This is a genomic window from Acinetobacter sp. ANC_7512, from assembly GCF_056779935.1.
In genome coordinates this window covers 1-57,671 of sequence record NZ_JBWYIX010000004.1, presented here as the reverse complement: position 1 = coordinate 57,671, position 57,671 = coordinate 1, and the positions used below count along the sequence as shown (strand labels likewise).

52 protein-coding genes and 2 pseudogenes (1 of these 54 running past the window's edge) are annotated in these 57,671 nt (G+C 38.7%); 25 read left to right on the top strand and 29 right to left on the bottom strand.

The genetic code is table 11. The features are described from left to right. Positions 1 to 161: the final stretch of a LysR family transcriptional regulator OxyR gene (oxyR, locus tag AC1M9H_RS05305; RefSeq protein ID WP_035266662.1), read on the top strand. The gene continues 745 nt to the left of window position 1, outside the view; 161 of the gene's 906 nt are visible here — the last part of the coding sequence; its start codon lies beyond the left edge, outside the window; it ends in the stop codon at positions 159 to 161. Between the two features lie 51 nt (positions 162 to 212). Here the strand turns inward: oxyR and ppk1 are convergent, their stop codons facing one another. Both ppk1 and mtgA read right to left on the bottom strand, forming a co-directional pair. Then, positions 213 to 2,291: a polyphosphate kinase 1 gene (ppk1, locus tag AC1M9H_RS05300; protein ID WP_035266707.1), complete on the bottom strand. Its 2,079-nt coding sequence runs from the start codon at positions 2,289 to 2,291 to the stop codon at positions 213 to 215. Between the two features lie 124 nt (positions 2,292 to 2,415). Continuing rightward, entirely contained in the window at positions 2,416 to 3,090 is a 675-nt protein-coding gene (gene mtgA / locus AC1M9H_RS05295; protein WP_035266660.1) for a monofunctional biosynthetic peptidoglycan transglycosylase, read from the bottom strand. 76 nt (positions 3,091 to 3,166) lie between these two features. Here mtgA and AC1M9H_RS05290 point away from each other — a divergent pair, with 76 nt between their 5' ends. Then, on the top strand, positions 3,167 to 3,979 hold the full coding sequence (locus AC1M9H_RS05290) for a rhomboid family intramembrane serine protease (RefSeq protein ID WP_481612919.1): 813 nt from the start codon (positions 3,167 to 3,169) through the stop codon (positions 3,977 to 3,979). A gap of 31 nt (positions 3,980 to 4,010) precedes the next feature. Here the strand turns inward: AC1M9H_RS05290 and AC1M9H_RS05285 are convergent, their stop codons facing one another. Together AC1M9H_RS05285 and AC1M9H_RS05280 are read right to left on the bottom strand one after the other, a co-directional pair. After that, complete coding sequence (locus tag AC1M9H_RS05285; RefSeq protein WP_481612918.1) at positions 4,011 to 6,497, bottom strand: ABC transporter permease; 2,487 nt, start codon at positions 6,495 to 6,497, stop codon at positions 4,011 to 4,013. Beyond that, on the bottom strand, positions 6,494 to 7,207 hold the full coding sequence (locus AC1M9H_RS05280; protein ID WP_481612994.1) for an ABC transporter ATP-binding protein: 714 nt from the start codon (positions 7,205 to 7,207) through the stop codon (positions 6,494 to 6,496). The genes AC1M9H_RS05285 and AC1M9H_RS05280 overlap by 4 nt, the downstream gene beginning before the upstream one ends. A 41-nt stretch (positions 7,208 to 7,248) precedes the next feature. On the opposite strand from AC1M9H_RS05280, the gene AC1M9H_RS05275 reads away from it, so the two are divergent. Continuing rightward, a complete protein-coding gene (locus tag AC1M9H_RS05275) occupies positions 7,249 to 7,893 on the top strand; it encodes an arylesterase (RefSeq protein WP_481612917.1) in 645 nt (214 codons plus the stop codon). Between the two features lie 76 nt (positions 7,894 to 7,969). On the opposite strand, the gene AC1M9H_RS05270 is transcribed toward AC1M9H_RS05275, so the two are convergent. Beyond that, complete coding sequence (locus AC1M9H_RS05270; RefSeq protein WP_035266649.1) at positions 7,970 to 8,584, bottom strand: carbonic anhydrase; 615 nt, start codon at positions 8,582 to 8,584, stop codon at positions 7,970 to 7,972. A 321-nt stretch (positions 8,585 to 8,905) separates the two neighbouring features. Between AC1M9H_RS05270 and AC1M9H_RS05265 the strand changes: the two genes are divergently transcribed. Next, positions 8,906 to 9,916: an alpha/beta fold hydrolase gene (locus AC1M9H_RS05265; protein ID WP_481612916.1), complete on the top strand. Its 1,011-nt coding sequence runs from the start codon at positions 8,906 to 8,908 to the stop codon at positions 9,914 to 9,916. Between the two features lie 17 nt (positions 9,917 to 9,933). Next, positions 9,934 to 10,935 carry a hypothetical protein gene (locus AC1M9H_RS05260; protein WP_481612915.1) on the top strand — a complete coding sequence of 334 codons (1,002 nt, stop codon included), beginning with the start codon at positions 9,934 to 9,936 and terminating at the stop codon, positions 10,933 to 10,935. Between the two features lie 28 nt (positions 10,936 to 10,963). On the opposite strand, the gene AC1M9H_RS05255 is transcribed toward AC1M9H_RS05260, so the two are convergent. The 3 genes from AC1M9H_RS05255 to nfuA all read right to left on the bottom strand — a co-directional run bounded on the left by AC1M9H_RS05255 (position 10,964) and on the right by nfuA (position 15,425). Next, the gene (locus AC1M9H_RS05255; RefSeq protein WP_481612914.1) at positions 10,964 to 12,214 is read right to left on the bottom strand and encodes a class I SAM-dependent methyltransferase; all 1,251 of its coding nucleotides are present in this window, start codon (positions 12,212 to 12,214) and stop codon (positions 10,964 to 10,966) included. A gap of 91 nt (positions 12,215 to 12,305) precedes the next feature. Beyond that, on the bottom strand, positions 12,306 to 14,564 hold the full coding sequence (locus AC1M9H_RS05250) for a TonB-dependent receptor domain-containing protein (protein WP_481612913.1): 2,259 nt from the start codon (positions 14,562 to 14,564) through the stop codon (positions 12,306 to 12,308). 222 nt (positions 14,565 to 14,786) lie between these two features. Further along, entirely contained in the window at positions 14,787 to 15,425 is a 639-nt protein-coding gene (nfuA, locus tag AC1M9H_RS05245; protein WP_035269609.1) for a Fe-S biogenesis protein NfuA, read from the bottom strand. A 159-nt stretch (positions 15,426 to 15,584) separates the two neighbouring features. On the opposite strand from nfuA, the gene AC1M9H_RS05240 reads away from it, so the two are divergent. The 3 genes from AC1M9H_RS05240 (at position 15,585) to AC1M9H_RS05230 (ending at position 19,012) form a co-directional block, all read left to right on the top strand. After that, entirely contained in the window at positions 15,585 to 16,202 is a 618-nt protein-coding gene (locus AC1M9H_RS05240) for a rhomboid family intramembrane serine protease (protein ID WP_481612912.1), read from the top strand. A gap of 156 nt (positions 16,203 to 16,358) precedes the next feature. Continuing rightward, positions 16,359 to 17,312, top strand: coding sequence for an ABC transporter substrate-binding protein (locus tag AC1M9H_RS05235; protein ID WP_481612911.1), 954 nt, complete (start codon positions 16,359 to 16,361; stop codon positions 17,310 to 17,312). Between the two features lie 158 nt (positions 17,313 to 17,470). Continuing rightward, positions 17,471 to 19,012: a hypothetical protein gene (locus AC1M9H_RS05230; RefSeq protein ID WP_481586531.1), complete on the top strand. Its 1,542-nt coding sequence runs from the start codon at positions 17,471 to 17,473 to the stop codon at positions 19,010 to 19,012. A 74-nt stretch (positions 19,013 to 19,086) separates the two neighbouring features. Here AC1M9H_RS05230 and AC1M9H_RS05225 read toward each other — a convergent pair whose 3' ends face one another. Further along, positions 19,087 to 20,709 (bottom strand): inorganic phosphate transporter, encoded by a 1,623-nt coding sequence (locus tag AC1M9H_RS05225; RefSeq protein WP_035269616.1) that lies wholly within the window; start codon positions 20,707 to 20,709, stop codon positions 19,087 to 19,089. Positions 20,710 to 21,167: 458 nt separating this feature from the next. On the opposite strand from AC1M9H_RS05225, the gene metH reads away from it, so the two are divergent. The 3 genes from metH to AC1M9H_RS05210 all read left to right on the top strand — a co-directional run bounded on the left by metH (position 21,168) and on the right by AC1M9H_RS05210 (position 25,968). Continuing rightward, positions 21,168 to 24,854 (top strand): methionine synthase, encoded by a 3,687-nt coding sequence (gene metH / locus AC1M9H_RS05220; protein ID WP_481612910.1) that lies wholly within the window; start codon positions 21,168 to 21,170, stop codon positions 24,852 to 24,854. 135 nt (positions 24,855 to 24,989) lie between these two features. Then, the gene (locus tag AC1M9H_RS05215) at positions 24,990 to 25,496 is read left to right on the top strand and encodes a YfbU family protein (protein WP_481612909.1); all 507 of its coding nucleotides are present in this window, start codon (positions 24,990 to 24,992) and stop codon (positions 25,494 to 25,496) included. A gap of 4 nt (positions 25,497 to 25,500) precedes the next feature. Further along, entirely contained in the window at positions 25,501 to 25,968 is a 468-nt protein-coding gene (locus tag AC1M9H_RS05210) for a hypothetical protein (protein WP_481612908.1), read from the top strand. A 131-nt stretch (positions 25,969 to 26,099) separates the two neighbouring features. Here the strand turns inward: AC1M9H_RS05210 and AC1M9H_RS05205 are convergent. Together AC1M9H_RS05205 and AC1M9H_RS05200 are read right to left on the bottom strand one after the other, a co-directional pair. Then, positions 26,100 to 26,357, bottom strand: a pseudogene (locus AC1M9H_RS05205) (endonuclease domain-containing protein); the annotation flags it as partial. Positions 26,358 to 26,368: 11 nt separating this feature from the next. Beyond that, positions 26,369 to 26,743, bottom strand: coding sequence for a hypothetical protein (locus tag AC1M9H_RS05200; protein ID WP_481612907.1), 375 nt, complete (start codon positions 26,741 to 26,743; stop codon positions 26,369 to 26,371). A gap of 157 nt (positions 26,744 to 26,900) precedes the next feature. Between AC1M9H_RS05200 and dhaK the strand changes: the two genes are divergently transcribed. Next, complete coding sequence (gene dhaK / locus AC1M9H_RS05195; protein ID WP_481612906.1) at positions 26,901 to 28,631, top strand: dihydroxyacetone kinase subunit DhaK; 1,731 nt, start codon at positions 26,901 to 26,903, stop codon at positions 28,629 to 28,631. A 72-nt stretch (positions 28,632 to 28,703) separates the two neighbouring features. Here dhaK and AC1M9H_RS05190 read toward each other — a convergent pair whose 3' ends face one another. The 8 genes from AC1M9H_RS05190 to pnuC all read right to left on the bottom strand — a co-directional run bounded on the left by AC1M9H_RS05190 (position 28,704) and on the right by pnuC (position 36,112). Beyond that, complete coding sequence (locus AC1M9H_RS05190; protein WP_481586536.1) at positions 28,704 to 28,997, bottom strand: cold shock domain-containing protein; 294 nt, start codon at positions 28,995 to 28,997, stop codon at positions 28,704 to 28,706. Positions 28,998 to 29,067: 70 nt separating this feature from the next. Next, the gene (locus tag AC1M9H_RS05185; RefSeq protein ID WP_481612905.1) at positions 29,068 to 30,327 is read right to left on the bottom strand and encodes a glutaminase; all 1,260 of its coding nucleotides are present in this window, start codon (positions 30,325 to 30,327) and stop codon (positions 29,068 to 29,070) included. Between the two features lie 41 nt (positions 30,328 to 30,368). Further along, positions 30,369 to 31,589 carry a GGDEF domain-containing protein gene (locus AC1M9H_RS05180; RefSeq protein WP_481612904.1) on the bottom strand — a complete coding sequence of 407 codons (1,221 nt, stop codon included), beginning with the start codon at positions 31,587 to 31,589 and terminating at the stop codon, positions 30,369 to 30,371. Positions 31,590 to 31,814: 225 nt separating this feature from the next. After that, a complete protein-coding gene (locus AC1M9H_RS05175; protein WP_171076794.1) occupies positions 31,815 to 32,975 on the bottom strand; it encodes a GGDEF domain-containing protein in 1,161 nt (386 codons plus the stop codon). Between the two features lie 56 nt (positions 32,976 to 33,031). Further along, positions 33,032 to 33,520 carry a peptide deformylase gene (gene def / locus AC1M9H_RS05170; protein WP_481612993.1) on the bottom strand — a complete coding sequence of 163 codons (489 nt, stop codon included), beginning with the start codon at positions 33,518 to 33,520 and terminating at the stop codon, positions 33,032 to 33,034. Between the two features lie 151 nt (positions 33,521 to 33,671). After that, positions 33,672 to 34,805 (bottom strand): GGDEF domain-containing protein, encoded by a 1,134-nt coding sequence (locus AC1M9H_RS05165; protein WP_481590598.1) that lies wholly within the window; start codon positions 34,803 to 34,805, stop codon positions 33,672 to 33,674. Between the two features lie 357 nt (positions 34,806 to 35,162). Continuing rightward, positions 35,163 to 35,429, bottom strand: coding sequence for a hypothetical protein (locus AC1M9H_RS05160; RefSeq protein ID WP_092766902.1), 267 nt, complete (start codon positions 35,427 to 35,429; stop codon positions 35,163 to 35,165). Positions 35,430 to 35,530: 101 nt separating this feature from the next. Next, positions 35,531 to 36,112, bottom strand: coding sequence for a nicotinamide riboside transporter PnuC (pnuC, locus tag AC1M9H_RS05155; RefSeq protein ID WP_179997679.1), 582 nt, complete (start codon positions 36,110 to 36,112; stop codon positions 35,531 to 35,533). Positions 36,113 to 36,285: 173 nt separating this feature from the next. On the opposite strand from pnuC, the gene AC1M9H_RS05150 reads away from it, so the two are divergent. Both AC1M9H_RS05150 and AC1M9H_RS05145 read left to right on the top strand, forming a co-directional pair. Further along, positions 36,286 to 37,077, top strand: a complete 792-nt coding sequence (locus AC1M9H_RS05150) for a crotonase/enoyl-CoA hydratase family protein (protein WP_481612903.1) — start codon at positions 36,286 to 36,288, stop codon at positions 37,075 to 37,077. A 22-nt stretch (positions 37,078 to 37,099) separates the two neighbouring features. Further along, the gene (locus AC1M9H_RS05145; RefSeq protein ID WP_481607520.1) at positions 37,100 to 37,999 is read left to right on the top strand and encodes an alpha/beta hydrolase family protein; all 900 of its coding nucleotides are present in this window, start codon (positions 37,100 to 37,102) and stop codon (positions 37,997 to 37,999) included. Positions 38,000 to 38,007: 8 nt separating this feature from the next. Here AC1M9H_RS05145 and AC1M9H_RS05140 read toward each other — a convergent pair whose 3' ends face one another. After that, positions 38,008 to 38,457: a hypothetical protein gene (locus AC1M9H_RS05140; RefSeq protein WP_051586611.1), complete on the bottom strand. Its 450-nt coding sequence runs from the start codon at positions 38,455 to 38,457 to the stop codon at positions 38,008 to 38,010. A 352-nt stretch (positions 38,458 to 38,809) separates the two neighbouring features. On the opposite strand from AC1M9H_RS05140, the gene AC1M9H_RS05135 reads away from it, so the two are divergent. From AC1M9H_RS05135 to AC1M9H_RS05125, 3 genes are all read left to right on the top strand, one after another. Then, positions 38,810 to 39,010 (top strand): hypothetical protein, encoded by a 201-nt coding sequence (locus AC1M9H_RS05135; protein ID WP_035269110.1) that lies wholly within the window; start codon positions 38,810 to 38,812, stop codon positions 39,008 to 39,010. A gap of 267 nt (positions 39,011 to 39,277) precedes the next feature. Continuing rightward, a complete protein-coding gene (locus AC1M9H_RS05130; RefSeq protein WP_481612902.1) occupies positions 39,278 to 40,342 on the top strand; it encodes an aromatic ring-hydroxylating dioxygenase subunit alpha in 1,065 nt (354 codons plus the stop codon). A 51-nt stretch (positions 40,343 to 40,393) separates the two neighbouring features. After that, positions 40,394 to 41,335, top strand: a complete 942-nt coding sequence (locus tag AC1M9H_RS05125; protein WP_481612901.1) for a PDR/VanB family oxidoreductase — start codon at positions 40,394 to 40,396, stop codon at positions 41,333 to 41,335. A gap of 50 nt (positions 41,336 to 41,385) precedes the next feature. Here AC1M9H_RS05125 and AC1M9H_RS05120 read toward each other — a convergent pair whose 3' ends face one another. From AC1M9H_RS05120 to mhpT, 3 genes are all read right to left on the bottom strand, one after another. Continuing rightward, entirely contained in the window at positions 41,386 to 42,075 is a 690-nt protein-coding gene (locus tag AC1M9H_RS05120) for a GntR family transcriptional regulator (RefSeq protein WP_180028003.1), read from the bottom strand. A gap of 126 nt (positions 42,076 to 42,201) precedes the next feature. Further along, on the bottom strand, positions 42,202 to 42,660 hold the full coding sequence (locus AC1M9H_RS05115; RefSeq protein WP_092766907.1) for a MarR family winged helix-turn-helix transcriptional regulator: 459 nt from the start codon (positions 42,658 to 42,660) through the stop codon (positions 42,202 to 42,204). A 64-nt stretch (positions 42,661 to 42,724) separates the two neighbouring features. Beyond that, the gene (mhpT, locus tag AC1M9H_RS05110) at positions 42,725 to 43,957 is read right to left on the bottom strand and encodes a 3-(3-hydroxy-phenyl)propionate transporter MhpT (protein WP_092766908.1); all 1,233 of its coding nucleotides are present in this window, start codon (positions 43,955 to 43,957) and stop codon (positions 42,725 to 42,727) included. Between the two features lie 271 nt (positions 43,958 to 44,228). On the opposite strand from mhpT, the gene AC1M9H_RS05105 reads away from it, so the two are divergent. The 8 genes from AC1M9H_RS05105 to AC1M9H_RS05070 all read left to right on the top strand — a co-directional run bounded on the left by AC1M9H_RS05105 (position 44,229) and on the right by AC1M9H_RS05070 (position 53,401). Then, complete coding sequence (locus AC1M9H_RS05105) at positions 44,229 to 45,062, top strand: p-hydroxycinnamoyl CoA hydratase/lyase (protein ID WP_035270071.1); 834 nt, start codon at positions 44,229 to 44,231, stop codon at positions 45,060 to 45,062. Between the two features lie 49 nt (positions 45,063 to 45,111). Then, positions 45,112 to 46,563, top strand: a complete 1,452-nt coding sequence (locus AC1M9H_RS05100; RefSeq protein ID WP_481612900.1) for an aldehyde dehydrogenase — start codon at positions 45,112 to 45,114, stop codon at positions 46,561 to 46,563. 78 nt (positions 46,564 to 46,641) lie between these two features. Then, entirely contained in the window at positions 46,642 to 48,528 is a 1,887-nt protein-coding gene (locus AC1M9H_RS05095) for a feruloyl-CoA synthase (protein ID WP_481612899.1), read from the top strand. A 72-nt stretch (positions 48,529 to 48,600) separates the two neighbouring features. Beyond that, a complete protein-coding gene (locus AC1M9H_RS05090) occupies positions 48,601 to 49,740 on the top strand; it encodes an acyl-CoA dehydrogenase family protein (protein ID WP_481612898.1) in 1,140 nt (379 codons plus the stop codon). Positions 49,741 to 49,788: 48 nt separating this feature from the next. After that, positions 49,789 to 51,042: an OprD family porin gene (locus AC1M9H_RS05085; protein WP_481612897.1), complete on the top strand. Its 1,254-nt coding sequence runs from the start codon at positions 49,789 to 49,791 to the stop codon at positions 51,040 to 51,042. A 52-nt stretch (positions 51,043 to 51,094) separates the two neighbouring features. Next, on the top strand, positions 51,095 to 51,628 hold the full coding sequence (locus tag AC1M9H_RS05080; protein WP_481612896.1) for a DUF3237 domain-containing protein: 534 nt from the start codon (positions 51,095 to 51,097) through the stop codon (positions 51,626 to 51,628). A 22-nt stretch (positions 51,629 to 51,650) separates the two neighbouring features. Continuing rightward, positions 51,651 to 52,037 carry a PaaI family thioesterase gene (locus AC1M9H_RS05075; RefSeq protein WP_481595796.1) on the top strand — a complete coding sequence of 129 codons (387 nt, stop codon included), beginning with the start codon at positions 51,651 to 51,653 and terminating at the stop codon, positions 52,035 to 52,037. Between the two features lie 14 nt (positions 52,038 to 52,051). Further along, positions 52,052 to 53,401, top strand: coding sequence for an MFS transporter (locus tag AC1M9H_RS05070; protein ID WP_481612895.1), 1,350 nt, complete (start codon positions 52,052 to 52,054; stop codon positions 53,399 to 53,401). A 119-nt stretch (positions 53,402 to 53,520) separates the two neighbouring features. Here the strand turns inward: AC1M9H_RS05070 and pcaG are convergent, their stop codons facing one another. The 6 genes and pseudogenes from pcaG to AC1M9H_RS05040 all read right to left on the bottom strand — a co-directional run. Beyond that, positions 53,521 to 54,150, bottom strand: coding sequence for a protocatechuate 3,4-dioxygenase subunit alpha (gene pcaG, locus AC1M9H_RS05065; protein WP_092766915.1), 630 nt, complete (start codon positions 54,148 to 54,150; stop codon positions 53,521 to 53,523). Between the two features lie 14 nt (positions 54,151 to 54,164). Next, a complete protein-coding gene (gene pcaH, locus AC1M9H_RS05060) occupies positions 54,165 to 54,890 on the bottom strand; it encodes a protocatechuate 3,4-dioxygenase subunit beta (RefSeq protein ID WP_481588854.1) in 726 nt (241 codons plus the stop codon). 35 nt (positions 54,891 to 54,925) lie between these two features. Next, the gene (pcaC, locus tag AC1M9H_RS05055; RefSeq protein WP_035269644.1) at positions 54,926 to 55,324 is read right to left on the bottom strand and encodes a 4-carboxymuconolactone decarboxylase; all 399 of its coding nucleotides are present in this window, start codon (positions 55,322 to 55,324) and stop codon (positions 54,926 to 54,928) included. Between the two features lie 47 nt (positions 55,325 to 55,371). After that, a complete protein-coding gene (locus AC1M9H_RS05050) occupies positions 55,372 to 56,154 on the bottom strand; it encodes an alpha/beta fold hydrolase (RefSeq protein ID WP_481612992.1) in 783 nt (260 codons plus the stop codon). After that, positions 56,151 to 57,509 (bottom strand): 3-carboxy-cis,cis-muconate cycloisomerase, encoded by a 1,359-nt coding sequence (gene pcaB / locus AC1M9H_RS05045; protein WP_481612894.1) that lies wholly within the window; start codon positions 57,507 to 57,509, stop codon positions 56,151 to 56,153. Before pcaB ends, AC1M9H_RS05050 begins: the two co-directional genes overlap by 4 nt. 62 nt (positions 57,510 to 57,571) lie before the next feature. Next, positions 57,572 to 57,671 (bottom strand): annotated as a pseudogene (locus AC1M9H_RS05040) (hypothetical protein); the annotation flags it as partial.

Genomic DNA, 57,671 nt, shown 5'->3' with positions numbered 1-57,671 from the left:
ATACACATATGCTGAAAAATAATGATCAATTGGTGATCCGACCAATTGAGAATGCCCCTTCACGCATTCTGTCATTAGTGACGCGTAAAAGTACGCCATTGCAAAGCGAATTTGATGTCCTTTTACAAATTCTACAGCGCATTACTGCTGATATTTGCTAATAAGTCATCACAAAAAAGGAGCCATTTGGCTCCTTTTTTTATAAAAATCATTTAAGATTTAAAGAGTTCAAGCAATTTATGTTGCGCATTATGAGGAGTCTCACCTTCATCGCATTGCGCACGTGACCAAGTTCCATCACCATTTAACAACCAAGCTTGTTGATTATCTTTCATATAATTCAATAAACCATGTTGATAAATGTGCTTTCTCAAAGTTGGATCCTCAACAGGGAAACAAACTTCAACACGATTAAATAAATTACGATCCATCCAGTCTGCGCTTGAACAATACAGTCGTGGTTGCCCTGCATTTCCAAAATAATACACACGTGTGTGCTCTAAGAATCGTCCAACGATAGAGCGCACACGGATATTCTCAGAAAGCCCTGGCAAACCTGGTCTTAAACAACAAATTGAACGTATGATTAAATCAATCTGCACACCAGCTTGTGATGCTTCATAAAGTTTATTAATCAGTTGCACTTCAGTCAGCGCATTCACTTTCACAATAATCTGAGCTGGCTTACCCGCTTTGGCGTGAGCAATCTCTTCATCAATATAACTAATTAACTGTGTATGCAACGTAAATGGCGCATGAAGTAATTTCTTCAATTTTGCCATTTTGCCCATTCCAGTCAACTCTTGGAATATACGATGCACATCTTCACAAAGCTCTTTGTCCGTTGTCATCAATCCGTAATCGGTATAGATCCGGGCATTGGTTGCATGATAATTCCCTGTACCTAAGTGCACATAACGAACCAATTTATTATTTTCACGGCGCACAACGAGAATCATTTTTGCATGTGTTTTATAGCCTACGATGCCATAAACCACCACAGCACCAGCCTCTTGCAAAACATTTGCTACCGCAATATTTGACTCTTCATCGAATCGCGCTCGAAGTTCAATGACAGCTGTGACTTCTTTACCATTACGTGCAGCTTCAGCCAACACTTGAACAATCTCAGAATCAGGCCCACTTCGATATAATGTTTGCTTAATCGCTAAAACTTGTGGATCTCGTGCTGCCTCACGTAATAAATTAATAACTGGAGCAAATGATTCGAATGGATGATGTAAAAGAATGTCCTGTTTCTTCATCGCAGAAAAAACATTTTCAGACTTCTTTAATACTTTAGGAATGACCGGCGTATGTGAGTCATATCTCAAATGCGGACGTTTAAAATTAGACACTAAACGTGCCAAGTTCACAGGTCCATCAACTTTATATAATTGTTCTTCATGCAAGTCGAATTCGTTGAGAAGGTAATCATAAATATGTTTTGGGCAATTTTCTGTCACTTCTAAACGGACAGCACGTCCAAATCGACGAGAGTTTAACTCCCCTTTTAATGCTTTTGCCAAATCTTCGACATCTTCATTAAGGGCTAAATCCGCATTTCGCGTCACACGGAATTGATAGCAACCTGTCGCAGTCATTCCTGGGAATAAATCAGAGACATGCTCATGAATAATCGCTGACAGCATCACGTGGTGTTCTTTACCATCGGTTAACTCGTCAGGTAAACGAACCACACGTGGTAAAGAACGTGGCGCAGGGACAACGGCTAAATCAATCTGTCGTCCAAAAGCATCTTTGCCTTCTAGCGTGACAATAAAGTTGAGTGATTTGTTGACTAAACGCGGGAATGGATGTGCTGGATCTAAACTAATTGGAGTAAGTACTGGCGCAACTTGTTCCTGAAAATATTTTTTAATCCATTGGGATTGAGCTGGTGTCAACTCTCCACGACGTAAGAAGCAGATATCTTCTTCACGTAATTTTGGAAAAATTTCATCATTCAAAATACGATATTGACGCTCTATTGCAGCATGCGCAGTCTGTGAAATTTTCTCAAGAACTTGCTTTGGTGTTAACCCATCTGGACTACGGCTTTCATTACCGAGCTCCAATTGCTCCATAACACCCGCAACACGAATTTCAAAGAATTCGTCCATATTTCTTGAAAAAATCAATAAGAAATTCATTCGCTCAAGCAATGGATGCAATGGATCAACCGCTTGTTCTAAAACACGAAGATGAAAATCTAAAATTGAAAGTTCACGATTGATATATCGTTCATTATAAGTATATTCAGTTGGAGTATTTGTCATCGCGGTATTCATACCACAAAACCTGCATGCTAAAGATCTGTCTTAAGTATGCTTCAAATTTATGACAATTTCATAAAAAATGCACATGATCACTGTGCATTTTTGATCTCACGAAAGTTTTTTAGACAATTACATCTCACGGAATTCTTGAAGCATTCATGTAACGCAAAATAATTCGCTGTTTATTTTTGAGTTTACGATCTTGACGGTGGTGTTGATAATAACGCGGATTCGGCAAGATCGCTGCCAAAAATGCGGCTTGCTCACGTGTTAGACTGCTTGCCGATTTTCCAAAATAATGACGTGCTGCAGCTTCCACACCAAAAATATGATCTCCAAATTCAATGGAGTTCATGTATACCTCAAGAATGCGTTGTTTTGACCACATACGCTCCATCATGACAGTAGCGACAGCCTCTTGTCCTTTACGTAAAAAAGAACGCTTATTAAATAAAAATAAATTTTTGGATAATTGTTGGGAAATGGTGGATCCACCCGCAACCACTTGTTCTTTTTCTTTATTTCTTTCCAAAGCATGTTTTATGCCGTCAAAATCAAAGCCATGATGTTGCATAAATTTAGCATCTTCAGCTGCAATAATCGCACGTTTCAGATGATCACTGATATTCTCATAATCACGCCATTGATGCTGAATAGGCTTCGAACTGTCGGTCCAATATGTCCAACGCATGAGCATCGTTGTATCAACAGCATTGGTTCTCCACCATGCAAGACTTGAAAAAATCCATAGTTGAATTACAAGGATGATACTGACAATGACCAATAAAGTTCGAACAATAAATGCTTTCATGTCAGTGTGTTGCTCCTTTTGTTAGCGTAGTACATGCTTGACCTTAATCCATATCATTATCACAGAATACAATGACATGACTGAAATGCAACCACCCCAATTTCAAAGCCAATCACGTCTACCCTTAAGTCAGATTACGTTTTTAATCATTACACTGAATGTTGGACTTTTTATCTGGCAAATCTTTAGCGGGGTGGATATATCAAACCCAGCAACAATAGATGCTTTACGCTGGGGTGCTGATTATGCACCGCTGACTTATCTAGAGGAACCCCTCCGAATCTTCAGCAGTACATTTTTTCATTTTGGTCTTATTCATTTAATGCTCAATATGTGGGCATTGTATCTCTTTGGCAATGTCGCTGAGAAAACGCTTGGGCATGTTTATTTTCTAGGCTTGTATCTATTAGCAGGCATTATGGGAAGCTTGGTCAGTGGGCTGATTGACATAAGGAATAGTTACGAGCTATTGGAGCATATCAATCATGATTTATTTCCACGTGTATCCGCAGGTGCATCAGGTGCCGTTATGGGTTTAGGTGGTGCTTTAACGCTCTTATCTCTTTTTCCCCCTTTACCACAACAACAATTTCTCTTTGATCGTAAATCGCTGCTGATCATCTTGGCATTAAATATTGGTATGGGATTCATGATCCCTGGAATAAATAATGCAGCGCATATTGGTGGAGTGTTGATGGGTGCAGTCATGGCTTTATGTTGGTACATCGGTCAACGATTTAGACTAGGCTTCACCACTACCATCGTGGTACTTCCTCTAGGCATCTTCTTATGTTGGTTCATGTATCAATATAACTTAGGCTTAGTGAGCGGAATACAACCCATTTGGGCTGAAATGTTGCAGCAAATGAAAATGCAATTGGCGTATTAATTCCAATTGCATTTTTTAGACCTCATAAATTTTATGATTGATTGAGTTCGCGCAAGCTTTTTAATGGAGGAATCTCAGTTAAGTAGCTTAAACGATAACGACCAATCAGCGCACATAAGATCGTCATGCTCATAGGTAGAATCACCCAGATTTCCCAATGCGGTTGTATTGCGAGATCCATTTTATAACTGGCGATCGCACCGATGACCTCAGCAAAAAAACACGATACTAAGCCAGCCATAAAGCCGATAAATCCAATTTCTAAACTCAGCATATTTTTCAAATTGGATTTTGAGCTGCCAAATGATCTTAAAATCGCGACTTCTCGCTTTCGCTCATCCATCAATAAATTAATGCAAGCAATCAACACCAAAAAACCTGAAACACTGACGAGAAGCGCAAGAATGGTAATAATCTGAACCAGAACAGATACTAAGTTTTTAATTTCCTCTAAAATTAAGGAAACATCGATAAATACAGTATTTGTGAACTGCTGAATCAGATTGACCAACTTGGATTTTTCATCTTGAGGTACAAAAAAACTTCCTAAATAACTTCCAGCATTTTCATCCATCGTATTCGGTGCAAAAATGAAGAAAAAATTTGGACTGAAGCTTTCCCACTCGACTGTTCTTAAATTTACAACTTTGGCTTGAAGTTCACCTTCTGGCAAGCTAAAGCTGAGTTGATCACCCACTTTTATCCCTAACTCTTCAGCAAGATTTGCTTCAACAGAAACATCTCCCACCTGCTGCAATTGTGGCTGCCCACTGACAATGACATTATCTTCTGGATAGCCTTGAGCTTGAGTCAAATTCAACTCTCGTCTGAGTGAGTTATTTTGCGCTCTTAATGATTCCGAAAATGGCTGACCATTATGTTTAATTAGGCGTCCGCGGATATTCGGATACAAGGGTGAACTTGGCCAACCTTCTTTTTCGATCTGAGCTTTAAATTGCTCAACTTCAAATGGAGGAAGACCATAAATAAATTGATTTGGCGTACCTTTAGGTAACTGTTGCTGCCAACGATCTAATAGATCCGTCCTTAATACTACAAGAACTGTAATCAGGCTCAGACCTAATGCAAGTGCAGTAATTTGAAATGCTGTTTGATTAGGTACACGTACATAGGCTGACCATCTATTTTTCAAAGATTTGATCATCTTTAATAGCAACCAAACTATGCTGAACATACTTGCACACAATGCGAGGATCGTACCGATAACGAGCAATGAGAGCTGTATATTTTGAGTGAGCAAAATACAAAATAAAATAAGACTTACAGCTCCCGCTCCCAATAAGGTTAAGAGAGAACGCGTAGATTTAACATCCTCACGGATAACACGAATTGGAGGCGTATTTAAGAGCTGCATCAAACTTGGGACAATAAATCCAAACATCACAATGACACTGGTGAATATTGCAATCGGCAAAGGACCCAAAACCAAATCAAACAAGCTAAATTGGATGTCTAAATGCGGAATTAGTTGTAACATAAACTGCAATAAAATATAGCCTAGACCAATCCCTAATCCAGTACCGATGAACATCGCAATTGCGACGGCAATCATAAGTAATGCAATATAGTTCTTAAGAATTTGGAACTTTGCAGTCCCCATACATCTCATTAAAGCAACATGATCTTGATTTTGTTGAACGTACCGTTGACTGGTCAACGCAATTGCAATACCGCACAGTAAAATTGTAAGAATGTTTGCAAGCTGTAAAAAAGTATCTAGATTTTCAATTGGACGCATCAGGCGGGTATTCGCCTCATCCGCAGTTCTCAAGCGAATTGAGCTTGGGGTTTCCATTGCTTGCTGATCATCTGCATTTGGTTCAATCATTTTTTTAGGATGGAGCTGATCAAAATAAGCCGTAAACTCATTAAGTCTATTCGGCTCACCAGACATAAGCAGACGATATTCGATACGACTTCCAGGCTGAATCGCATTGGTTGCCGCAACATCAGATTGTGAAATGATCACTGTAGGTGAAAAGGCTGAAAATCCGAGTTCTTGGTTAGAATCCTTTTCAATGACTCCTGTGACTGTAAAACTCGCATCTGCGATTTGAACCCTCTCCCCTATTTTAACATTTAATAAATCTAAAGCACGTTGACTCAGCCATACCTCTCCTGACCGAATAGCAGTCTGATCAGGTTGAATAATGAGTTCACCACGTAGCGGAAAATTGGACTCAATCGCTTTGACATTCACCATGACAAATTGTTCATCGGTATGTGCCATTGAGCCAAAAACCGTCACTAGGGACTGTTGTAGATTGAGTTGACTTGCCTTCTTTTTAAATTTTTCATCGAGCGGATATTGATCACTTAACACTAGATCTGCAGCTTGAAGCTTAGCAGCCTGCAATGAAACAGCTTGTTGAATCTGATCATTACTGAACTTTAAAGCGGTTGTCGCACTAATCGCGAGACTCAATGCAAAAATGAGCAAATAAATCCCTGTACTAGCAAAACTTTGCTTCAACAAAGGTTTAAATAGCGCACTCATACACGCTCTCCAGATCTTGAAGCACCTTGTACTTTTTGTAATTGACCATTGATCAATTCATAATGCGTCTCACATTTTTGTGCTAGCTTTTGATCATGGGTGACTAAAACCAATGTAGTGCCCAGCTCCCGATTCAAATCAAATAAAAGCTGTTCAATCTCCTGGGCTGTCGTCCCATCTAAATTTCCCGTTGGTTCATCCGCAAATACAATTTTGGGCTCAGCAATTAAAGCGCGTGCAATTGCTACGCGTTGTTGTTCTCCCCCAGACAGTACTTTAGGTGTTTGAGTACTTTGACGATCTAAACCCACTTTGTTCAACCAATAAAGGGCTTGTTGTTCTGCTTTGGCATAATCAAAATTCTTTTGAATTCTCAGCGGTAACATGACATTTTCAAGCGCAGATAAAGAAGGTAAAAGCTGAAAGGATTGAAATACAAAACCAATATTTTCAAGTCTAATTTGAGCGCGTTGCTCTTCGCTTAATTGCTCAACTGCTATACCATTAATCGACAATGTTCCTGAACTTGGCTGATCTAATGTCGCCAGAATTCCCAACAGTGTAGATTTTCCAGAACCCGATCTGCCTGTGATTGCGACTTGCTCGCCAGGATAAATTTGTAGATTTAGATTCTCAAAAATCGTCAACTTTTTTTGTTGGATCTGTATCGTTTGTGTCAATTGCTGTGCAGAAATTAACGCTTGTGGCATGATTGAAGAAGTTGAGTCATTACGAACCATAGAAAGCCTTTATGCAAATCAGTCAAAGTTTAAATATTGTTACGTTGAGAAAAACTGCCTTTTTATTTATCTGCAGTTGTCTGTTTCTTTTACCGATCAATAGCTTTGCAAAAACTATCCTTATTCTTGGTGATAGTTTAAGTGCTGGTTACGGCGTGCCTACCGAGAAAGGTTGGGTCAATCTTTTGCAAAAACGTCTTGATCAACAGTATCCGAAACAACATCGAGTGGTCAATGCAAGTGTCAGCGGTGAAACAACCAGTGGTGCATTAGCACGTTTGCCCAAATTGCTTCAAACACACAAACCAGATATTGTCGTAATTGAATTGGGAGGTAATGACGGTTTACGAGGTCAACCTCCAAAAATGATTCAACAAAACCTAACTCGATTAGTTCAATTGAGCCAAAAATCTAATGCCAAAGTACTCATATTTGGCATGAAGATTCCTCCAAACTATGGCTCAGCCTATAGCAAAGCCTTTGAAAATAATTATAGGGTTGTGAGCCAGCAATTTAATGTGAAGTTGCTCCCTTTTTTTCTAGAAGGTGTTGCTGGAAATAATAAACTCATGCAAAAAGATCTGATTCATCCTAATGAACAAGCTCAACCTAAACTCTTAAATAATGCATATCCTTACATTAAAGGCGCTCTATAAAGTTATAGACATAGAGATCCATAAATCCCAATCAATAAAAAAGCCAGCTTAAGCTGGCTTTTTTAAAATGCTGATATTAGAAGTCAAAGAATGTAACTTCACCTGTTTCAAGTGAGTATTCTGCACCTACAACTTTTAATTTACCTTGTGCAATCAAGTTTTCCAACACCGCAGAACCATGGCGCAACTGGTTAACTGAAGCAAAAACATTTGAGCGAACCGCGTGTACTGAAAGCTTTTTCAAATCATCTTTTAACTCAGTTTGCATTAAAATTTCGACTGATGGACGTACGCGATTGACAATAGACATCAAATTAACAGATGGCGGTTGTTGAGGATTACGTAATGCTTCAATCGTTGAGTCGATTGCGCCGCAATGTGTATGACCCAATACAATCACTAAAGGACAATTAAAACTTTCGGCTGCAAACTCCACACTTCCAACTTGAGATGGAGCTACGATATTGCCTGCTACACGAATAACAAATAAATCACCTAAGCCCTGATCAAAAACCATTTCAGCTGGAACACGTGAATCAGAACATCCTAATACAATCGCAAATGGCTCTTGAGTTTCAGCCATCTGAGCGCGCTCATGATGCGTCAATAATCGTTGATGCTTGGTTTGACCTTCAACAAAACGTTGATTACCAATTTTTAAACGTTCTAAAGCTTCTTGTGCAGTTAGCATCTTGTATCCATGGTTTATCAAGGTTTGAGGTAATTTTAATACTGTGCTTTTTGATTGTCACTGACAAAATTTAAACTCTGTTACAATTTTTGTTAATTGCTAAAAATATCTTCAATTTCTTCAAATCTGATGATTATGATCATTCCTTACTGAAACACTTTAGCAGCTGATTCAGCGCTTAAATTTATGTTTATGAAGTAAAACTTATTTAAATCGAGAACCAATTATCACAAAAATAGGATTTATTTTTTTACTTTTAACTACTACTTTATAAAAGTCACTTGATTATAATGTCGCCCTGTTTTAAGGGATTTCACCTGCATGTTTGTTCATCTTCCTTTACCCACATTGAAGCATCAACATTTATTTTCCATTTTACTCGCGTTAATGCTCAGCCTCGGTATCTCATCTACTCGAGCAAATACTGTTAAATTTATCGACTATCAAAAAGTTTTAAATGAAGAACGTGCTTGGGCAGGACTATCCAATAAAACGATTCGCGTCGGAGATGTTGTGTGGTCTTATAGCGAAGGTGGTCCTGCTGATCGACCTGCCTTATTACTAATTCATGGTATAGGCATGAATCGAGACAGTTGGAATCATGTCGCTCGGAATCTCACACAGCAATATCGTGTCATTATTGTTGACTTGCCTGGAAGTGGACAAACGCTAACACCAAAGGGATTTGACTTATCACTTCCTCATCTGACTGAACAGTTACGTCGTTTTGCAGAAGCATTACGCATTGAAAACCAGCTTAATCTAGCGGGTCACTCTGTCGGTGGATCAATCGGACTGATGTATGCTGCTAAATATCCTCAAGAAATGAAAAGTTTATTTCTGATCAGTGCCGGTGGATTATTCAGAAGTAACAAAACATTCTTCCTCAATAACCCAATTTATTTAAAGCAGCTTTTAATCTCACAACCTGGAGACTTGAATTATGTTTCTAGGAGAGTTATGCATAAAGCTCCCTTCGTACCCAGTTTAATCAAGAAACAACAAGAGCAAGCACTTATTCAACGCGCGGCGGATACATCTGAGTTGATTCATCAGCTTGTTAAACTCAATCAACAGTACACCGTTGAATCATTTGCTCAATTGTTAAAAAATATTGAGGTTGAAACATTGATTTTGTGGGGAAAACAAGATCAGATAGTAAATGTTGAAGTTGCACATGAATTAGGGACCGCCTTAAAAAAAGCACATCCCCCTATTCTATTAGATCAAATTGGTCATACACCTATCGTAGAAACACCTGATCTTGTGGCGCAACATTACTTAAGTTTTTTAAATAAGATGAATACCGTTAAAACGTCATCGTCAAATTAAGGATATTGAGAATTTTCATGGAAAAAAATCCTAAAATCGAACAGTTGATTGAGGCACATTTGGCATTTCTTGATCATGAATTTTCTCAAGATGACACCATTGAAAATGAATTTTTATATTTTTATCAATGGTTTCGAAAACAACCTTTAAAGCAAATTTGGTCTTTCGAGGCGATTAGTGCACTGCTTCAAAAACAAATTCTAAATACACCTACAACTGATTCTCTCGTTCAACAGATTGCGGAGCATATTCGATTTGCGTTGGTTCATCCGCTTAATGAAACGACTCAAATCGAAGATATTATCTCGGTTCACACCATTGATCGAATTGCACTTTATATTTCATCTAAAAGTTCTCACCGCCAAGCTCTAATTAAACGTATTGTGAACAATCCCGCATTTTCGAGTATGCTCACCGAGTTAATCCATCATTCTATTCAGGATTATATTGATAATTCAGTGATGAATAAAAAAGTACCCGGTGTCGGCCGCTTTATGAAAATGGGGAAATCAGTTCTTGAAAGTGTCACTGATTCAAATCTTGATGATACGGTCAAACATTATCTTCAAAAAAATATTATCAAGATCAGTCAAATTAGCGAACAAGTGATTAACCAACACTTTGATGATAATAAGCTATACCACTTTCAAGCCAATCTTTGGCACAAAATAAAGCAAGTCCCACTCTCTGCTGTTAAAAACTATGTTGAAATCAATGATCTACCAAATACTGTGGCAATGGGACATGATATTTGGGACAACCTCCGTCAAACTGAATATTTAAAGCAACAAGTACACGATGGTATTTACACGTGGTATTGCCATAATCAAGACCGCTCTTTTGATCTGATCATGCAAGATATCAATATCAACGAAAGCCTTGTTCAAAATGAATTAAGTGCTCTACTCTGCCCCGTAATTAAGCATATGATTTCTAGTGAACACCTTAAACAACGTGCACGTGTATATCTTGAAAAATTCTACTATTCTGAACCAGCACTAAGTATTCTCACATCTTAATTAGAAAACCGCTCCTTAGAGCGGTTTATTAGAAATATGTCGTCGGTATTTGAATCTGAATTTGATGCTCACTCAGCCATGAATTGAGACGTTCTATTTTACGTACGTCCTTTGATTCTCTATGCTCGCTTATAGGATAGATATAATGGCAATTCATCAATAAAAATATACTCTCAACAAGTAGTTTTAAATTTTGCTGAAAACAAGGAAGGTGATGTAACTGTTGAAAAGTTTTAGAACCAGTTCTTAAACTTTCAATAATGGCACTGATCACCTCCTTCGGAGCTTGAATTGGGCCAATTGATGTTTTTAAATTAATATTATCCAATCGCTGATTGTTAAGAATAAGATCTAATCTAATCTTATGTAAAATTCCTAAATGGTCTTCAAAACGGTAATTCACTGATTTTTTTTGAAACAAATCCATACGTTGCTTTGAATCCCGAGCAATATCTTTTAGATACTCTTTTGTATTCGAAATATTCACATCTGATATCAACTGTTGCAAGTCGATTGGAATGCTAAGCGAATCTAAGTTTTCAGTTGGAACTGCACTCCCAATATATGATAGATCAGCTTCGATCTTTAAAATCTCATGTACATCTACACTATAAAGGGGTTGCCAATAATCAGTTAAAAGTTCGTGAGCAAGATAATTGGTATCATTTTTTAATGTATTCACAATTCCTTGTATTTTGTCATATCCAATAAAAGCGCCTCTCCGATTTAATTCACTCACTAGTGCTGTAGACAATTCAATACTTTGAGCAGATTGCTGAGACGTATTTTTATCAACCAAGTTAAAGATTTTTTGAATAGGCTGTAAAGTAGCGGATCCAGGAAAGCACATATAGTGTAAATAGAATAGCCCTTGGTCCTTTAAAGATTTATCTAGAATCTGCCTAATAAAATATTGATTGTGTTCAGAAACCCAAGAATACACTCCATGACAGACAATGAAATCAAACACTTCATTATTATTTTTGTTAAATTTTTCAAAGTCTATATTTAAGAATCTTATATTGCTTAACTGTAAGGATTGAGCAAGCTCTGTAGCTCGTTGTATGTGTTTGTCATTAAAATCCACTCCGACAAACTCAGCGTGCGGATTTGCAATTGCTGCCACAATCAAGTTAAGACCACAACCACAACCTAACTCTAAATATCGAAAATTTTGAGATATATCTGGCGCTATATAACCTTGAAATTGGCTGATTGTACTCAGCCAAATTGGCTGCATCTCTGGATAAAAAAACATAGGATAGATGGTGTCAACCACATAGCCATCGACGCGCTTCATTATTATCCTTCTAAACTCGACTATTCAAAGCTTGGAGTCAGATTCTCGCTCTCACTCCAAGCACAAGACATTAAAACTTATAATTCAAGGCAAAGCTGTAACGTCGACCATCAAGCACCCAATCATTTCCATCTTTCAGTACATTTTTGTTTGCAACATTATATACACCAGTAGATAGCTGGAATTGGTCACTATACTTATACACAGCTCCAACATCTACAAATGTATAAGCTGGTGTTTTATCTCCATCGGTATCACCCACTGTTTTGCCACGATAATTCAATTGAGTCCATAAATACAATTGATCATTAAAGTCCCAATCTAAGCCTGCATTAAACATATGTTTAGGCAAATTATTCAATGGTTTACCTTCATACTGTCCAGATTTTTGCTCACTATCTGTGAATGTATAAGAGTGTCTATATTTTAAGTAATCTGTGATGTTGTAATCTGTGGTCAGTTCAAGCCCTCTAATTTCGGCTTTATCAATGTTATAGTTGAGTGTATAACCATTTGCGTTATATGGCAGATTAGGGTTGGACTGATAGAAAGCACTGCTATCAACGAAATCATTAATTTCAGATTGAGTGTAAGGCGGCTCACCGTCATTTTTTGGGGGAAGTCTACTACCATCTAAACGACCAGATCGAGTAATTTTATCGTTAAAGTCAGTTTGATAGACCATAAGACTTGCAGATAAACCCAATTCAGGATGAGTGAATGCAAAACCTGTTTCATACGTTAAACTGGTTTCTGGCTTTAAATTTGGGTTTGGCATAATTGCCCCGCCCATTGAGTTCAGCATGTAATCTGGAGAAGAATTACGTAAGCTCGGCGCTTTATAGCCTGAAATTACACCTCCTTTTAAAGTCACGTTGTCTGTAGCTTTATAAACTGCATATGCCTTTGGACTGAAATTATCACCAAAAAACTCATTTTCATCGAAACGACCACTTAAGGTTAGTGCTAACTTATCACTGACATTCCAAGTATCTTCTGCAAAAATTGACCATTGATATCGATCCATTTTAGTGACTTTACCAGCCATCGCTGCATTTTGGTTACTTGTACCATCCTCAAGATTTTCTTTTAAATATCGCCCGCCAATGGTCAGACTATGATCTTCGAAAAAGTACGTTCCTTGTGTATTGGCTGTGATAGTCTCAAATAAAATCCCCCCTGGATTTTGAACTTTACCCACAGTACGCCCTGTAATTGCATTATTTTTATCTTTATCATATTGCAAGTAAGAAGTGAGTTTTAGATTGTCGTACTCACCATCATGAGTAAGGCTAAAATTATTTTTTTCTAATTCTGAGTAAGTCCCTGTATTCGGTACGACATCTGAACGATAGATTAGCTCACCATCATCATTACGATTATTCGTATTATATGCTGGATAATAATTTCCATTAGATAGAACGAAATCTTTACCATCAATATCAACTTTAGGACCCGTTACTGAAACATACTGGGTATAACTTTTACCTGGGTTGTGTGTACGCTCTTGTTGAGTTCTTACATATTCAGCAGTGAGTGTGTTTTTTTCATCTGGTGTAAAAACAAACTTTGTACCTAGATTTGTTTTTTGAAAATCTGGTTCACTCTCACCTGTTTCGGCTGTATTTTTTTGTAATGAACTTTCTTCAATCGTTTGAAGACCAGCTGTAACTTGAACCGAAAGAAGCTTATCAATTAATGGTGCATTTACATACAAGCTGGTATTGGTTGCGTCGTTGTTAACGTCATTCGATTTACCAGCTTTGATATATTCTGTTCGAATACTTGCAGTCAAACGATCTTGATGCTTTTTAGTAATGATGTTAATTACACCACCCATTGCATCAGAACCATATAGAGAGGATGACGGGCCTCGAATCACTTCAATACGTTCAATCGATTCTATTGGCGGTAAGAAGTTTACTGATGCTCCTTGAACCCCCCCATTTGTTGTTAAAAGACTACCATCATTCATTGGACGTCCATCTACTAAAAATAGGGTATAAGCTGATCCCATACCCCGAATGGAGATCGTCTGGTTCGTTCCACCGCCTTGTACAAATACACCTGGAACATTTTTCAATGCATCAGTTACATCACTATAAGATTTTTTTTCTAATTCTTCGGCAGTAATCACTGAAATCGTAGCAGCAGCATCCGCTATATTTTGCTCATAACCACTCGCTGAAGTTACGACAATTGTTTTTAACTTAGTTGTATCTTGTTTTGCATTAGTATCTTGACCAATTTGCTCTTGTGCAAAACTTGAAACCGACATGGTGGTTAAGACAGCAAACGCTAACTTAGATTTTAAAAATGTCTTTTGCATTGTGTAATTACCAAAGAATGTGTGGAGAGATCTTGTTCGAATTGTGTCGCATTGTAACAAATGATAATCACTTTGCAATAGATTATGATAACTATTCTCATTTATAGTTTTTGTTTTTACATTTCAATTTTATTGATATTACTCATTTTGTTCAGTTTTCATAAAAAAAGCCCCCTTTTAATGGGAGCTTTTCAAATCAACTTTTGTAAATTTAAAGGCAACTTATTTCATATAAGCGCCTTCTGATTGGCTGTGGTCTGTCTGGTCCACAACACGTTGTAACTCTGGGATATGCTGTTTTAGCGTAACTTCAACACCTTGTTTAAGTGTCACATCAATTGCTGAACACCCTTGACAGCCACCACCAAATTTCAAGACCGCTGTTAAACCATGCTCAGCATCTTCAACCACTTCAACCAATGCACAGTTTCCACCATGCCCTGCTAAACCAGGGTTAATTTCCGACTGTAATACATAGGTTATACGTTCTTCAATCGATGCATCTGGACCTACACGTGGCACTTTCGAGTTAGGTGCACGGAAAGTCAACTGACCACCAAAGCGATCTTTGTTGTAATCAATCACTGCATCCAATAAGTATGGGATTGATGGTGTATCAATATATGCAGCAAATTTTGGATATTCTTGTTTATAGTCGGTTGGAACGACTTCATCTGGTGCACTATATGCCATGCAGCATTCAGCACGTGGTGTACCCGGATGTTCTACGAAAACACGTACCGCGATACCAGGAGTATTTTGCTTCTCTAAAAGTTCAAACAAATACTCTTGCGCAGTTGGTGTAATTAATAAATTTGGAATTTCTTCAGCAACTGCAGTGCTGGTGTTCTCAGTCGACATAACAATTTTTCCTCAAGCTGAAGACTCTATTTTAACTGAAGATCGGGGGTAATATTTAAAATTCAACTAAATTTGTCAGAATTATTATATTAATAACAATTAAATTTAAAAAAATGGCATGATGAACAGAATTAAAGCAATTTATTCAATCTTATCCATATGCTTGATTTACCTTTTAATCATACTGTCACCATCGTTTTAATTACGGTTGCCGTTTCACTGGTTGCATTTTCCAATCAAAATATTATGAATCGTTTGATTTTTTGGCCTCCAGCCATGCAGAAAGGTCAATACGATCGATTTATCACGCATGGTTTTATACATGCAGATGGAACACATCTACTGTTCAATATGATCACACTCTTTTTCTTTGGAAGTGTAATTGAGAGTTTTTATCGACAATACTTATATGAACTCGGATTTGTTCTGTTCTATTTAGGCGGTTTAATCGCGGCAATTATTCCAAGCTATTTAAAACATAAAAATGATCACCGCTGGGCAAGTCTAGGTGCCTCTGGAGCAGTATCAGCAGTCTTGTTTGCTTATATTTTATTTCAACCATGGAAACTGATATTTGTCTTCTTTATTCCAGTTCCAGCCATTATTTTTGCCGTGCTTTATATTGCTTATAGTATTTGGTCAGGTAAACGTGGAAACAGTAACATCAACCACAGTGCACATTTATGGGGTGCAGCCTACGGTGTCGTAGTTACGATATTGATTGAACCTCGAATTATTCCACATTTCTTCAGCAAGTTGCTTCAACTACCTTTCTAATCCTTTGATCATTGCGGAGGGTTAAAACACTCCGCACAAATACCCTTAAATTCAAAATTGATGCTGTTAAATAAATCAAAAACACAAACTTAACAATGATAATGATTATCATTTATACATTCATGTTAAGCTTTTATCAAACCACGAGGTATTGATATGACTTACATTAAACTTCCATTGGCACTCATTCTTTCATTCAGCGCCTTTGTTTCATATGCTCAACCTGATCAATTCACTTATCTAGATCAAACTATTCAACTTCAAAATACACCACAGAAGCTGGCCGTTTACGAACTATCCGCGTTGGATACACTGAATGCTTTAGGTATTCAAGCATCAATCGTACCCGAAACTACTTTTGTTGGTGCTTTGAAAAAATTTAATGACAAACAATATTTAAAAGCTGGATCTTTATTTGAACCCAACCAAACCTTATTAAAAGAACAAAAGCCAGATCTCATCATTGTCGGCGGGCGTTCTGCTGCAAAATTAAATGAGGTCAAAAAAATTGCACCTGCAATCAACCTCTGGCCTGATACTCAAAACTTCAATCAAGACCTGAAAAATCGCACACTTTTTTTAGCAAAAATGTTTAATAAGGAACAACTCGCACAATCTAAATTAGATCATGTCTATGCCCTTCAAGCACAACTTAAACAACTCACTAAAGGCAAATCCGGCCTGATGCTTTTTGCCATGGGTGATAATTTTATACCGCATGCAAAGAATGAAAGATTTGGATTTACCTATGATATTTCTGGCTTAAAGTCAGTGGTACCGCCTGCAGCACCTCAAGCCTCAAGTGCTCGACCTGCTCCAAACTCACCAGAAGCTCTTGCTGCCGCGCAACGCAATTTAGAGCGTCTAGTACAAGCAATTAAACAAAATCCTGATTTCATCATTGTGTTAGACCGTGGTGCTGTAAACACGCAAAACTATGCTGCGAAACAACATATTCAATCACATCCATTACTCAAGAATAGTCAAGCAGCCAAAGAGAATCGTGTCATCTTTATTAATGCCGATGCCTGGTATTTAACGGGCGCTGGCTTAGATAACACTGCATTTATGTTAGAAGAATTGATCAATGGTATAAAAAATACTAAATAATTGATTTTGTTTATAAAGGAAGCCTTCGGCTTCCTTTTTTAGAAATATCTCGTAATAATTCAATCAATATCTGGTAATTAATGCCACCTAGATCATTAATTTTGTCAGGATAATGTAGGCATCCGCGAATTTATTCATTTTTTTTTGAGATTTTTTGCATGTCTAATCAACCTGATGGTTTACAATTTTCCTCTAACACGTCCTCTAAACCCAGCAGTTCAAAATCAGGCCAACGCATCGTCAGTGCGGCATTACAACAGATTCAGCCAGAATACGCTGATGCAGTTATCAATGAAAAGAATTGGCGAAAATCCTATCCGATTCATTTTAAACGGTTGGTAGAATGTGGGCTCTCATCACCTGAAGCTGCGCTGCGCATCGCTCAAGATGGACTTCAACAAGCTTATGAAGAATTTAGTTTTCAACGTGATCAACATACACATGCATTGAATGAAGTGATGAATCTTAAATCAAAAGATTTAAATACCTACACACTTCAAGGAAACTCTAATGCTGAGCCGCAATGGTTTGTACCTTATCAGGGTAAAAATTTAGAAGGTCAAGCCCTACTCGACCAAATTCAACTTTGGTTAGACCGAGGTATTATAGAAGCATCACATGCACAGGCACTACAAGCGTGTGTGCAGCATCCAGAGTGGTTTGACCTTTCGGATCGAACAATGGTGCTGTTTGGTGCAGCTTCTGAAGCAGGACCTTTACCTTGGCTGGCGAAATGGAAAGCCAATATCGTGGCGCTTGATTTAAATCATGAGCGAGTATGGACAAAGATTTTGAATACTGTTCTGCAAGGCAATGCGACCTTATACGCTCCAAGTGTCGAATCAATAGATTCATCTGCATCTATACGTGAAGCTGCAGAGCGTTTAGGCGTTAACTTATTAACAGATACCCCTGAGATTGCACATTGGCTCACCCAGTTTGATCGAGACTTAGATCTTGCCGCGATTGCGTATTTAGATGGCGAAAAGCACGTTCGTGTTTCTATGGCGATGGATGCCATTATGCAACATGTCAGCCAACAAAAATCCAATACCAGTTTAATGTATATGTGTACGCCCACTGACGTCTACGCTGTACCACAGGAAGTTATTCAAGGTGGATTAGATAAGTTTAAATCACGCTCTAAACTTGAAAATATTCTGTCCAAGAGTATTTCGACTGTCTCTCGTGATTATTTTTTCAAACAAAATGAAGAACGCTTATTCCAATGTCATGATAAACAGTATGGGATCTGCGACTGTCTTGTGGTTGAACAAGGTCCAAATTATGCGTTGGCGAAAAGGATTCAACAATGGCGCGCTACGTTAGCACGGTCACAAGGTCAACGTGTCAGCATTAATATTGCTCCATCGACCACTACACATTCGGTAACCAAAAACCCATTATTAAAAGCTGCTTTCAATGGTGCCAATTTGTTTGATGTTGAAGCATTTGAACCGGCGACGACCAATGCGATTATGGCTGCGTTGTGGATTCATGATTTGAGAAACCCACAGTCGGTTGCCAATCCTGACATCGCCCTCAATCATCCATTAGACTTAATCATGCATGGTGCTAATCATGGTGGATTATGGCGTGTAGCATATCTCGCACGCACCGCCCTACCATTTGCCGCATTATATGGTTTTGCTGAGGAAAAACTCCCCTTGAAAAAACTTTGGTCTAAATTCCAAAAATAAGCGTCATAAACAATTGATCATAAAAAAAGCGCTGATTGTTCAGCGCTTTTTTAGTCTTTAAGTATTGAATTCAATCAGGTGAACTGAAGGAACAACCAGAATAAACCACCTGATAAACAGATTGTTGCTGGCAGTGTGAAAATCCACGCTGATAAAATTGTGCGAACCATTTGGAAGTTTAAGCCCGACTTATTCGCAACCATCGTACCTGCTACAGCAGAGTTTAAAACATGTGTTGTTGACACTGGCATACCAAAGCCATCAGCAGCAGCAATCGTTGACATTGCAACTAACTCTGCAGACATCCCCTGACCATAAGTCATGTGTTGTTTACCAATACGCTCACCAACGGTAACAACAATACGTTTCCAGCCTACCATCGTCCCTAGACCTAATGCCAATGCAGTCGCAACTTTCACCCATGTTGGAATGTATTGAAGGAATGAATCTAAGTTATCACGGTAGTTGTCCACTGTTTTTTCTTGCGCTTCAGTCATGGCAGGTAAAGCTTCTGCTTTATCTAAACGCTTGAATGCAGTCGTGCTGAGGTACATATCATTACGGAATTCAGCCACTTGATCTTCAGGAACATCTTTAATGGATGTGTAGCTTCCTACTTTTTCACCTAAATGATCCGTTAAACTTGCCAAAGCTGGCACAACTTCAGGCGTGATTTCTTTGGTTTGGATATATGACGTGATAATTTCACGCGCTTTTTCATCTGGAATATCTTGGTGATTTGGATAAATCAAATCAGCAGTTTGAGCAGATAACTGACCAAACGTTTGGATATGTTGTTGATCTAGACTCTTGTTTAAAGAGTATGCCAATGGCACGATCCCGATCAGAATCAACATAATCAGACCCATACCTTTTTGACCATCATTTGAGCCGTGTGCAAAACTTACACCGGTACACGTGAAAATCAAAATGGCACGAATAAGTGGCGGCGGCGGTTTATTCCCTTCTGGTGGTTGGAATAATTCCACTTGTTTCTTAAAGATTTTTTTAACCAATAAGAACAATACAGCCGCAAATGCAAAACCGATTAATGGTGAGAATAAAAGTGCTTTACCCACTTTCATCACCTGTTCCATGTCTACACCTGACGCACCATTACCTGCGTTTAAGATGTAGTTCATGATGCCCACACCTAAAATCGAACCGATCAGTGTATGAGAGCTAGAAGCAGGGATACCGAGGAACCAAGTTCCTAAGTTCCATACGATTGCGGCAATCAACATGGCAAAGACCATGGCAAAACCAGCACCTGAACCGACGTTCATAATCAATTCAACAGGCAATAGCGCGATAATACCGTAGGCAACTGCACCACTTGCGACCATTACGCCAAGGAAGTTACAGAAGCCTGCCCACATTACAGCGACAGGTGCAGATAAAGCGTTGGTATAAATGACCGTTGCCACAGCATTGGCCGTGTCATGGAAACCGTTAACGAACTCGAAACCCAATGCGATAAACAATGCCGTGGCCAACATGATCACAGCATAAAGATTTAAAGCAGGCACATGAGATAAATCAGCAGCCAACTGAAAACCAATGTAAATCAAGGTTGAAACAATCAGTGTAAGGAACACTGGCATAAAGAATTTCGGCGTTGGCACGTGAACATTCGTCGACTGCATAGGCGTTGACGATTGTGCTGAATCTGAAACTGGAGTTTGATTAGAATTCATGCAAGCAGAGAAAGAGGATAAATATCCCCTCTATTGTTCAATTTAATTATTACAATTATATGACAAAGAGCTGTCATATAAGTCATCCAAACGACACTTATTTAAGAAAATTAAACTTTAAAAGCAACCAATATTCAAAATTTAACAATAATAATCAGATAGTTAATACAAAACCCTCGTCTTTAATCTTTATTTCAATCGGTAATTAAATAGATGAAATAAAGATGACATCACTGTCACATTTGTTACAACGGCAGTTATTATTACATTAGATTATGACAACATGATGAAATATAGACAGTTACAGTTTTGATAGGTTGATCATCGTAGTCGATGGATGAAATTCATCCTTAATTTTTTGGGAATAGGTTCATAAATTTTTATTTATCAGAAAAGTGGACGTAACTCTGCTAAAATATTGCACCATTATTTGTGCAGATTTTTGTGAGAGTCATTTGATGTCTACCCTCGCCACCTTAAAAGCGCTTCTTGCCAAACGTATCCTGATTATTGATGGTGCAATGGGTACCATGATCCAACGCCACAAATTGGAAGAAGCTGATTACCGTGGTGAACGTTTTGAGGATTGGGCCTACGACCTTAAGGGTAATAACGACTTATTGGTTCTAACTCAGCCACAGATTATTCAAGGCATTCATGAAGCTTATCTTGAAGCTGGTGCAGATATTATTGAAACTAACTCGTTCAATGGAACACGTGTTTCAATGTCTGACTACCATATGGAAGATTTGGTTCCTGAGATTAACCGTGAAGCAGCTCGAATTGCCAAAGAAGCATGTAAAAAATACTCAACACCTGAAAAGCCACGTTTTGTCGCGGGCGTATTAGGACCAACGTCACGTACCACTTCAATTTCACCAAATGTAAATGATCCGGCATTCCGTAACATCACCTTTGATGAGTTAAAAGTTAACTACATTGAAGCGACTAAGGCATTGATTGAAGGTGGTGCAGATATCATCTTGATTGAAACGGTCTTCGATACCCTAAATGCCAAAGCTGCGATCTTTGCAGTGAAAGAAGTGTTTAAAGAAATTGGTTACGAACTGCCAATTATGATTTCGGGCACCATTACCGATGCATCTGGCCGTACACTCACAGGTCAAACCGCAGAAGCATTCTGGAACTCAATGCGCCATGCAGAGCCTTTATCGATTGGCTTTAACTGTGCACTGGGTGCAGATGCGATGCGTCCACACGTCAAAACCGTGTCTGACGTTGCGGATACTTTTGTTTCAGCGCATCCAAACGCAGGCTTACCAAATGCCTTCGGTGGTTATGATGAAACTCCTGAAGAAACTGCAGCATTTATTAAAGAATTTGCTGAAAGTGGCTTAATTAACATTACGGGTGGTTGTTGTGGTACGACGCCGGATCATATTCGTGCGATTGCGCAAGCGGTTGAAGGTATTGCACCGCGTCAAATCCCTGAAATTGAACCTGCATGTCGTTTAAGTGGTTTAGAGCCATTCAACATCACCAAAGATTCATTGTTTGTGAACGTCGGTGAACGTACCAACGTGACAGGTTCTAAAAAATTCTTACGCCTGATTAAAGAAGGTAACTTCACTGAAGCTTTAGATGTGGCACGTCAACAAGTTGAAGCCGGTGCGCAAATCATCGACATCAACATGGATGAAGGTATGCTCGATTCGCAAGAAGCGATGGTGCATTTCCTGAATCTGATCGCGTCTGAGCCTGATATTTCACGTGTGCCAATCATGCTGGATTCTTCTAAATGGGAGATCATTGAAGCAGGTTTGAAATGCGTCCAAGGTAAAGCGGTTGTAAACTCAATTTCCTTAAAAGAAGGTTATGACGAGTTTGTAGAACGTGCTCGCCTATGCCGTCAATACGGTGCGGCAGTGATTGTCATGGCGTTTGATGAAAACGGTCAGGCGGATACTGCTGAACGTAAAAAAGAAATCTGTAAGCGCTCTTATGATGTCTTAGTCAACGAAGTGGGTTTCCCATCTGAAGATATTATTTTTGACCCGAACGTGTTTGCGGTCGCAACAGGTATTGAAGAACACAACAACTACGGTGTGGACTTCATTGAAGCAACCGGTTGGATTAAACAAAACCTTCCAAACGCGATGGTGTCAGGCGGGATCTCAAACGTATCGTTCTCATTCCGTGGTAACGAACCTGTTCGTGAAGCGATCCATGCGGTGTTCTTATATCACGGCATTCAACAAGGTTTAACCATGGGGATCGTCAACGCAGGTCAGCTTGCGATTTATGATGACATTGATGCCGAATTAAAAGAAGCGGTTGAAGATGTGGTGTTAAACCGCAACCAAGGTGCAAGCGGTCAAGAAGCAACAGAAAAACTCCTTGCAGTGGCTGAAAAATACCGTGGTCAAGCAGGCGCGCAAAAAGCTGAAGAAAACCTTGAATGGCGTAATGAACCTGTTGAAAAACGTCTTGAATACGCGCTTGTAAAAGGTATTACGACTTATATTGATGAAGATACCGAAGAAGCACGTTTAAAATCAGCTCGTCCACTTGATGTGATCGAAGGTCCACTCATGGCAGGGATGAACGTGGTTGGCGACTTGTTCGGTGCCGGCAAAATGTTCCTACCTCAGGTGGTGAAATCTGCACGTGTGATGAAACAAGCCGTGGCTTGGTTGAACCCATTTATTGAAGCAGAAAAAACCCAAGGTGAAGCCAAAGGTAAAATCTTGCTTGCTACTGTTAAAGGCGACGTACACGACATCGGTAAAAACATCGTGGGTGTGGTACTTGGCTGTAACGGTTATGACATCGTTGACCTTGGCGTGATGGTACCTTGTGAGAAAATCTTACAAACTGCGATTGATGAAAAAGTTGACATCATCGGTTTATCAGGTTTGATCACACCGTCATTGGATGAAATGGTATTTGTTGCCAAAGAAATGCAACGTAAAGGTTTTAACATTCCACTCATGATTGGTGGTGCGACCACGTCTAAAGCACATACCGCTGTGAAGATTGCACCGCAATATCACAATGATGGTGTGTACTACACTGCCGATGCATCTCGTGCAGTCGGTGTTGCAACACAACTTTTATCTGCTGATATGAAGCCACAATTGGCAGCGGATTATGCGGCGGATTATGAAAAAATCCGTACGCGTCTTGCCAACAAACAACCGAAAGCAGCAAAACTTTCTTATGCTGAATCGGTTGAAAATGGCTTCAAAATTGACTTTGAAAAGCATGCGCCAGTAAAACCAAACTTCATTGGTTCTGAAACTTTCACCAACTATCCATTAGAAACTTTGGTTGAGTATTTTGACTGGACACCATTCTTTATTTCTTGGAGTTTGGCGGGTAAATTCCCGAAAATCCTTGAAGATGAAGTCGTCGGTGAAGCCGCACGTGATTTGTTTGAACAAGCACAAGCAATGCTCAAAGACATTATCGAAAATAAACGTTTCGATGCGCGCGCTACTTTTAGTCTTTACCCTGCCAACCGTGTTGCAGCGGATACTGTTGCGGTAACGGATGAAAATGGCAATGTGACGCATACCTTTGAGCATATTCGTCAGCAGTCTGACAAAGTCACAGGTAAAGCGAATTTCTCACTGGCTGACTTTGTAGCGCCGAAAGACGTGGCGCAAGATTATTTGGGTGGTTTCACTGTATCGATCTTTGGTGCGGAAGAACTTTCGCAAGAATACAAAGCCAAAGGTGATGACTATAACGCGATTATGGTTCAAGCCTTGGGTGACCGTTTTGCAGAAGCATTTGCTGAACACTTGCACCAACGTATTCGTAAAGAGTTCTGGGGCTACCAAGCGGATGAACAGCTTTCAAATGAAGAGTTGATCAAAGAGAAGTATGTGGGTATTCGTCCTGCACCGGGCTACCCTGCTTGTCCTGAACATTCTGAAAAAGCGCCGCTGTTTGATTGGTTAGGTACGACTGATAAGATCGGAACTTACTTAACCAGTAGCTTTGCAATGTGGCCACCTTCATCAGTCAGCGGTTTCTACTACGCCAACCCTGAAACAGAATACTTTAACGTGGGTAAAATCTCTGGCGATCAGTTGGAAGATTATGCGAAGCGTAAAGGTTGGACCTTGGATGAGGCAAAACGTTGGTTAGCGCCGAATTTGGATGATTCGATTGTTTAATTGATGCGAGAATCCTCTTTACGAAGCAATGCTTCTCACCTCCTTTAATAAAGGAGGGAACTAAAAATCCCCTTGTATAAGGGGATTTTTTATACTTAAATTCATAGTTTTATGATAGATAGGATAATCAAGCGAATGGAACTTTCAAAAGTTGAAAGACTCAGTTTAATCCATCAATATTTAATATTAGAAAAACTCTATCCAGAATTACAACAACACTATGCCGAACTAAGAGAAGCATTAGAAGATGGTTATAGTTTACATTACTCGTGGTGTTTCGAATATTTGAGCCAAGATATGCCTAAAGAGGAATGTCAGAAAGTTTTAGATATATTAGATATGTATAGAGCTATAACTTTCAGTTCCGAAAAAATAGATTCTCCTAAAATTTCTGCTCATTACAATCTAACTTTCAGAGGTTTCGATGGAAATGAAGAAGGTCAATATATGAGATACACGAATTTTTTTATAAAAAAATTAGGGCGTTTTGATGAGCTTTTATATGGTAATCCCAATCATTCATTTAACTCACATAGTAAAATGCTTGGTAGATATCTAAAAATGTTGACTGTATGGAGGGATGAAATGCATAAAAGCTATGAGTTAACTGAAGAACAAATATTAAAGATTCTTGAAGCATAAAATTATGGAATTAGATACTGGCTTGACGATAATTTCTCTCATTTGTACGATTTTTACTGTTATTTCCACTTTGAAAGCTAAAAAATATTTCACTACTGTTAAAACATATTTTCAGATAGTAAAAAAGCAAGAAATACATAGTTGCTTGAGAATAGCTGTTGGAGACATGCAAAAGTTTGGCTCAGGCTGTACTGAGTCAAGCATAAAGGGGTTAACAGCCAAATCACACTCCAATACTTGTAAAAAAGTACAAGATTTGGTCTCAGCGTTACGCCGTAATAAAAGTTCTCTCAACATTAAATATCTTAAAATAGATGAAGTTATTGAAGAGTTGGATAGTTTATTGATTCAGTTTTCAAAGGCTACTGTTATAGACACAGCCGCTTTAATGTCCAAAGGCAAACCTTTGTACGATAAACTCAATGAATTAGAAAATCACTTTGATCCTTCAACATCTATTCCATCTCCATAAAATAATTTAATCCCTCCTAACCTCCCTTTAAAAAGGGAGGAACACACGAATCCACAACCGGAATCAAATTCGCACAAAGCCCCTCTTTTCCAAAGAGGGATTTTAGGAGATTCTTTAGAAATTTCTTTTAAACAAAACTGATAAACTACTTCCACTACACCATCAATCAACACCACTACCTGCCCATTATCAAATCTCAGCACTTTAAGCCCAAGTTGAGCCAAAGCTTCATCCCGAATCCGATCTGCTTCTAAACCATCTTCCGTAAAATGCTGACTACCATCACACTCAATAACCAAATTCACAGCAGGACAGTAAAAATCTACGATGTAATTTAAAATTGGCTTTTGCCGATAAAACGGCAAACCCAATATTTGCTTATTATTAAGCAATTAAAACTTCAAAAAATTTTTTCATATAAATTTCCAAATCGGTCTAGATGCTCATAAATAGTTTCTCGACTTGAGGCACTCCTCCATTGTCTTAAATATTGTTTATGATAATGATACTCATGAACCTCCGTACCAAAATCAAAAGATCCATAATCATATTTCACCCTCAAAAGAAACTTTTCACCACTGAATACCAGAATAATGATCTCATTGTTTTGACCTATTTCGATCACTAAGTTGAAATCAACATGAAATCTTTTCCCATTAAATTCCCTAATAATAATTTCTTTGTTTCGAGCTATCTCGATCGTTAAATTCAAATCGATATATTGCTGAGCTAAAACATCAAATAGTTCTTTACTAAAATGATCCTCAGAATGCATAATTTTTTCTCTAAATCATTATCTGTATCTATAAAATATGAGTGTAGGCTGTAAAAAATTTATAGTTCAAATATCTTTCATTTACATACTTCAAATACCATTACATCTTATAATACGAAATTAATATTCTCCCAAATTAATATATCCTGGTGTTTCAATGAAAAAACTCATCAACCACCCTGAAAACTTGGTTGTCGACATGTGCAAAGGCTTTGTCTTGGCACACCCAGAACTTGCATTCACTGAATCACACAAAATCATTTCAAGAAAAGAAAAACATAACAATGTTGCTCTCATCAGTGGTGGTGGTAGCGGGCACGAACCTGCACATGCGGGCTTTGTCGGTAAAGGCATGTTAGACGCTGCGGTATGTGGCGATGTCTTTGCATCGCCTTCACAAATTCAGGTCTATAAAGCACTGCAACACGTCGCAACCGACAAAGGCGTGTTGATGATCATCAAAAACTATTCTGGCGATATGATGAATTTCCAGAATGGTGCAGCCTTAGCCGCTGAAGACGGAATTCAAGTCGACTTTGTGAAAGTTGCAGATGACATTGCGGTTAAAGATAGTTTATATACCGTCGGTCGTCGTGGTGTCGCAGGCACAATCTTTGTCCATAAAATTGCAGGCGCAGCAGCATCAAAAGGCTTAGAGCTGAGTGAAGTTAAAGCGGTGGCACAGAAAGCGGCTGACAATGTCATCAGTTTAGGTTTTGCCTATAGCTCATGTACTGTTCCCGCCAAAGGTACACCAACTTTTACCCTTGCCGATGATGAAATGGAATACGGCGTCGGTATTCATGGTGAACCAGGCATCCGTCGTGAAAAAATCTTGCCAGCAAAAGAACTGGCACAACGTATGGTCGATGACCTGTTTTTAGATCGTCCAGACATGAAAGAAGTTGCAGTATTGATCAATGGCTTTGGTTCTACCCCAATGCAAGAACTGTATCTGTTTAACCATGATGTATGCGCACAACTTGCACATAAGGGCATTAAAATTTACCGTACCTTTGTCGGCAACTACATGACCAGTATCGACATGAATGGTGCATCCATTTCATTACTTGAATTGGATGATGAACTCAAAACATACTTAGATGCAGAAGCTAACACCCCTGCCTTTAAACTTGATGGTTCACCTGCTTTAGCCATTGAGTTTGCGATAAAAGATACGGCTACCCAACATCAAGGCAATAGCGAAGTTGAAACTGCAGCAGAACATGCTGAAATTCAAAATGAGCAATTCACCATTGAAAACATGCGCTATGTGGTCGATGTCATGGCTGCCTGTATTATTAAAAATGAAGTGCCATTTTGTGAGTTAGACGCACACGCAGGCGATGGTGACTTCGGCATGAGTGTGGCTAAAGGCTTTAAACAACTCAAGAAAGAATGGCAAAGCTTGATCCAAGCACAGCAGATGGATGAATTCTTACTCAATAGCTCCATGATCATCATGGAACATTGTGGCGGTGCATCAGGTCCCATCTGGGGTTCTGCATTTCGTGCCGCAAGTAAAGCCATTCAAGGTAAAACCACGTTAAGCGTGGCAGATTTTGCCGATATGCTGCAAGCCTCAGTAAAAGGTATTCAAACCACAGGTGAACGTTCATTTGGACGTGGCGCGGTAGTGGGAGATAAAACTCTCATTGATGCGCTCGTGCCATGCGCAGATTCATGGTCAGCCAACACCGACAAAAGCTTTAAGGAAAACTTTATCTTAGGTGCTCAAGCTGCTGTTCAAGGCGCAGAATCGACCAAAGAGATTGTTGCACGTATGGGTCGTGCAGGTACTGTCGGGGATCGTAGCTTAGGCTATCCTGATGCAGGTGCATATGGTTTAGGTGTGATTTTTACCGATATTGCTGATCATCTAAAATAACATCTAAACATGACATAAATGATTGATTAGTTATGTAAAAAAGCCCTGATGATTCAGGGCTTTTTTTGCTTTTTATTTTTTAAAACTTGATAATAATGCGCTGGTAATCGCCTGATTATGTGATGCCACACGAGACTTCTTCGCTTTCGCTGACTGGTCAGCTACACGTTGAATTTTGACAGCTTTTAATTTACCTTGATTTTCAACAACCTGAAATTTGACTCGGTCATTGCGTTTTGGCTCACCTTCATCTGCAGGAAAGTCAGAAATGTGGAAAAAAATATCCTCACCTGCACCACCAATAAAACCAAAACCTTTATCGGCATGATAAATTTTAATTTTTCCTTGCTGGACTTCAGACTTCATAACATTCCCAAAAAACGGTATACAATTTTCAATATTATACACGCATCTTAAAGCGCATCATCTTTGCTGATTACTTTAAATAATCATGCAAGTGCTGTTGGACAATGACGCGTTTGTGTCCTTTACTTTGTTGTTCCGATAACAATGATTCCGCATCTAAGACCACCACTATGTGACCATCATCCTGTAGACGTTTCACACCTTCAAATAACATTCGAGCACCGACATCATGGATTAAAGTCAGATGTGTAAGATCAAGCACTACTTTATTTTTACCTACAGGCTCATTCTGTAACTCACGCAAGAACATTTCAGTCTCTGTAAATTGTAAGACACCACGTAGCTCATATACCACCATGCCATCATCATACTCACGGCGACTTTGGATAATGGTTTGTGCTGAAGGGGTTCCCTCCATCAAATGTAATCCCATATCACTTGATAGACGTTCAAAGATTTCCACACCTCGAACACTGTTGCCATGGCTGTCTAATTTAGGCGAAAAAACCGCAATTCCAACCTGACCTGGTAAGACACCAATGATCCCCCCTGCCACACCACTTTTGGCAGGAATACCAACGGTGGTCAACCAATCTCCAGCTGCATCGTACATACCACACGTCATCATGACGCTAAGTACCTGACGACATACCTGACGATCTAAAATACGTTTTCCCGTAACAGGGTCTTTTCCGCCATTCGCCAACACACTGCCCATTCGCGCTAAATCTTTCACGGAGACTTTAATCGCACACTGTTGAATATAACCATGAACAATCAGTTCTGGGTCTTCTTCTAGCACGCCGACGGTACGCAACATATATCCAATCGAAAGATTACGAAATGCTGTTTTGAGTTCAGATTGATAGACTTGCTCATCAAAGGTTAACTCACGCCCACACAGTTCACTCAAGAAACGTCGTAAATGTTCTGCACGAGAAACAGTCTTTTTATGAGGTAATAAAGAATGTGTCGTAATCGCACCCGAGTTAATCATTGGGTTCTTAGGAATCGATCGTTCTTTTTCTAATGAGATTTGATTAAATGCTTCCCCCGAAGGTTCAACACCAACTTTTTCTAATACCTGAGCCAAACCATGTTCTTGAATCGCTAATGCATAAGCAAATGGTTTAGACATTGATTGAATCGTGAACTCAACCTCATCATCCCCTGAAGAATAAATCGTACCATCAATGGTTGAAAGTGCTAAAGCGATACGATTTGGATTGGCAGCTGCCAGTTCTGGAATATAGTCAGCCAATGCTCCTTCGGTATTCGCATGACATTGGTCCAATACATGGGCAAGATAATCAGGTACAGGTGTCTTCATTTTTATTCTCTTGGTGATCAATCGAGACCCAAAATAAGATCTCAAATTTCAAATTCAGCTGTCGATATCGTGTCACATCTGACTTGATTACGACCATTCTGCTTTGCAAGATATAGTGCTTTATCCGCTGCACTATAAATCCTTTGCTTTACTTCGTCTGTGTATAGATGTGGTAAATTTTGTGACATCGCCACGCCAAAGCTTGCGGTCACTTGAATAAAAGTCGCTGGGCTAATCTCAATTTTTTCACTTTCGATCGTTCGACGGCAGCGTTCTGCGATGATTAATGCTTCGTCGATATCACCATCTTTAAGTACTAGAACAAACTCTTCACCACCGAGTCGTCCCACTATATCCTCTTCTCGTGTTTGCTGTTTTAAAATGAGAGCAATACGTTTAAGTACAAGATCACCAACATCATGACCATAATTGTCATTAATCTGCTTGAAGAAATCGAGATCTAAGATGATGAAAGCAAAGCTGCGATTTTGTTGAATTAACTTACTAGTAAACTGATTGATGTAACGACGGTTATAGAGGTTGGTTAACGCATCTTTCTGACTTAGTATTTCAATCTTACGCTCACGTCGTCTCCACTGCGACAAGATCAACTCAAAAAAAACTGCTGAGCACAACAGTATGGGTAAATATAGTACCGCCATACTTTTCAGCCAAAAAGGATTGGCATACAAATTAGATTGATTCAGTGCATCACTAAATAATGGTGCATAAGTCAGTTGACCATTGGCCGTCAGTACTGCCAACCACACGATAATACAAGCAATAATAAAAGAGACGCTATAGATGATGCGCTGTTCATATAACACAAAACCAATTAATACAATATTGACCGTTCCCGCCATCACCGCAGGACTATAAATCCCAACCGTGTATCCTGAAAAAATGACAATCAATCCATAAAATAAGGGGATTAAATAGCCCAAGATTCGGCGAGCAGTAGCATTTTTTCGAAGCACTAAAGCGATCGTCAGAAAACACGTGGTCAAAATCACTTGTAAACATGTGGTCCATGTCCGATGAGGATAATATTCTGGATCTAACCAAATTTGATATTCTGAATGGAAAGTTAGGTAGTACCACAACCAATGACCAATGAGCATCAACAGCCCAAATATAAGTAACAGAATCCCTTTATTAAAGTTGGACCAGTTAATAATAGAACGATCAGATTCTAACAAGACATATTTGATAGCTTGCAATAAACTGCGCTGTTGTTGTACTTCATTCTCTCGAGTCATCATCTAATTGTATTATCGAATATTCATATTTATTTTTATTAAAATTTGGATGTATTCAGCGATCATGTCAATGCGCTTTAAGCATTAAAAAGACTGCTTTATCGTTCAGATCAATTTATGGTATGAATTTGATGATCACTGACCAAAACAAAAGCATTGCTATAAAAAAAACCTAAGCGTATGTTTCTCTATAGTTAGTAGTACCAAAACCGAAATTTAATCATTCAACTAAGCTGGCTGATATAACTGTACCTGATTTCGTCCGCTTTCTTTGGCAATATATAAAGCGTGATCTGCACAATGCGTAATGACGTCTTGATCAGATAACTCATGGGATAGTGCAATACCAAAGCTTGCCGTCACATTTAACGAGGTTCCATCATCCAGCACAATCGGCTGCTGTGCAATTGCGTTACGGCAACGTTCTGCGATATCAACCGCTTGATCACGACTGAGATTGTCCAGAATTAATATAAATTCTTCACCGCCATAACGTCCAACCGTATCACCAATACGAACATGATATTCCAAACGCGTCGCCACCTGTTTCAGGACTTCATCTCCTGCTGCATGACCATATTGATCATTAATTTGTTTGAAATGATCCAAATCCAATAAGATCACAGCATAATCAGCACGATCCTGCTGAAAATGTGATAACACTTCATTGATCTGACGACGGTTATAAACGTTCGTCAGCGCATCAAATTTACTGCTGGTTTCGAATTGTTTTTCACGACTGCGCCATTGGGTGAGTAAAATCTCAAAGAATAAAACACTCATAAGTAAAATGGGCACGTAGAGCTGTACCATGCTCATGACCCAAAAATCATTTTGGTAAACGATACTTTTATTCAACTCATCACTAAACATAGGTGCATAACGAATTCGATCGATATGCGTCAAGTAACACGTTAATAACGTGTATATCGTAATTGGAATTGCAATCCCATAAATAATTTTACGGCTATAAAATACCAACCCGACCAATACAATACTAATGAACCCTGCCATTGTTGCAGGACTATAAATTCCAATCGAATACCCTGAATAAATCATGGTCATTCCAAAGAAACTAGGGGCAAAGTAAGCAATGAAGGTTTGAAACTTAGCGATATGCTGAAACTTGAAACAACTCCAAAACAGGACAAGATAAATCACGGAGGTCACCAACAATTGGGTAACACGTAATTCAAAATAGTCAGGATTTAACCACTGTGCTTTTTCAGGGGTATAAAAAGCCACAATTAACCAGCGAGCGACCTCAAGTTGGCTTAGAATTCCAAAAAAGAGGATAAGCCGTCCCTTTTTAAAATCACTCCAATTGATCAGCATATTTTGAGGATCAAGGATGTACGTATTGGCCATACGATACAATCGCTTAATCATATGTTGAATCTTCCTGATTAACTTCATTCTGTCCTTTTATCTTTTATATTGTCTTTTTAAGCAGCGTGAACTCGCTCTACAAACAAGATCCCATCAAGATGGTCAATTTCGTGTTGAATAATTCGTGCAGGGAATCCTGAAAAAGTCTCAGTAATTTCCTGTCCTTGCATATTACGATAACGGACACGGATTGATGAAGCTCGAGCTACTTCCGCACGTCGATTCTCTACACTTAAACATCCCTCTTCTCCTAAAACAACATGATCAGAACGCTCCAATATTTCAGGATTAATCATGTAAATAGGCTCCATCTCAGGCGCATCGGGATACCGTATATTGGGTTTTGAAGCGACGATAATAATCCTTTTAGAGACATAAACTTGTGGTGCAGCAATACCGACACCATTGCGCTGTTGCATCGTAAAATTTATTGCTTCAACCAGATGCGTTAACCAGCTACTACTAAACTCAAGTTCACTTACCGGCGATGCAACCAATTCAAGGATCACTTCACCTTTTTGAGCAACGGGTAGTATCGTCATAATACGTTCATCTCAATTATGATAAGAATTTGATCTTCATAATTTTTTAAATTTTAAATCAAATATTTGATTAATAGTCAACCAATCTTAAAGCATTTCAAGATGAAGTAAAACTGATTTAAATGACGAATTTGTGACCTGATAATTTTACTGCTCAAGTTTCACTTTTTTGTATGACATCAGCATCCTGAAGTTCGTAGTAGTGTCTAACCTGATTACGACCACGTTTTTTTGCTAGATATAATGCTTGATCTGCATGACGAATCACCGCTTCTTTATTTAAATTAAATTCAGAAATGGCTATACCAAAGCTTGCTGTCACTCTGATCGTCGTACGTTCATCGATATAAAAGAGCTCATTTTCAATTTCTTTGCGACACCGCTCTGCGACCTCCATCGCAGCTCTGAGGTTTTTATTCTGCAACAGCATCACAAACTCTTCACCACCAAATCGCCCGACAATATCTGTATCACGTATATTTTGACGTAGTACATTGGCAACACGCTTTAAGACGTTGTCTCCGATATCATGACCATAGTTATCATTAATACTCTTAAAATGATCAAGATCTAACAGAATGAGAGCAAATTTTCGTTCTTGTAATTGAATTTCATTGAGTTCTAAACCTATTTTTCGACGGTTATAAATCCCCGTAAGCGGGTCCATTTGACTCATTAAATTAATTTGTTTTTCTCGATTTCTCCATTGCGTCAACAAAATCTCAAACAATACAAAAGTCGCAAAAAAAATAGGCACGTAAAAATAAAGTTGTGAATAAACCCAGAATTCATTAAATACCATGACTGAATAATTGAGCTGATCACTAAAGACCGGTGCGTAGGTCATATAACCCAATGCACTACTGACAATTGCAATGAGCATATATACAGTGACTGGTAAAAAAAGCAGATATACAATCTTGCGTTCAAATAAAACCAGACCAACTGTTAAAATACTGATAAATCCCGCAACGGTAGCAGGACTACTGATACCAACCGAATAGCCACCATAAATAAAGCTTACGGAAAATACCAAAATAATAAAGTAAGGTAAATATTGTATCACCCATTCTTTATGACGCCATATGACACAAGGAATAATCAGTAAGAACTGTAATACACAGCACAGCAACATCCGTGATAGGTGAAAATAATAATAATCAGGATTGAGCCAATGATGTAATGCAGGATGATGAAATGAAAATAAATACCATGTAATCCAGGTGATATGTGCAAGCCCGCCCAATACCATGACCAGAATACATTTATTTAAGTTACTCCAATTCATCAACACACTTTGATTCATAAATGAATGAAGTGTATAGGGGCGAAAAATTCGATTGAATAGTCTTAACATAATGAACTAACTCAATTGAAACAGCTCATCAAAATAAACTATATTTTCATTTAACTCTGTAATCATTAAATCTATTTCACCCCTACAAAATATAGTGAATAAAATCACATATTTTTTATTATAATTGCACTTATTATCACAATCTAACCTTAAGATTAGGATTTATCAAGGTTTTTTTACCATTTATTCTATTTTTTTTTAAAGCTTTTTTTGCTTAAATCCAGCTAAGGATACGCTCAAGCATTTTAATTTGACTCAGCTAAAAATTGCTAAGCACACTCCTAACTCTTAGAGATCGAGTTCTCGATAAATAACTTTAATTTCTTGTGCAATGTGAATACTGACTTGATGATGCAAATATTGAATCAAAATATCAAATTGCTCTGCACCATCGTCTAATCCAGTACAAAAATATTCAGTATGAGGAGGAAGCGTTTTTAACCACTGACTTTGATAAAAATCGGCAACGGATTCAAAATTAAGATAACGATGAGGATGCTGTTGTAATGATTTTACAAATTGCAGAAATCGAGCTTCCCAAAAGTGGATAATCATACATCTAAAGTCTACTGGTTAAATTCAATTTCATTGTTACGTCGATCTGCTTTATTTTGCAGATCGAATCATTCAAATCAATGTCCAAGGATGTAAATTTTTCAGAGTGAGTAGACGGTTTGCTGTTGAACTTGATATTTTTTCTTCCACTGAAGATAACCTAATAAGGCTAAAACAATAAATGCGCCATAAAGACCAGCCGTCAAGTATAGATCTTTATACATAAACATCATGACATAGATGATATCCACCGCGATCCAAGCAGGCCAAATTTCCAAATATCGTTTAGACGTCCAATATGTAATGAGCAGACTTAAACTTGCCAATTGAGCATCTAAATAAGGAATGGAAGCATCCGTAAAATAATCCAGACCTAAACCAAAAATAAGTCCTGCACACATCGTAAAAAACACATGTTTGATAATTCTCAACCCTTGAATACGATTGATGGCAAGTTGCTCTTGCTGTTTAAACTGAGCTTTCCATATCCACCACCCATACACACCTAAACCGATAAACACGCATTGCAATATCGTTTCACCATAGAGTTGATAATCATAAAATAACTTTGCATATAAGCCATAAGCCACGAGATTCACAGGCCAACACCAAATATTACGGCGAATAGTGAGGGTTACACCCAATACACTCATCAATACTGAAATAATTTCTAAAAGGCTCATACACTACTTAAAATGATCGTGGTTTATTTGATACGCCTATCCTAACGCATATTGAATGGCACCATACATGATTCTTAACGAACACGACTTAGCCCTGTTCAATTTGAACTGCACAGTTTTGACCTAACCATTAAACTCCTCTAAAAATAGAATATCCTCAATGGAAAATAATAATGATGAATACAACTCAAACGACCAGAATAACCATTGAAATTCGCAATCATCTGATGTTGATTGGTTTAAACCGTGGTGCGAAGCGCAATGCATTCGACAGTCATATGATTGATGAACTTTCACAAGCACTTACCACCTATGAAGACCAGTCTGATTTACGCTGTGCTGTGATTTATGCACATGGAGAGCACTTTACGGCAGGATTAGATCTGGTTGAGCTTCAGCCGCGTATGTCAGATGGTATATTTTCGGAAGATATGAATCTGATTAACCCATGGGGCACGACTGGTCGTAAACGAAAAAAACCAGTCGTTGTCGCTGTGAAGGGGTATTGTTTTACTGCTGGAATAGAATTGATGTTGAATGCCGATATCTGTATTGCCCATCAAAATACCCAATTTACTCAACTTGAAGTGCAACGTGGCATCCTCCCCTTTGGCGGAGCAACTTCACGCTTCGTTAAAACTGCAGGTTGGTCTAATGCAATGCGCTACTTATTGACGGGGGATTTTTTTGATGCTGCAACTGCATATCGACTTCATTTGATTACTGAAGTAACAGAACAAGATCCGCTTGACCGTGCCATTGAACTTGCCGAATCCATCGCTTCAGCTGCTCCACTCGCTGTTCAAGCCACCTTGACGGCTGCTCACGAAGCGATTTCACATGATGAGCAGTACGCTTTTAATCAGTTAAAGACTCATCTTCTTCCACTAATACAATCTGAAGATGCAGTCGAAGGTATGCGAGCAATGAGCGAAAAACGTCAACCTCGCTTTAAAGGTCAATAGTTCAATATCGGGAAATATAGACATGCAAGCTATTCCAAATGTGAACCAGATGCCAAGAAGCATCAATAAAACTCAAGTTCAGTTTCCTGCCTTAGATAACTATATGCTCACCGGCACTCGCTACCTATCATCTGGTGTGAAGACTGTTGCACGTATTATTGTGGCTTCAGCGACAGCGGTTCCCCAACCTTTTTATCGCAGATTTGCAGAGTATGCTGCAGAACGTGGTTTTGAAGTGCTAACCTTTGATTATCGTGGTGTGGGGGCATCATCTCCAGCACAACTCAAAGGTTTTAAAATGAGTTATTTGGATTGGGGGAAACTTGATCTCGCTGGTGCCATTGAATACTTTTCTAGCGATACTTTCCCCTTATTTGTGACTGCACACTCTTATGGTGGTCAAGCCTTGGGACTTACCCCTAATCATCATCAAGTCAGTGCCATGTGTTGCTACGGTACAGGTGCAGGTTGGGCAGGATATATGCCGTTCAAAGAAAGATTCAAAGTATCCGTGATGTGGAGTATTGTGTTTCCACCCATTGTCGCAGTCACAGGTTATTTACCTTGGAGTAAATTCAATATGGGCTCTGATCTGCCTTTAGGGGTATATCAACAGTGGCGTCGTTGGTGCAAAAATCCGTTATATTTTTTCGCTGACCCCGAGCAACAAGATTTAAAAGCACAATATGCAAGTGTTAAAACCAAAATTTATGCTGTTTCAGCATTAGATGATGATTGGGCTCTCCCAAATTCGAGGCAAGCCTTTATGCAACATTATCGTTCTGCTGATATGCGCTACATTGATATCACAGCCAAACAGTATCAAATGCCTGCAATTGGACACATGGGATATTTCAAAAAAGGCGCAGAAAAAATTTGGGATGACATGCTCCAAAATTATCTCAATTTAGTTAATGATTAAATTCTAAATTACTGAATAAAGTCAGATTGATGCTCTACCCCTTGTGCGTCAGTATGTCGATACATGATGCCATATTGACTCACATAGTATTCAAGGGATTGATTACGATATTCCCATAAAATCGACCACTCACCTAAATCAAATTGATTGATCTGACATAAAGTTCGTGATGGCATCTTGTTCAAAAACTCATATTGAATTTGCTGAGCAAACTTGATATCACGATGATTTACACGTTTCTCAAACAGTAATTTTGCAACCTCATCAAACATACGAATATCTTCGACAGAATCCGTATCATACACCAAGCGCGCCGGCTGGCTGAGATCAGTAGGCTTGAGGAGTTTTGTTAAATCAAAGTGCCTCTGCGTATTCCCCATAATCAATTTAGGTTGTAATAATAGTCGCCATACGGCATAGCAACTGACCAAAGCAAAACACACCACGATTAGCATCATATTTTTTACTCATTCCGATGATTATTCATTGAATCGTTCATTACAGAAATGATTATTTCTTTATTTTTATTGTTAATTTTCTTGGTGTTATTAAGTTTTAACTTTTAAAATATTAACTTAAAAACCAGTAGAGCGATGGCACGAAACGTAACAACTCATTTCAAAATCCACATGTTATGTAAACCGTGTAAATCTAGGTAATTTTACTTAATCAATATCACTTAAAAGCATATTAAAAGGTCTCATTAAAATAGGGTTTAAAATCTTAGTGTTCTAAATCATTACGACATGTTTTGTCGTTTAACTTGATACGCATCTACACTATTCATATCTCAAATTTTATAATTTAACCATGAACTATTCCCGTAAACGCAAACCCATTACCAGTGCATGGCCAGTTGAGCATGATTGCTTCCTCATTGAAAACAGTCATCTTCAACTCGAAGCATTGCAACAGACGCTTCCTTATTCTGCTCAAGAAATTCAAGATCGCCAAGAAATCTTGGGGCTCACGAGACGTCGTCGTCAAATGAAAAAATTAGGTCAATTTTAATTTTCTAATGAAGCTAAAAATAAAATCCCAATAATCCATCAAGTTTAAGTATTTTTTGTTTAATAAATTAACCCTCGTGCCCTCTCTGACAATGAATCAATTTCGCCATATTCTTGGATGGTGATTTGCCATCATTTTTGCTCAAAAATAATTATTATTTAAATGCTCTCTCAAAAATGGATCCAAAATATTTATTTTTAAAGATTATTATTGACTTTTTATCTAAAAAATAGAATTATTGGATCCAATTGATAAGGAGATCAACTCATGTTTGTAAAAAATGCTTGGTATGTGGCGGCACGACCTGAAGAAGTACAAGATAAGCCTCTAGGAAGACAAATTTGCGGTGAAAAAATGGTTTTTTATCGTGGAAAAGAAAACCAAATACATGCCGTTGAAGATTTTTGCCCACATCGCGGTGCACCTTTGTCATTAGGCTTTGTTGAAGATGGTCAACTGGTCTGTGGTTATCATGGGTTAGTGATGGGATGTGACGGCAAAACGGTTTCAATGCCTGGGCAACGTGTACGTGGCTTTCCTTGCAATAAAAGCTATCGCGCAATTGAAAAATTTGGCTTTATTTGGGTATGGCCAGGAGACCAATCGCTTGCAAGTGAAGATCAACTCCCAACTTTAGAGTGGGCTGAAAATCCAGAATGGGCCTATGGTGGTGGACTATTCCACATCAACTGTGATTACCGCTTGATGATTGATAACTTAATGGATCTCACTCATGAAACATATGTTCATGCAAACAGCATTGGTCAAAAAGAAATTGATGAAGCTGCACCAACCACTCGTGTTGATGGTGACCACGTTGTGACTGAACGTCATATGGAAAACATTTATGCACCTCCATTTTGGCAAATGGCTCTAAAAGGTAATAATCTCGCTGCAGATGTTCTAGTAGACCGTTGGCAAATTTGTCACTTTCATGCACCTAGCAATGTTCATATTGAAGTTGGTGTTGCCCACGCAGGACATGGTGGTTACAACGCACCGGAAAATAAAAAAGTGTCTTCAATCGTTGTAGATTTTATTACCCCTGAAACGGAAACGTCTCACTGGTATTTCTGGGGTATGGCTCGACACTTCCAACCCGACAACATCGAATTAACTAACCAAATTCGTGTGGGACAGGGCAAAATTTTCTCGGAAGATTTAGATATGCTTGAACAACAGCAACAGAATTTATTGAGACATCCTGATCGTAAATTGCTGATGCTGAATATTGATGCAGGCGGTGTTCAATCTCGAAAAGTAATTGACCGCTTGATCAGCTTAGAGCAAACGAATGATGAGCAGAAAATTACAACTTTGAATGTTGTTTAAAGTAAACCCACATTTTATCAGTTTTTCATTTTACCAAGGAGCGATACTCACATGGATGTGACTATTCAGAAGATTTATCGTCATAATGAACACATTTTATCTTTCGAACTGGTAAACACCCATGGTGAATTATTACCAGTTTTTCAAGCCGGTGCACATATTGATGTGCACTTAGGTAATCAATTAATTAGACAGTATTCTTTGGCAAATTGTAGTTCAGAGCAGCACCGTTACGTCATTGGTGTCCTGAATGATCCTTTATCACGTGGTGGTTCTAAATTTATTCATGAACAACTTAGTGAGGGTCAGCAGCTCAAGATTAGTGAACCACGAAATTTGTTTGCCTTGGTTCCTGAGACAGAATATGCATATTTGTGTGCAGGTGGAATCGGTATCACTCCTATCTTAGCAATGGCTAAAGAGCTTAAACGCAATAATCAGTCCTTCCAATTACTGTATTTTGTGAAAACGAGAGCTTCTATTGCATTCCAACAAGATTTAGAGGGTCTAGGAGATTCCGTCCACATCCATATTGATGATGAACCTGAAACACATATTCTTTTGAATACAGTCTTTGCCTCTCCTCATATCGATCATCATATTTATGTATGTGGCCCAGATGGTTTTATGAACTATGTGATCCATACCGCAGATACGCTCTCTTGGCCTAGTCATCAAGTACATAAAGAGCATTTCAGCGCACAAGCTATTGATACCAGTCAAGATGGCAGTTTTGAAATTGAGATTTTAAAAACAGGGCAACGTATTCATGTCGCAGCTGATCAATCTGCAGCACAAGCTTTAGAACATGCTGGAATCTGTATCCCTTTATCTTGTGAACAAGGTATTTGTGGCACTTGCTTAGTAAATGTTGTTGAAGGTGAAATTGATCACAGAGATATGTATTTAACTGAAGAGGAACAAGCTGCAAATGATCAATTCACACCTTGTTGCTCAAGAGCCAAATCTCAACGAATTATCATTGATGTTTAATTTGGATCGATAGATTTTCAAGTGTAGCCCTTCATTAATTGAAGGGTTTTTTATATAGACCCATCTGTATGAAATATTGAACGCATAGTCTCCCCTAAAGTAACCACATGACTATGCTCACGCATTAAACTTTCAGCGCGTGCTGAGTCTTGTTGCTTTAATGCATTGAATATTGAGCAGTGTTGGATATGCGCATATTGCAAACGACGAATTTCAGACAGCGCATTATTTTTATCATAAGTCAGTGCTTGTGCAGATGCCATAGGTAACTGATTGTTTTTACTGAGTGCTTGCACAATTGCGATATTATCCGAGCCTTGAATAATAGTATTGTGAAAAATAGTGTTGTAATGATGGTAGGTTTCTAAATCATCACTTGTTAATTCTGGTTTATTGAATATGGAATCAATTTGGGTAATACAATTCAAAAGTGTTTGATGTTGATCTATCGTCATGCCTTTTTCAGCAAGCGTTTTTGCAGCAAGACCTTCTAAAACGCCACGTACATGCAAAGCATCATGAACTAATTTGGATGAAATTTCTCGAACAGTATAGCCTCGAGTTGGATTTTTAACGAGTAAGCCTTCTTGCTCTAAAAGCCGAAAAGCCATTCGAATGGGTTGACGTGATACACCTAGCATTTCAGCAGTCGGAATTTCAGCCAAACGAGAACCTCCTGCAATCTCCCCAGAAATAATCATTTTGCGAAGTTCAATTAACACTTGCTGCCCTGAAGACATATAACTACTCAATTTTTTTGATCATGATTGATCCTAACGAGTCAGATTTGGAATATCAATCTCTGTTGACTTAAAGGACTCTTTTAGGCCGTAAATTCACTATTCTATTTTTAATAACTGAGGTGATTATGAGTTCGTATCATCAATATTTATTTTTTGAAGATTGGTTGCCATTAACTCTAGATTGTTTCGAATTAAATAAGCTAAATGGATATCTACCCCATCTAACATTTTTTGTTCTATCTCATTAACAATGTTTCGACATTGTTCGAGTTTTTCAAATCCTTTAGGCGTTACATTAATTAAAATTCTTCGTCCATGTGAGGGATCTGAAGCTCTACTGATCCAATCCTGGTTTTGTAAATCTTGTAGAATTTTATTGGTAGATTGCGGTTTAATAAATGAACGTTCTGCAAGTTTTGCATTAGATAGATTGCCTTTCGCAGCGATAACTGACAATGCTGTAAACTGAGATAAGGTGATATCTAAGTCTTTTAAACGTTCAGTTAAAAGTTTACTCACAATACGATCAACCCTTGCAATTATATAGCTCAGTGTCGGAATCGAATGATTAACTTCTGACATTTTATATTCCTTAATAGATGAACAAAAGTATGACTACTGTCGTAATCATACTTTTAACATATGTTTAACGTGTAGTTATATTTAGAACAGCATCAGACTGCTCTGCTCGTGGCTTGCGTACAAGCATTAATGCCGCAACAGCTGCAAATAAAATCAGTGGAATACTTGCACCAATGACCATTGCTGAACTAGAACCTAACGACAGTAGCATGCCAGCAAATAGGGGCCCTGCAAAAGATCCTATACGCCCTACTGCGACTGCAGCGCCTACACCCGTGCCACGCATTTCTGTTGGATAGAACATCGCTGCCAATCCATAGAGCGCTGATTGGCCACCTACAATAAATAGACCACAACCCACAGCAGACAATACAAGTAAAGCAACAGTTGGAGATATTGCAAGACAGCACAGTGATAACAAGATGCCAATATATATAAATTTAATTACAGTACTCATGCGAATCTTATCAAGTAAAGTTCCCATGAGAATCGACCCGAAGATACCACCGATGTTGTAACCAATTTGAACATAGTTCGCTTCTGTTTTTCCTAAACCTTGTGCACCCATCAATAGTGGCAACCAGTTGAGTAAAAAATATAAAACAACTAACGTAAAGAAAAAACTGATCCAAATTTGAATCGTGGAAAAACGCCGTTCTTTTGCAAACAACACTTCAAAGAATGGGGTAGAAGTTTTATTCTTCGTCGCTGTTAAATAGTCTTTAGACTCCGGCAAATACTTCATTAGCAAAGGGATTAAAAGAATTGGAGCGAAGCCACCAATGTAGAAGATATGTCTCCATTGCGCATCACCAGCTAAACCCATTGCCACGAATGATGTCAACATTCCACCAAATGGAATACCGCTATACATAATACTGACTGCAATGCCTTTATGTTTCTCTGATACTGCCTCAGATGCCATGGTGATCATCATTGGTAAAGCGCCACCCATCCCTAAGCCAGTTAAGAAACGAATGATTAAAAGCAGTGTATAATCAGAAGCATATGCCGTTAGAACTGACATCACTCCAAAAATTAAAATACTGGTCAATAGAACTGCCTTACGCCCAATTTTATCAGCGAAACGACCTCCTAATAATGCACCAGGTAAAGTACCCAAGATTGCCGCGCTAAATGCCCATGCCATTTGAGTATTATCTAAGCCAAACTCTGCTCGCATCCGTGGTGCTGCTACGCCCATTGATTGAAGATCGAAACCTTCAAATACAGCGATAGCGAAACACAGTACGAGTGTAAGCGTAGCTTTAGTCTTACTACTTACACTTTGTTCCATTTTTTATTGTCCCTTTTAGAGCTTTTAAAATACTTTTAAAAAAATACACATCCTATGTATTGCCTCCGTCCAGGCAACTCAAAAAATATCACCCAAACTTATAAAATAATCAATATTTTTTTTTAAATAAAATTCATTTAAAATATTATTTTATTAAATATCAATAGATTATAAAAATTTTATAAAAAATTCAAAAAAACACTTGTATGTAAGTTTAACTGATATTATCTTAATTCCAACAGGACATAAAACAAACACTAAGGAGCTTATCATGTCTTATCAAAATCGCTGGTCCACTGTAGATGTAAAAGTTGAAGCTGGCATTGCTTGGGTCACTTTAAATCGCCCAGAAAAGAAAAATGCGATGAGTCCAACCTTAAATAAAGAAATGATTGATGTACTTGAAACGCTTGAACTCGATCCAGAAGCAGGTGTTTTGGTACTCACTGGTGCTGGGGATTCTTGGACAGCAGGTATGGACTTGAAAGAGTACTTCCGTGAGGTTGACAGCCAGCCAGAAATTTTCCAAGAGCGAATTCGTCGTGATGCATCACGTTGGCAATGGCATTTACTTCGTTTTTATTCAAAACCAACGATTGCAATGGTAAACGGCTGGTGCTTCGGTGGTGGATTCTCACCACTAGTCGCATGTGATCTAGCCATTGCAGCAGATGAAGCTACATTTGGCTTGTCTGAAGTGAATTGGGGAATTCCTCCAGGTAACTTAGTGAGCAAGGCTATGGCTGATACAGTTGGTCATCGTGCTTCTATGTACTACATCATGACAGGCAAAACCTTCTCTGGTGTTGAGGCTGCAAATATGGGCTTAGTGAACAAGAGTGTTCCACTTGCTCAATTACGTGCAGAAGTAACTGAATTGGCAAATAATTTGCTTGAAAAGAATCCAGTTGTACTGCGTACAGCGAAGAATGGTTTTAAACGCTGTCGTGAACTGACTTGGGAGCAAAACGAAGATTACTTATACGCCAAACTGGATCAATGCAACTACCGTGATGATGAAGGTGGTCGTGCACAAGGTATGAAGCAATTCTTGGATGACAAAACAATCAAACCAGGTCTTCAAACTTATAAACGTCCTGCTTAAGCAGAATCTACTTTTTTCGTCATGATGGACATGTAAGGAAACATTCACCATGCAAAACGTACAGTTACTTATTCACGGCCAATCTGTTGCAGCAAGTTCAGGACAAACTTTTGAAAGAATCAGTCCAATTAATGGCTCAATCGCATCAACGAGTGCAGCAGCGACTTTAAGCGATGTTGATCGTGCAATTGAGTCAGCGCATGAAGCATTCAAAACTTGGTCTGTTCTATCACCAACAGACCGACGTTTAAAATTGCTTAAAGCTGCAGATTTGATGGATCAAAAAACTGAACAGTTTATTCAAACTGCAATACATGAAATAGGTTCAACTGCGACGTGGTATGGCTTTAATGTCCATCTTGCTGCCAATATGCTGAGAGAAGCGGCAGCCATGACTACACAAATTGATGGAAATATTATTCCATCAGATGTTCCTGGCAATATCGCTATGGGTGTTCGCGTTCCATGTGGTGTCATCGTTGGTATGGCGCCGTGGAATGCTCCTGTTATCTTAGCCACTCGTGCCTTAGCGATGCCTCTGGCTTGTGGGAATACAGTCGTACTTAAAGCATCTGAAGCTTGCCCTGCAACACATCGATTAATTGGGGAAGTACTTCATGAAGCAGGTATTGGCGATGGTGTTGTCAATGTCATTACTCATGCTCCGCAAGATGCTCCACAGATTGTAGAGCGTTTAATCAGTCATCCATTGACTAAAAGAATTAATTTTACAGGTTCAACGCATGTAGGACGAATAATTGCACAAACTGCAGCGAAATACCTCAAACCAGTGTTGCTGGAACTTGGTGGCAAAGCACCGGTCATTGTATTGGAGCAAGCGGACCTGGACGAAGCCGTTAATGCCATCAGTTTCGGCGCTTTTTTCAATCAGGGACAGATCTGTATGTCGACAGAGCGTGTTCTTGTGGATGAAAAAATTGCAGACCAATTCATCGAAAAATTGATCAATAAAGTTCAGAATATCAGAGCAGGAAATCCACTTGAGAGTCAAGAACCCCTGGGCGTTCTAGAAAGTTTAAAAGCTGCAACAAGAATCAAAAATTTAATTGAAGATGCACGTGAAAAAGGTGCATATTTACCACTAGGTTTAAGCATTGATGGTGCTATGATGCAACCTACTATCGTAGTTGACGTCACAAAAGATATGCAGATTTATGCCGAAGAGTCTTTTGGTCCTGTGTGCACCGTTCAACGTTTTAAAACTGTTGATGAAGCAATCGATTTAGCAAATGACTCAGAATTTGGATTATCTGCAGCAGTTTTTAGTCAAGATTTATCCCTAGCTCTAGATGTTGCTAAACGTATCGAATCAGGTATTTGTCATATTAATGGTGCAACCGTTCATGATGAAGCGCAAATGCCTTTTGGTGGCGTGAAACAAAGTGGTTATGGACGATTTGGGAGTAAAGTCTCAGTTGCAGAGTTCACTGAGCTGCGTTGGATCACCATGCAAACCAAAACTCGTCACTACCCTATTTAACGAATATTTCAAAGAGTTGACATGAAGTCAGCTCTTTTCGTTGGAAAAGAATAGCTAAAAATACATGGAGTGAAAACAATGTCGAATATGACGGTTCATACGCATAAATATCCTGAGCGATTTGTTAAATTAGGCAGTCACGAGATTGAGTTTCAATCTAAAAATAGCACTTTGTATATTTCCCCAAAAGAACAACTTAAACCATACCCACAAAAAATTACTGACCGTTTAATTCAATATGCTCAAACACATCCCGATCGTGTATTCGCAGCAAAACGTGGTCATGATGATGAATGGATTAAGCTTACATACGCAGAAACATTAGATCGAGCATGGCGTATTGCACAAAGTTTGAAACAATATTCACATCTTTCAACTGAACGTCCTATTGTCATTCTATCTGGAAATGATCTAGAGCATCTTACTTTGTCAATGGGAGCAATGCTTGCAGGAATTCCATTCTCTGCAATTTCTCCTGCCTATTCACTTATTTCTAAGGATTTTGGCAAGCTCAAACATGTGTTTGATGTTCTAACACCAGGTTTGGTTTTTGCTAATGATGGTCAAGCTTTTGCTAAAGCGATTGAACATTGCTGTGATACAGATGATATTGTGATCGTTACGAATTCTGGAAAATTTGGTGAGAAAAATTGCCTTGCTTTCTCTTCACTCCTCTCCTCTGAAATTAGTGATATTAAAGATCATTATGAGACCATTGATGAACATCAAATAGCGAAATTTCTATTTACATCTGGCTCAACTAAAATGCCGAAAGCGGTACCTACAACGCATCTAATGCTATGTACCAATCAACAGATGCTGCTTCAGACCTTCCCTGAGTTTGAAGAGACCCCCCCAGTATTAGTTGATTGGTTAGCATGGCATCATACTTTTGGTGGCAGTCATAATGTAGGAATCGCATTATATAACGGCGGCACAATTTATATTGATGACGGCAAGCCAGTTCCAGGAAAGATGGAAGAAACCATCAGGAATCTTAAGGAAATTGCACCTACTGTGTATTTAAACGTTCCTAAAGGATGGGAAGAAATAACCGTAGCTCTTGAACGAGATGCTGAGTTACGCGAAAAATTTTTTAGTCGAGTTAAAATTTTGTTTTTTGCTGGTGCTGCACTATCAGAAGCTGGTTGGAACAGACTTGATCAAATCGCGCAGTCACACTGTGGAGAACGTATTCGTATCATGAGCGGTTTGGGGATGACTGAGACTGCACCATCATGTGTGTTTACAACTGGTCCCAAAGTAATGGCTGGGTTCATTGGATATCCAGCTCCAGGTTGTGAAGTGAAATTAGTTCCTTATGGTGACAAACTTGAGTTTTGTGTTCGTGGTAAAAATGTCATGAAACATTACTGGCGTCTGCCTATGGAACAACAAGCTAATATCTTTGATGATGAAGGCTTTTATCGCACTGGGGATGCAGTGAAGTTAGTGGATCCATCCGACCCGAGTCAAGGACTCATGTATGATGGCCGTATAGCTGAAGATTTTAAGTTGAATACAGGTACCTTTGTCAATGTTGGAACTTTACGCAATAAAGTTCTCATTACAGGTAATCGACTTATTCAAGATGTATGTATCACCGGTTCTAATTTAAGTGCGATTGGATTTTTAATATTTCCCAAAATTGCAGATTGCGCTGAGTATGCAGGATTAGATTTAAGTCTAGTGGATACTAAAGAGGTGCTTCTACACCCTAAAGTTCAACAGTGGTTTAAGCAGTTTTTAATTGATTTCAACAAAGATGCGACAGGTAGTTCAAACACTGTTTCAATGCTTTACCTCATGATTGAACCTCCACTTCTTGATGCAGGAGAAACCACTGATAAAGGCAATCTCAATCAAAGTGGTATCTTGAAACGTCGCATAGCAATGGTGGAAGAGTTATACGAAAAAAACATTAATAATCCTCTCATTATTCGCATTCCACCCCTTAGAAATTAACTCAACTTTTTTATTCAGCAGCGTTTAGTCAAACGCTGCTTAGACAGTTGCATTCAAAATTAGGATAACGCTATGCAGAAAGATAGTGATTTTGAGCTGTTTCGGGACAATTATCGACGCTTCCTAGCAGAGTTTGTCGCCCCATATTATGAGTCATGGGAAGAGCAAGGACTCATGCCTCGACAAGTTTGGGATCAACTTGGACAAAATGGATTTTTATGCGTCGATGTGCCTGAACAATATGGAGGTTACGGCGCACCGATATATTATTCACAAATGATCGTTCAAGAAACGGCTCGAGCGGGCTTCTCTGCGTTAGCCGTTGCAATCGGTGGTCAGAGTGAACTTGTTTCACCCTATATCCAGAATATTGGAAGTGAAGATCAAAAACAATATTGGTTACCTAAAATGGTATCCGGTGAAGTTGTTACAGCTATTGCAATGACTGAAGCCAATGCAGGTTCAGACCTACAAGCCATCCGCACTCAAGCCTTATTAGATGGCGATCATTATGTGGTAAATGGCTCAAAAACGTTTATATCGAATGGTCAACATGCAGATCTCATAGTTTTAATTGCTAAAACTGATCCTCAAGCAAGAGCTAAAGGTATTTCGATTTTATTGGTGGATGCTCATTTAGATGGAGTAAAAAAAGGTCGTGGTCTAAAAAAAATTGGACTTCAATCTCAAGACACTGCCGAATTATTTTTTGACCAAGTCAGAGTTCTTAAAGACCAATTATTAGGTCAGGAAGGTCAAGGCTTTAGCTATCTCATGCAAGAACTTCCACGTGAGCGTTTGAGTATTTCTCTCATGGCATTAGGCGCTTTGCAAGGTGCTTTAGAAATTACTCAAGAATATGTCCTCGAACGTAAAGCTTTTGGACAATCAATTGCACAATTTCAAAATACTCGTTTTGTAATCGCTCAAGCCAAAATTAAAACTCTAGCAGCCGAAGCCTTTGTCGAAAAATGTAAGTCGCTTTATCAACAGGGAGTATTGGATGTAAGCGAAGTTGCGGCATTGAAATGCTTCATCACTGATACCCAATGTGAAGTCATTGATCAACTTCTGCAATTGTTCGGGGGATATGGATACATGCGGGAATATCCAATATCTCGATTTTATGTCGATGCACGTGTTCAAAAAATTTATGGGGGAACCAATGAAATTATGAAAGAAATCGTTGCAAGAGAACTTTTAGGAAAATAACACAAAGATTACCTCTATGTATTAATACTATTTCAGGATGAAATAAAGATGAAAAAAATATGGATCACACCACTTCTATTATGTACCGCTCCAGTATTTGCAAATAATTTTATCGACCAAAGTAAAGTCGAATTAACTGCACGTAACTTCTACTTTGACCGTGACTTTAAAGTTGAGAATAGATACCCCGCATTAAGAGACTGGACACAAGGATTTATCTTTAAAGCGCAATCTGGATTCACCGATGGAACGATTGGTTTTGGTTTAGATCTATTAGCGACCGCAGGTTTTAAACTGGATGCTGATGCTAAATATGGAGGCACAGGAAACTTAATTCGTTCCTTGGCAACCAATGAGCCTGCAGATCAATATGGTGAAGTTGGAGTCACTTTAAAAGCTAAAGTTTCTGAAACCGAGGTACGTATAGGGACTCTTCAACCCATGACCCCTGTTTTAGTCGGCTCTCCAGCACGACTTTTACCTCAAACGTATCGAGGTGTTGCAGTTCAATCTAAAGATATTCAAGGTCTGGATCTCCAAGCATCCTATATTGATGAAGTCAATCAACGTGATTCTACAAATTATGAAGCTATAAAGATCTCTGGAGTAAATGGTCGTTATATTTCTGAAGAAACAGATTATTTGTATTACTTAGGTGGACATTATGACTTGACTCATAATCCATTGCGGTTGACTGCATTTCATATGGATGTTAACGACTTATATCGCCAATCGTTGTTAGGCATAACCTATAAATATCCAATCTCAAATCAATCCACTTTTACAACACAGTTGCGTTACTACATTAGCGATGAAGATGGGACTGCTAAAGCGGGTTTAGTTGACAATAATTTACTTCATAGCCATTCAGAACTTCAACACCAAAACCATAAGTTTATCTTTTCTACATTTCACCACTTTGGAGATACTGCTTTTCCATACTTAACTGGAGGAGAAACTGGACTAGCAATTGATACTTGGACTGGTGAGTTTTTGAATGCGAAAGAGCGTGTTTATAGCCTGCGTTATGAATACGATTTTAAAGACTATATCCCAGGTCTTCGTTTTATGACCCGCTATACCCATGGTAGCAATATTTACGCACCACAGTTGGGTGGTACAGATTTTTCGGAAGATGAATTGGATTTTGATCTAGCTTACATAGTTCAAAATGGCCCACTAAAAAATTTAGGTTTACGCGCGCGTTACGCGATCTACGATAATGATATGCCAATTACCGCCAATATTAAGCCGGCCAATGAAACTCGTATCAATATTGATTACACGTGGAAATTTAAATAATAACAAAAGGGTTCTTTACTGAGGAACCCTACCCTCTCTAAGGATAATAAGTATGAAATATTTAATCGGCTTATTGGTCTATACCACCACTACATTAACTTTGGCAAATACCCAATATTCACCACAACCCATAAAACTTGAACCCCTTGCGACATTCAATGTTGAACTCACATCCCCAGTTTGGGAACTAGGTAAAACTTCAGATTTAGGGCAAAGACGCATTATCCCAATCACTGGAGGAACTTTTTCTGGACCAAGTTTGAAGGGGCGTATTCTTAACAATGGTGCAGATTGGCAAAAGGTCGATAGCAAAGGTTTGGCATATATAGATACGCGCTATTTATTAGAAACTGATGATGGTGCTCTGATTTATTTACAAACTAAAGGTTATCGCCATGCTTCACCACAAGTACTAGAACAATTAAGTCGTGGCGAAGATGTTAATCCCACTCAATATTACTTCAAGTTAACCATGCAGTTTGAAACTAGCTCAGAAAAATATGCATGGTTAAATCAGACAATTGCAGTTGGAAGTGCAATGCGTCTCGGAAAAGCCGTGATCTATGATGCATTTGCAGTGAAATAAATATTAAAAGGAGTACTTTTCAATGGATGAACAAGTTTTATCTAATTTACCTCCTATTCATCATTTATTGGGTGGTCATCAACTTCACTGGGACAAGGAAAAGCGAGAAATTTCAGTTCAATATACTGCTCTTGAAAGTTTTACTAATCCTAGGGGAAGTGTTGAAGGAGGCATGGTCTGTGCCATGCTTGATGATGCAATGGGCATTTTAGCTGCCTTAAATCAAACAGAAAAACCAGCTGCCACAATTAATTTAACAATTGATTTCTTCAGACCATGTGAAGTTGGTGAAGTATTGGCAAAAGCGTGGTTCATCAAAGAAGGACGTAAAATTTTAAGCATTGAAAGTGAAGCTTGGCAGCATGGAAAGTTAGTGGCAAAAACCAGTGCTGCATTTATGGTTCTATAAGGATTAAAAAAAGAATGGATATCTTAAAATTAAAGGACTGTGTCGATAACGACAAAATAAGTTCATATCAAAAATTCGTCGTTTTTTTCTGTTTTATTTTATACATTATCGATGGATTCGATTTCATGATAATGGCTTATTTGGCAAGTTCAGTTGCCAATGAGTTTTCATTAACTGGTACTAATATAGGAACTTTAATTAGTGCTGGTTTAATTGGTATGACCGTCTGTTCATTTTTACTTGCACCTCTCGCAGATAAAATCGGCAGACGTAATTTAATTAACCTTTGTCTATTAATCTGTGGTTTGAGCATGTTTGCATCTGCATTTGCCACCGATTTTAAGCAATTGGTTCTGTGGAGATTTTTCACTGGTGTTGGTATTGGTGGTGTTCAAATCAGTGCTATGATTTTGGCCAGTGAATATTCTCCGACTAAATATAAAAGTTTTAGTGTTGGGATATTATCTGCCGGTTATGGGATTGGAGCAATTAGCGGAGCACTACTTGCTGTATATAGCTTAGAAAGTATCGGTTGGAGACAAGTATTTCTAATTGGTGGATTCGTTACTACATTTGCTTTTCTGTGCTCATTGAAATTTTTACCAGAATCGATCGATTATTTATTACTAAAACAACCAAAACATGCTTTGGAAAAATTGAATCAAATTTTCTCTAAAATGCATAAAAAACCAATTCTCACACTCCCCAAAGCATATGTAGAAAATCAAAAGTCTTCTTACGTAGAAATATTTAACCACAAGTATTTAGTTAAATCCCTTGTATTATGGGTTTCTATATTCTTTATTCTTTTTGGTTTTTATTTCGTGATGGGCTGGACACCTAAAATTCTCAATAGTTCTGGTCTAGATAACTCATTATCTATTAAAACTGCCATGATGATCAGCGTGGGTGGTATTTTAGGTAGTTTTATCATTGGTGTTCTTAGTTCTAAAGTCAGCGTATACATCAATCAAATTGCCTTTTTAATCCTCACGTACGTATGTATTTTATTGTTTGTGAACAATACAGATAATTTAAATATATTAATCATCGTTGCCACAACGCTAGGATTCTTTATTAATGGCTGTTTAGCTGGAATCTATGCCATTTCTACACAGCTCTATGAGGCAGATGTACGATCAACAGGCGTGGGGATTGCAACTGGTGTTGGTCGTTTTGGTGGTATTTTCTCTCCAATCATTGCGGGATACTTTTTAGACCTAGGAAACTCGCCTTTAGAATTGTACGGAAATTTTGGTTTTGCATTTGTTTTAGCAGCTATTGCCATTTTGATCATCTATAAGTTAAAACAAAGATCCGTAGTAAATACACCATATGTCGTTTTACAAAAAGAGCCTCAATAATTTATGCTCACGAATATATAACTTTGTATTGTTAAGATAAGTTGTTTCATCAAAATCTATTGATAGAAACAACAAAAGGTCAGTGAAATCACTGACCTTTTTAATTTCTTGTTTAAAGTTTAAATATCAAAGAATACAGTTTCATTTTCACCTTGAATACGAATATCGAAACGATAAACGATCTGACCATCACGCTCTTCACGCTTAGCAATGAGTGTTTGACGACGTGGCGCCCACTCAATACCATTCAAAATTGGGTCTTTCGCATTCGCTTCAGCTTCATCCTCGAAGTAAACTCGAGTATGTAAACCTAAATTGATACCACGCGCAAAAATAACCAGCGCGATATGTGGTGCTTGCTGTGAACCCTTACGTCCAGGAACAGCACCTGGTTTGATGGTATCAAAGCTCCAAAAACCAGTGTCAAAATCCGCACCCGCTCTACCCCAACCTAAAAAGTTTGGATCTGGCTGCTTCCCTTGCGTATCCTGCTGACTTGGATAAACACCATTGGCATCAGCTTGCCAAATTTCTACGAGTACATCGCGAAGTGGTAAACCCAAACCGTCAAAAACTTGCCCTTCGAGGCGAATACGTTCACCTTGAGTGCCATCTTTCACCATTTGATTATTGAAGCTATGCTCAAATACTTCTATACCAGCTTGATTAGGCATTAATCCAATATGGACATATGGACCACCTGTTTGAGATGGTGTTTCATGTAATTCTTCAAATTTCCAGCCATTCATCCTGATGCTCCCTATCAAGTCAAATCATTTTCAAAATATGTCGCACGACGACCACGTAAAGTAATGTCAAAACGATAGCAACGACTATCTGCTTCAATAAAGTTGCTCTTGTCTTCGAGCGCAATTAAAGCTCTTCGCTGTTGTTCTGAAGGAACAGTTTTTAAAATTGGACAGCTATCAATTAATGTATCGCCTTCAAAATAAAACTGGGAAATCAAACGCTGTGCCCAGCCATCTGCCATCACAGAAAAATGGATATGTGCTGGACGCCACTCATTGATACGGTTACGCCACGGATAAGGTCCTGGCTTTATCGTTCTAAAAATGAAGAATCCATTTTCATCTGTGAGCATTCGACCGCAACCACCAAAGTTAGGGTCCATAGCTCCCACATACTGATCATTTGGATGGCGATAACGTCCTGAGGCATTTGCTTGCCATACTTCAATCAGAGCATTTTTGACAGCACGACCAAATTGATCACGTAAATAACCATGAATAATGACGCGTTCACCAACAGGTAAACCATCTTTTGCATAATTTAAAATTAAATCATTGTCTTTAGGACCCAATAAGTCTGCGCTAAAGTGAGGTGCAGTAACCTCGGTTAATGTTTGCGCAATCGAAATCAGTGCATTTTTCGGCGAACGTAATACACTGGTTTTATATCCCGGTGCATATGCTGGCGGATGATCATCTGTATTTCGCTGTGCATAAGCACCCATCAGAATTTGAGACATGAATCTCTCCTTATTCAATTTAAAATATCGTCCGTTTATTTAATTTTCTCAGGCGAAATGCCTAACTCTGCAAATACTTCTTCTGCCATATGCATTGCAGCATTGGCTGCAGGAAGTCCTGCATATAAAGACGCATGCAAAAATAATTCTTTAAGATCATCTTTGGTAACGCCATTGTTGAAACAAGCACGAATATGCATTCTGAGCTCTGCTTCACGCCCCAATGCAAGTAAGATTCCAATCGTCACCAAACTACGTGTGTGTCTTGGCAGTCCTGGTCTTGACCAAACCTCACCCCATGCAAAACGACTAATAAAGTTTTGAAAATCAGCATTAAATTCGTTTAAATTTTCAAGTGAACGCCCGACATGGGCTTCACCCAAGACTTCAGTACGGACTTCTAGCCCCTGCTTATAACGTTCTTCATCATTCATGAGGTTGTTCCTCTTTAAAATTGAAATTATTTGATGTTCAGATGTGCTTAAGACTGAATAAAAGCAAGCAATGCTTGGTTAAATTCAACTGGTCGCTCAATATTGGATAAATGCGATGCATCTATGACTGCAAGTTGACAGTCAGGTATATGTTGTTTTAAAAACTCACCATCATTCACTGTGGTCACAGGATCTAAGCCGCCACATAATGCCAAACAAGGCACAATAATTTTTCCAAGTTGATTGCGTAAATCCGTCTGAGCTAAAGCACGACAAGAGGCTGCATAGCCTTTAGGCTGAGTGACAGACAAACTCTGAATGGTTTTTTGAGCTGTCACATCGTGTAAATAATCAAATTGTTCACTAAACCAACGCGTATGTGTAGTACTGACGATATCAGCCAAACCATTTTGTTCAACCACATCAGCACGACTCAACCATGCCTCGGCATTTCCAATTTTTGCTGCTGAATTTGCAATGGTAATAGAGTTAAAACGCTCTGGTGCAATTATGCCTAATTGAATCCCAGTAACTCCCCCCATGGAGATACCACAAAAATGCGCTTTTTCTATAGAGAAATGATTGAGTACATCAAGGACATCATTGGCTAAATCTATGATTGTGGTATTTTCAATGACACTACTTCTTCCATGACCACGTGTGTCGTAGCAAATCACATCATAATCTTTGGAAAAATAATCAATTTGGGCTTGCCACATACCATGATCAGTGCCCAGTGAGTTTGAAAAAATGATGCTTGGTTTTGTATCGTCACCAAAACGATAGACCGCAAGCTGCTGACCATTACGATTATTGATTAATGTCATTATGGTGTACTTCCTTGAACGCTCTCTAGTACCGCATCTATTTGTGCTTGAGTATTTCCTAGATAATGTTTCGGATTAAAAATCTGACGGAGTTGATCTAGATCAAAAATAGCTAATATTTCTGGATTATTTTGTACAACATCGAGTAAGTGTCGTTGTTCGGCAACTGCTTGCTTACAAGCAGCTTCCACAAGATGATGTGCATTCAATCGACCCATCTGAGGTGCGAGTGACATCATCAGTGCTTCAGCCATGATTAATCCTTGCGTGCACTCTAAATTTCTGAACATATTTTCAGGATCTACTTCTAATCCCGTAAATACATCGATTGCTCTACTTAAACTGCCCGCCGTCAGTTGAAATAACTCTGGTAACGCTAGCCATTCAGCATGCCATGCACCTAAACTTCGTTCATGTTCTTGTACTAAGCTTTGGTAGATACTTGACATTAATGCAGGGACGCGATTTGCAGCGGCTAGAATTGAAGCAGCTGCAACAGGATTACGCTTATGAGGCATCGTCGATGACCCTCCACGCCCAGCACCACTCGGTTCAAACACTTCTGCAATTTCTGTTTGCATCATGAGTGACCAGTCACGGGCCATCTTGCCCAAGTTTCCTGTAATCGTTGCAAGTACATGTGCAATTTCGGCTACACGATCTCGCTCCCCATGCCATGTACATACGGGTGTATTTAAACCAAGTTTTTGTGCGTAGGTACTCACTACAGCCGAACCATATTCAGTTAATGAAGCTAAAGTACCTACCGCACCACCTAACTGCGCTGTTAAGACATGTTGCTGTAACTGCTGAACACGCTTTAAATCTCGATCTAAACTAGAGAGCCACCGTGCTGTTTTATGTCCAAAGGTAAGCGGTAAACCTTGTTGCAACCATGTACGTCCGATCATCACCTGATCACGGTATTGAATCGTCAGTTTTTTAGTTGCCTGAATAGCCTGGATAAGTTGCATTTCGATCAGCTGTAACGCATCTTGAGCTTGCAGCATAAAGGCCGTATCAATGATATCTTGGCTGGTCGCACCCCAATGCACATAACGAGAAGCATCTTCATTGATTTTTTTCACAGCAGCAGTGAATTGCTTTACGAATGGAATTGCAATATTGCCAGCGAGACCACTGGACTGTGCCAAATGATCAAAATTAATAATGGAATGAATTTCTTGTTCTGCAACACGTTGAATCGTTTCAGCAGCAATTAAGGGAATAACTCCAACTTCAGCTTGAGCTTGAGCCAGTGCAACCTCTGCACGCAACATATATTTTACGAGTGCTTCATCACTAAATATGATATTTACATCATTCTGATAAAACAAACTTGCATATAACTGACTCATAACTTATCCCTATTACGCTTCATCATGTGTTTCACCATAAAGCGTCTGTCCAAAAATTGCTGTTAAACTTTTTCAATAATTAAAGCGATGCCTTGACCCACACCGATACACATAGAGCACAATGCATATTTGCCACCAGTTGCTTCTAGTTGGTTGAGAGCA

What these genes read in the sequence shown, in the direction of transcription:
- mhpT (WP_092766908.1), bottom strand. Translation starts at nt 43,957, where the DNA reads ATGGAACAAAGTGTAAGTAGTAAGACTAAAGCTACGCTTACACTCGTA.
- pcaH (WP_481588854.1), bottom strand. Translation starts at nt 54,890, where the DNA reads ATGTCTCAAATTCTGATGGGTGCTTATGCACAGCGAAATACAGATGAT.
- AC1M9H_RS05215 (WP_481612909.1), top strand. Translation starts at nt 24,990, where the DNA reads ATGGAACTTTCAAAAGTTGAAAGACTCAGTTTAATCCATCAATATTTA.
- AC1M9H_RS05140 (WP_051586611.1), bottom strand. Translation starts at nt 38,457, where the DNA reads ATGATGCTAATCGTGGTGTGTTTTGCTTTGGTCAGTTGCTATGCCGTA.
- AC1M9H_RS05130 (WP_481612902.1), top strand. Translation starts at nt 39,278, where the DNA reads ATGTTTGTAAAAAATGCTTGGTATGTGGCGGCACGACCTGAAGAAGTA.
- AC1M9H_RS05105 (WP_035270071.1), top strand. Translation starts at nt 44,229, where the DNA reads ATGTCTTATCAAAATCGCTGGTCCACTGTAGATGTAAAAGTTGAAGCT.
- AC1M9H_RS05235 (WP_481612911.1), top strand. Translation starts at nt 16,359, where the DNA reads ATGACTTACATTAAACTTCCATTGGCACTCATTCTTTCATTCAGCGCC.
- AC1M9H_RS05185 (WP_481612905.1), bottom strand. Translation starts at nt 30,327, where the DNA reads ATGAAGACACCTGTACCTGATTATCTTGCCCATGTATTGGACCAATGT.
- ppk1 (WP_035266707.1), bottom strand. Translation starts at nt 2,291, where the DNA reads ATGAATACCGCGATGACAAATACTCCAACTGAATATACTTATAATGAA.
- AC1M9H_RS05290 (WP_481612919.1), top strand. Translation starts at nt 3,167, where the DNA reads ATGACTGAAATGCAACCACCCCAATTTCAAAGCCAATCACGTCTACCC.
- mtgA (WP_035266660.1), bottom strand. Translation starts at nt 3,090, where the DNA reads ATGAAAGCATTTATTGTTCGAACTTTATTGGTCATTGTCAGTATCATC.
- AC1M9H_RS05240 (WP_481612912.1), top strand. Translation starts at nt 15,585, where the DNA reads ATGCTTGATTTACCTTTTAATCATACTGTCACCATCGTTTTAATTACG.
- AC1M9H_RS05070 (WP_481612895.1), top strand. Translation starts at nt 52,052, where the DNA reads ATGGATATCTTAAAATTAAAGGACTGTGTCGATAACGACAAAATAAGT.
- AC1M9H_RS05150 (WP_481612903.1), top strand. Translation starts at nt 36,286, where the DNA reads ATGATGAATACAACTCAAACGACCAGAATAACCATTGAAATTCGCAAT.
- AC1M9H_RS05225 (WP_035269616.1), bottom strand. Translation starts at nt 20,709, where the DNA reads ATGAATTCTAATCAAACTCCAGTTTCAGATTCAGCACAATCGTCAACG.
- AC1M9H_RS05210 (WP_481612908.1), top strand. Translation starts at nt 25,501, where the DNA reads ATGGAATTAGATACTGGCTTGACGATAATTTCTCTCATTTGTACGATT.
- AC1M9H_RS05265 (WP_481612916.1), top strand. Translation starts at nt 8,906, where the DNA reads ATGTTTGTTCATCTTCCTTTACCCACATTGAAGCATCAACATTTATTT.
- AC1M9H_RS05250 (WP_481612913.1), bottom strand. Translation starts at nt 14,564, where the DNA reads ATGCAAAAGACATTTTTAAAATCTAAGTTAGCGTTTGCTGTCTTAACC.
- AC1M9H_RS05090 (WP_481612898.1), top strand. Translation starts at nt 48,601, where the DNA reads ATGCAGAAAGATAGTGATTTTGAGCTGTTTCGGGACAATTATCGACGC.
- AC1M9H_RS05160 (WP_092766902.1), bottom strand. Translation starts at nt 35,429, where the DNA reads ATGATTATCCACTTTTGGGAAGCTCGATTTCTGCAATTTGTAAAATCA.
- AC1M9H_RS05095 (WP_481612899.1), top strand. Translation starts at nt 46,642, where the DNA reads ATGTCGAATATGACGGTTCATACGCATAAATATCCTGAGCGATTTGTT.
- AC1M9H_RS05120 (WP_180028003.1), bottom strand. Translation starts at nt 42,075, where the DNA reads ATGTCTTCAGGGCAGCAAGTGTTAATTGAACTTCGCAAAATGATTATT.
- AC1M9H_RS05080 (WP_481612896.1), top strand. Translation starts at nt 51,095, where the DNA reads ATGAAATATTTAATCGGCTTATTGGTCTATACCACCACTACATTAACT.
- nfuA (WP_035269609.1), bottom strand. Translation starts at nt 15,425, where the DNA reads ATGTCGACTGAGAACACCAGCACTGCAGTTGCTGAAGAAATTCCAAAT.
- metH (WP_481612910.1), top strand. Translation starts at nt 21,168, where the DNA reads ATGTCTACCCTCGCCACCTTAAAAGCGCTTCTTGCCAAACGTATCCTG.
- pcaG (WP_092766915.1), bottom strand. Translation starts at nt 54,150, where the DNA reads ATGAATGGCTGGAAATTTGAAGAATTACATGAAACACCATCTCAAACA.
- AC1M9H_RS05200 (WP_481612907.1), bottom strand. Translation starts at nt 26,743, where the DNA reads ATGCATTCTGAGGATCATTTTAGTAAAGAACTATTTGATGTTTTAGCT.
- AC1M9H_RS05180 (WP_481612904.1), bottom strand. Translation starts at nt 31,589, where the DNA reads ATGATGACTCGAGAGAATGAAGTACAACAACAGCGCAGTTTATTGCAA.
- AC1M9H_RS05115 (WP_092766907.1), bottom strand. Translation starts at nt 42,660, where the DNA reads ATGTCAGAAGTTAATCATTCGATTCCGACACTGAGCTATATAATTGCA.
- AC1M9H_RS05280 (WP_481612994.1), bottom strand. Translation starts at nt 7,207, where the DNA reads ATGCCACAAGCGTTAATTTCTGCACAGCAATTGACACAAACGATACAG.
- AC1M9H_RS05270 (WP_035266649.1), bottom strand. Translation starts at nt 8,584, where the DNA reads ATGCTAACTGCACAAGAAGCTTTAGAACGTTTAAAAATTGGTAATCAA.
- AC1M9H_RS05230 (WP_481586531.1), top strand. Translation starts at nt 17,471, where the DNA reads ATGTCTAATCAACCTGATGGTTTACAATTTTCCTCTAACACGTCCTCT.
- AC1M9H_RS05190 (WP_481586536.1), bottom strand. Translation starts at nt 28,997, where the DNA reads ATGAAGTCTGAAGTCCAGCAAGGAAAAATTAAAATTTATCATGCCGAT.
- AC1M9H_RS05075 (WP_481595796.1), top strand. Translation starts at nt 51,651, where the DNA reads ATGGATGAACAAGTTTTATCTAATTTACCTCCTATTCATCATTTATTG.
- dhaK (WP_481612906.1), top strand. Translation starts at nt 26,901, where the DNA reads ATGAAAAAACTCATCAACCACCCTGAAAACTTGGTTGTCGACATGTGC.
- AC1M9H_RS05145 (WP_481607520.1), top strand. Translation starts at nt 37,100, where the DNA reads ATGCAAGCTATTCCAAATGTGAACCAGATGCCAAGAAGCATCAATAAA.
- AC1M9H_RS05285 (WP_481612918.1), bottom strand. Translation starts at nt 6,497, where the DNA reads ATGAGTGCGCTATTTAAACCTTTGTTGAAGCAAAGTTTTGCTAGTACA.
- pcaC (WP_035269644.1), bottom strand. Translation starts at nt 55,324, where the DNA reads ATGAATGATGAAGAACGTTATAAGCAGGGGCTAGAAGTCCGTACTGAA.
- AC1M9H_RS05125 (WP_481612901.1), top strand. Translation starts at nt 40,394, where the DNA reads ATGGATGTGACTATTCAGAAGATTTATCGTCATAATGAACACATTTTA.
- AC1M9H_RS05165 (WP_481590598.1), bottom strand. Translation starts at nt 34,805, where the DNA reads ATGAATTGGAGTAACTTAAATAAATGTATTCTGGTCATGGTATTGGGC.
- AC1M9H_RS05260 (WP_481612915.1), top strand. Translation starts at nt 9,934, where the DNA reads ATGGAAAAAAATCCTAAAATCGAACAGTTGATTGAGGCACATTTGGCA.
- AC1M9H_RS05275 (WP_481612917.1), top strand. Translation starts at nt 7,249, where the DNA reads ATGCAAATCAGTCAAAGTTTAAATATTGTTACGTTGAGAAAAACTGCC.
- AC1M9H_RS05100 (WP_481612900.1), top strand. Translation starts at nt 45,112, where the DNA reads ATGCAAAACGTACAGTTACTTATTCACGGCCAATCTGTTGCAGCAAGT.
- AC1M9H_RS05085 (WP_481612897.1), top strand. Translation starts at nt 49,789, where the DNA reads ATGAAAAAAATATGGATCACACCACTTCTATTATGTACCGCTCCAGTA.
- AC1M9H_RS05135 (WP_035269110.1), top strand. Translation starts at nt 38,810, where the DNA reads ATGAACTATTCCCGTAAACGCAAACCCATTACCAGTGCATGGCCAGTT.
- pnuC (WP_179997679.1), bottom strand. Translation starts at nt 36,112, where the DNA reads ATGAGCCTTTTAGAAATTATTTCAGTATTGATGAGTGTATTGGGTGTA.
- AC1M9H_RS05175 (WP_171076794.1), bottom strand. Translation starts at nt 32,975, where the DNA reads ATGATTAAGCGATTGTATCGTATGGCCAATACGTACATCCTTGATCCT.
- pcaB (WP_481612894.1), bottom strand. Translation starts at nt 57,509, where the DNA reads ATGAGTCAGTTATATGCAAGTTTGTTTTATCAGAATGATGTAAATATC.